Genomic DNA, 55,785 nt, shown 5'->3' with positions numbered 1-55,785 from the left:
ATGCAGCTCGACGGCGTCGTCGGCGCCCGCACTAAGGCGGCGATCAAGGAATTCCAGTCGCTGTTCGGCCTGCCGGAAACCGGCGAGCCCGACGAGGTCGTCTACGTCAAGATGCGCGAGATCGGCCTGACCAATTGAGTGGTCAAGACGACCGCTCGCGGATAGACGAAAATCCGGCTAAGACGCCGCGCATGTCCTCCGGAGCCTCGTCATGCGCGTAACCACCGAGTTTTGGGTGTCGGCCCTGCTGCGCCGTGTCTTCGGCGCCGGCGGCTTTGCGGCCGTCGCCAAGCGTGGCGCGACCGAGGCCGGCGCTGTCTTCGTGCTCTCCCGCGGCAGGCTGGGCGACGTCTCCCTGTTCGGCCCGGCGCCGCAGACGAGCTACGATTCGGACAAACCGGATGATCGCTTTTTCACGCTGCTCGGCGCCGGCGACGATGCCGCCGCGCTTGACGCCAGGCTTGAGCGGGAGAAAAAATTCGATCCCGACATCTGGGTGGTCGAGATCGAGGCCGGAACGGTTTCCGTCGAGGAGCTTCTCTCCGTCAAGACGCCTTGAGGCTGGCCCCTAGGCTGGCTTTGTCGACGTCCGGCGCTTGGTCGCCATTCGCGGCGACAGGGGTGTTGCCGCGCACCGCTCGCGACAATGTTTCGGCCTTCCAGCCGCGCACCTTGTCGAGCGCCGCCTCGTGATGCAGCAGCCGGTAGCGGTCGAGGAAGATGCCGATCGCCTGCGGGTGCGGAAACTCCCGGGGGTACACCGCGACCACTATCAGGAATGCCCTGTCCTCACTGAGGTCGAGCGCCCGCAGCGCGGCGAGCAGCGAGACATAGCTCGAATGCTCGGTCAGCGACCGCGCCGTCGAGAAGTCGATGTCGAGCGCGTCGGCAAGCGCGGTCTGGAAGAAGGCGGCGTTGCCGGTCAGCGCCGTCTCGCGCAGCTTGCTGTAAGTTGCTGAGCCGGCGAAGGGATTGACCGATGTCGCCTCGCCCTCGGCGAGCATCATCGAGCGCAGGCGGCGCCTGGCGGTTTCGGCGGCGCTGCCGGGCAGTTTTGGTGCGCTGGGAGCGGCGGCAGCGGCTTCGGCGTCGGCGCCCGCCACGTCGGCGATCGGCTCGGGCCGCCGCACGCGCACCNCACGCGCACCAGGGTCGGCTTTTCCAGCGCCTTGATCAACTGCGCGATGGTCGGGTTCAAATCCTTGCGGCGGGCAATGGCGCGCGCATGCGGCAGGCCGTGGCGGCCGATCAACGCGATCAGGTCGATGTCGCCCAGCGCCCGCGAACGGACGAGCAAGGGCGCGCAGACATCGACCGGCTCCTCGCAAAGCCGCCGCACCAGGGCGGCCGGCGCATATTCGCATTCGGACAGGGCGGCGGCGACATAGCGGCGCGATTCGTCCGGCACGCTGTCGAACAGCGGCAGCGTCAGATCCTCGAGCTGGGCGATCTCGCGGCGCGACGGGCGGGTCAGCGAGCAGAACGCCGACACGGCGGCGCGAAACAGCCTTTCGGCTTTTCCCGATTCCGTCCGTATGGCGATTTGCCTGAAATCCGAAGCTGACACGGAAGATACGCCCGACACTCGACACAACCCGGACCATGCTCAACCGCAACTGTGTCGGTTTCGCGCTAGGCCTGGAACAAACATCAAATTAGCCGCGATCCGTTAGCGCTCCGTTAACCCTCTGGCTGCCTTAATCACATTTGGAGGCGTTGCGTTGTGCTCCGGGGCAACCGAGAGGAATACGCGAACCATGGGCATGGTACTGTCTTTCGTGCCGCGATCGGCACCAGTCAATCGAGCAGTTCAGGACACCGGTACGCCGGCGGCGGTGATCATTTTCCCCGGCGTCCGCTACGAGCATCCGCCATTGGCGGGCCAGGCGCGACCGGCGGACCAGCCGGGCACACCACGGACGCCTGTTCCGCACCACTGAATTTGCTGGTCGTCGGGCTGAGGTCAGTAGTCCTGCAGTTCGCAGGAGCTCTGGTCCAGGAACTGCGACACAACCGGCTTCCAGCTGTCGTCAGGCACGAAGGCGCGGATGACGAAGATGCCTTCCTCGATCGGCGCCTCGACGAAGATCGCCCCTTGCAGGTCTTCGGGAAGCTCCCTGCGCACGTCGATCATCTGTGCCGGCGTCAGCACCACGGTGTCCAGCTTGTTGCCGGTCGCCGTGCGGTCGTTGAATGAATAGAAATTGTGGCCGTTGCGGTCATAGACCGACACCGACCAGAACGGCACGCTGCCCGGCGCCTTGATCCGCACCACGCCTTCGGCAAGGTCGAAGCGGCAGGCGGCGGCGTAAAACAGCGGATCCACCGACTTCACCACCGGCGCGCCGCCCGCCTCGGCATCCAGCCTGGTCATCTTGTAGAGGTCGGACGCCATCGCCAGCCGTGACCAGGCATCGCGCTCGGTAAATTCCGGCACCAGCAAAAGCACCACGATGTGGACGATGCCGGCGCCGAGCAGGCCGAGCAGGATGGCGTGCAGCAACCTACGCATTGCAGCCAGCCTTGACGATCCGGGGCAGCGACACGTCGGAAAGGCCGGTGCTTGAGGCAATCGGCGTGTCGTAGAAGGTGAGCACGAAATACATCCGGCCAAAACCTTCGGTCAGAAGCCAATTGCCGGGGGCCGGACGGTTGCCGACGGCAATGATCACCGAATTGTCGGGCTGACGCAGCACCTGGTAGGATTGCAGCGCCGCCAGCCTTGGCTTGCCGGTGTCGACCACGCCGAGCGATTGATCCGCGGCATAGAGCGTCCAGAACCGGGCGGTGGGGAAACTGCCCTCGATCCTGTAGTCGCATTGCCGCTGAAGCTCATCGCCAGCCGCATCGCGTTCGGCGATGAAGGACAAGCCCTCGGCCTTGCCGAGCGCCAGCACGCCCTCGCGCGCCACGCGCGCCTGCGAATAGGGGTCGGCATCTTGCGTGCCGATCTCGGGGAAGGCGGTCCATTGGCCGATGCTGATCGCGCCGACGCCGCTCTGCGCCTGCAGCGCATACCAGACGCTGCCGCCGCCGAGGCCGATGGCTATGGCAAGCGAAAGCAGCGTGAAAAAGGCGGTCTTGAGCATGAAGAACCGGGACGAGGGAATTATCGTTCGGGGATATAGCGGGGCAGGCCACAGAGCAAGCAGCGCTGTGGAATCAAAGCGCCGACAGGGTCTCCGGTGTCTGCGGCGAGCCGAGCACGGGCGCGGCCTGGAACACCTTGGTCATCTCGCGCAGCGTCTGTGTCGTGCGGCTGGACAGCACCGCCGGGCGCTCGGCCGCGGCATCCGCTGCTGCCTGATCGGCATTTTTCTTCTCCGCTTCCTCGGCCTTGGCCGCGATCTCTTCGTCGACGAAGGGTTTGTCTAGGCCGGGGATCGGCTTCAGGTCGATATTCTGGTGCGCATAGACCATCAGCCGCTGCCACACCATCGCCGGCAGCGTGCCGCCGGTCATGTTGCGGGTCGGGGTGAAGTCGTCATTGCCGAGCCAGACGGCAGCCGTGTAATTGCCGGTGAAGCCGACGAACCAGGCGTCGCGGTAGGATTGCGTCGTCCCCGTCTTGCCGGCGACGACGATGTTGGGCAGCTGCGCGCGCCGCGCGGTGCCGATCGCCGGCACCGCAGCCAGCATGGTGTTCATGTATTTCAAAGCCTGTTCCGACAGAACCCGATGCGGCGCCGGCGCATCCTTGGCAAAGTCGTAGACGACATCGCCGGTGCGGGTGACGAGCTGGGTGATGCCGTGCCGCGAGCCGGCGAAGCCGTTCTGCGCGAACACGCTGTAGCCCGTCGCCTGGTCCATGACCGTCATGCCCGATGTGCCGAGCACCATGGTCTTGTGCGACTCCAGCGGCGATTCCACGCCGAATGATTCGGCCATCGCCTTGATCGGGCCGATGCCGAGATAGTCCTTGGCCAGCCGTACCGGCACGGTGTTGATCGATTTGGCGATCGCCGTGATCAGCGTCACATTGCCGGCCGAGCCGCCATTGTAATTGTGCGGTGACCAGCCGCCCCAGCTGATCGGCCCGCCTGAGACGACGGAGTCCGGGGTGAACCCGTGCTCCATGGCGGTGGCGTAGACGTAAGGTTTGAACGAGGAGCCGGTCTGGCGCAGCGCCTTGGTGGCGCGGTTGAACTGGCTTGCGCCATAGTCGCGGCCGCCGACAATGGCGCGCACCGCGCCATTGGTCTCGATCACCACAACGGCGCCCTCGGTGACGTTGTACTCCTTGCCGAACTGGCGCAGGTGAAATTCGACGGATTCTTCCGCCGCTTTCTGGATGTTGGCGTCGAAAGTGGTGTGGGCGACCAGCGAATGCTGGCCGGGCTTGGCGATTTTCTTGACCTCATCGAAGGCCCAGTCGAGGTAATAATCCGGGCTCTTCTGCTCGCCGCGGTCGACGATCTCGGCTGGATGCAGCCTTGCCTGCAGCACCTGGCCTTCGGTCATGAAACCGGAATCGACGAGGTTCGACAGCACCACATTGGCGCGAGCGCGGGCAGCGGGCAGGTTGATGTGCGGGGCGTATTTGGTCGGCGCCTTGAACAGGCCGGCCAGCATCGCCGCCTCGGCGAGGTTCAGATCCTTGACGCTCTTGCCGAAATAGAAATCCGCCGCCGCCTCGATGCCGAACGTGCCGCCGCCCATATAGGCGCGGTCGAGATAAAGCTGCAGGATCTCCTTCTTCGACAGATTGGCCTCCAGCCACAGCGACAGGAAGGCTTCCTTGATCTTGCGTTGGAAGGTCCGCTCATTCGACAGGAACAGGTTCTTGGCCAGCTGCTGGGTGATGCTGGAGCCGCCCTGGACGACGGAATTGGCCCGCACATTCTCGAAGATGGCGCGCGACAGGCCGAGCACGTCGATGCCGTAGTGCTCGAAGAAGCGCCGGTCCTCGGTCGCCAGCACTGCTTTGATGACATGGTCCGGCATCTCGTCGACAGGCACGGAATCGCGCTGGATGATGCCGCGCTGGCCAATCTCGTTGCCGTAGCGGTCGAGGAAGGTGACGGCGAAATCGCCCTGACTGCGCCAGTCGCCGGTGGTGATCTGGAAGGCCGGCATCGCGAGTGCGAGCAGCACGACGACGCCGCCGGCGCCCATCGTAAAACCTTCGCTCAGCACCTCGATGATGCCGCGTCGCCAGCCGGTGACTCGGAAGCGCCGCGAAAAAATGGTCGCCGATTCCCAGAACTGGCCGGCCTTGAAGCCGATTTCGTAGAGCGAGGAATCGATCCACGCGTCCACCGCCAGCAGTGCGGCGGCGATCGGACCTCTTCGTCTTGGACGTCGTTCTAAAGGACTGGCCATTCCCGAAACTCACCCAACCCACCTGAGAACCGCAAGCGGGCAATTTCAGGGCGGGCATACCCGGCGAAGACTATTCTTCCATTTCAGCCCGGCTCACAAGGGCAGCCAGGCCACACCGCACGGTTTGTTGAGCGCCGCCCGGATCGTGACGCTGGAGGTCGACGCCGTCGATGCCGACGCCAGTGGCTTCGAGCCAGTCTGGCACAAGGGCCGGCGCGTCGGCTTCGTCGCCTCAGCCGGCTATGGCTACACAATAGGCAAAAGCGTCGCGCTGACGTTGCTGGGCGACGAATTCGCCGGGGAGGGGACCGCGCTTTGGGTGCACATTGTCGGCGTCGAGCGGCCGGCGCGAATTATTCCGGCCTCGCCATACGACCCCGAGGGCAGGCGATGCGGCAATGAGGAGTTTTGGCCATGGTCGATGACATTATAAGGGAGACCAGGCGCGAGCGCCGGCGCGGGCACACCGGTGAGGCCGGCAGCGGGTCAAGCCGCCACCCGAACTATCGCTCGCTCAAGAACCCGTTCCTGCCGCAGCCGGTGTTTTCGGACGACCGGGTCGCGGCCATCCACGACACGGCGTTGCGCGTGCTGGAAGAGCTCGGCATCAAGGTGCTGCTGCCGGAGGCACGGGCGATCTACGCCAAAGCCGGTGCGCTGGTCGACGAGGACAGCCAGATGGTGCGCATCGGCCGCGATATTGTCACTGCGGCACTGGCCTCGGCGCCGAAATCCATCCGGGCGCTGGCGGGCAACCGTAGCCGCGATCTCATGCTGGAGCTCGGCTCGATGACGTTCCTGGCCGGAGCCGGGGCGCCCAACGTCACCGATCTCGAACGCGGACGGCGTCCGGGCACGCTCGCCGCTTTCGAAGAACTGACCAAGCTTGTTCAGAATTTCGACGTGCTGCATATGCTCGGCCCCTGGATCGAGCCTCAGGATGTCGACAACCGTTTGCGCCACTATGCCGTCAACCGTGCGCAGCTGACCCTGTCGGACAAGTTTCCCTTCGTCTTCGCCCGTGGCACGCCGCAGGTCGAGGACGGGTTCGAGATGATCAGGTTGGCGCGCGGCCTCTCGCAGGACGAGTTCCTTGCCGGCGTCCATTGCTATACCGTCATCAACACCAATTCGCCGCGCCAGCTCGATATCCCGATGGCGCAAGGCATCATCGACTTCGCCAAGGCCGGCCAGGTGTCCATCATCACGCCCTTCTGCCTGGCCGGCGCCATGGCGCCGATCACCGTCGCCGGCGCATTGACGCTGCAGCATGCCGAGGCGCTGGCTGGTCTCGCGCTGGCGCAGATGGTGCGGCCGGGCGCACCGGTGGTTTACGGATCCTTCTCCTCCAATGTGGACATGAAGTCCGGCGCACCGGCCTTCGGCACGCCCGAGCACGTCAAGGCGACGCTGGGCGCCGGTCAGTTGGCCCGCTTCACCGGCCTGCCTTGGCGGTCCGGCGGCGGCAGTGCGGCCAACATTTCCGATGTGCAGGCGGCGCACGAGACGCAGTTCGCGCTGTGGGGCTCGGTGCTTGCCGGCGCCACCGTCTGCATCCATGCCGCGGGCTGGCTGGAGGGTGGCCTCAGCGTCTCCTACGAGAAGCTGATCACCGATATCGAGGCATTGCAGACGGTTGCCGAACTCTGTGCTACGACCCCCGGCGACAAGGATTCGATCGGCTTCGAGGCGATCGCCGAAGTCCAGCCGGGCGGGCATTTCTTCTCCGCCGGCCACACCATGACGCGCTACCGCACCGCCTTCTACGAGCCGCTGGTCGCCGACTGGTCGAATTTCGGCAGCTGGACGCAGTCCGGTTCGAAGTCGGCCACCGAGCGCGCCACCGGCATCTGGAAGCGGACGCTGGCCGACTTCCAGCCGCCGGCGTCGGCCGTTGCCACATCCGATGTGCTCGACGAGTTCATTGCCCGCCGCACCGAAGAGGGCGGAGCGTTGCCGATGTCGTGAGGTTGGCAGCCGTCACATCGGCCGCTTGTCGCCGGTCTTCGACGGCTCGCGGCGAATCGGCCCGGCATCGGCCTGCCTGTGCTTGTCGGCGGCAATCCGGCGGATGCGATCGAAGCGGCTCTCCTCCGCCGGCTTGGTCGCGGATACAGCGTTTGGCTTCGGGGCAAATGTGATCATCTGTCGATCTCCCTGTCGTTGCTGACTGGTCTTGACTGACTGACGGAAATTCCTGGCTCGCCGGGGAAATGTCCCCGGCAGCCTGTTCTGATTTATGCCCGCCCAGATTCCCAGGCGGGCAATTTTCGGGCGATGGTCAGTAGCCGCCCATGCCGCCACCGCCGCCCGCAGGCGCCGCATCCTTGGCCGGAACGTCGGTGATCATCGCTTCGGCGGTGATCAGAAGCGCTGCAATCGAGCCGGCATCCTGCAGTGCGGTGCGCACCACTTTCGCCGGATCGACGATGCCCGCCTTGATCATGTCGACATAGACCTCGTTCTGGGCATCAAAGCCCTGATTGTGGTCCTTGCTGTCGGACAGCCTGCCGACGACGATCGAGCCTTCGACACCGGAATTCTCGGCGATCTGGCGGATCGGCGCTTCGAGTGCCCTGAGCACGATCGAAATGCCTGCCGTCACATCGTCATTGGCGCCAGTCAGCCCGGCCAGCGCCGATCTGGCGCGCAGAAGCGCCACGCCGCCGCCGGGCACGATGCCTTCTTCCACCGCCGCGCGCGTCGCATTCAGCGCGTCGTCGATGCGGTCCTTCTTTTCCTTCACTTCAGACTCGGTGACGCCGCCGACGCGGATCACGGCGACGCCGCCGGCGAGCTTGGCCAGCCGCTCCTGCAGCTTCTCCTTGTCGTAGTCGGACGTGGTCTCCTCGATCTGGCCCTTGATCTGCGCGATGCGCGCCTGGATGGTCGCCTTGGTGCCGGCGCCGTCGATGATCGTGGTGGTGTCCTTCTCGATCAGTACGCGCTTGGCGCGGCCAAGCATCTCGATGGTGACGTTTTCGAGCTTGATGCCGAGATCCTCGGAAATCATCTGGCCCGATGTCAGCACGGCGATGTCTTCCAGCATCGCCTTGCGGCGATCGCCGAAGCCCGGCGCCTTGACGGCCGCGACCTTGAGGCCGCCGCGCAGCTTGTTGACGACCAGCGTCGCCAGTGCTTCGCCTTCGACGTCTTCCGAGATGATCAGCAACGGCCTGCCGCTCTGCACCACTGCTTCGAGGATCGGCAGCATCGCCTGCAGATTGCCGAGCTTCTTCTCGTGGATGAGCACGTAAGGCTCTTCCAGTTCGACGCGCATCTTGTCGGCATTGGTGACGAAATAGGGTGAGAGATAGCCGCGGTCGAACTGCATGCCTTCGACGACGTCGAGTTCGGTGTCGGCGGTCTTGGCCTCCTCGACGGTGATGACGCCGTCATTGCCGACCTTGTCCATCGCCTTGGCGATCATGGCGCCGACGCTGGCATCGCCATTGGCGGCGATGGTGCCGACCTGCGCGATCTCGGCCGACGACTTGACCTTCTTGGCCTTCGCCTTGATGTCCTTGACCACGGCGGCGACAGCCTGGTCGATGCCACGCTTGAGGTCCATGGGGTTCATGCCCGCGGCAACCAGCTTGGCGCCTTCGCGCAGGATCGATGCGGCCAGCACCGTGGCGGTGGTGGTGCCGTCACCGGCGAGGTCGTTGGTCTTCGAAGCCACTTCGCGCACCATCTGCGCGCCCATGTTCTCGAACTTGTCGGCAAGCTCGATTTCCTTGGCCACCGTCACACCGTCCTTGGTGATGCGCGGCGCGCCATAGGCCTTGTCGATGATGACGTTGCGACCCTTAGGGCCGAGCGTGACCTTCACCGCATTGGTGAGGATCTCGACGCCGCGCAACATGCGGTCGCGCGCGTCGGTGGCGAATTTGATTTCCTTGGCAGACATTTTTTTCAATCCCGTTGGTGTGGTGAAGCAAGCGGCTCGCCGGAGCCTGGCAAAGCCAGGCCGGTCAAGCGGCCTTCTTGGCTTTGACGCTCTTCTCGGTGACGACCGTCCCGCTCTTTCCGATAGCGGCCGTCTCGCTCTTGTCGATCACGCCCATAATGTCGGCTTCCTTCATGATCAGCAGGTCCTCGCCGTCGATCTTGACCTCGGTGCCCGACCATTTGCCGAACAGGATGAAGTCGCCGGCCTTGACGTCGAGCGGAACAAGCGCGCCGTTTTCGTCGCGTGCGCCCGGCCCAACGGCGATGACTTCGCCTTCCTGCGGCTTTTCCTTGGCATTGTCGGGAATGATGATGCCGCCCTTGGATTTGGTATCGCCTTCGGCGCGCCGGATGACGACGCGGTCGTGGAGTGGCCGAAACTTCATGAGAACTTCTTTCTGGGGCCGGCATAGGCGACCGCGCCGTTCTTATAGGCGTGTTGGCACTCGATAGATAGGAGTGCCAAAAATTATTCGTGGCCAAAATTAAATATTAAAAAGTATTATGATGTCTGCCGGGTTCGAAACGTCGCGAGGCGCCTAGATATTTCGAAAAATTGAATTTCGAGGCCAAAGCGACTATTTATATCGTAAGTTCGATTTCACAATTTCAGGCACGAGGAGATTTATGCGATGGCCGAAGGCAATCAGAGCATCATGGAAAAAGCTGAAGCCCGCTTCATGGACAAGCAGAAGAAGACGGCCGAGCGCAACAAGGCAACCTCCGACTACATGTCCGAAGCGAGGGCCAGGGAGATCAAGACGGCAAGGCTCAGGGAATTGCGCCTGGCCAAGGAAGAGGCCGACCGCGTCGCGGAAGCCTTGAACCCGACACCGAAGAAGAAGCGGGCGACAGTCAAGAAAGCCGCCGCCGCGCCGAAGGGGGGCACGTCATGAGCCTGACATTCCCCAATCCAAGCCGCTTCTATGACGAGGCCGGCAAGCGCATCCGCTTTGTCGGCCATGACGGCATGTTCCAGATTTCCTTCTCTGTCGCCGCCGATGCCCTCTCGAAGGCGCCATCAGGGACGGCGACCGCGGAAGCCACCTATCTGGCGGCCTTCGACACCGCGTCCAGCTCCATCCATGACATTGCCAGCAAGGCCTACGCTCGCACCCGCAAGAGCATATATGTGCTCACAGCCGCGGATTTCGGCTAGCGCGCGTTCGTCTTGCAATCAGAGCGGCTGAGATCAGCGTGCGTCAGGACTTGCGGTCGGCTTTTGCCCGCCGCTTGACGTCCCGGCTGTTCAGGCGGTCGGCCATCGCTTCCGCATCGCGCAAATTCATGGCCACCATCACCTGTTGCTTAAGATCGACAGGCTGGCCGGTGAAGATGTCGAAGATAGTCCAGCTCTCGGGCTCGTCCATGCGCAACGCGTAGCGGTTTGCCATATCGGCATCAGGCCTTTGACATGAAAAATGCCGCCGCCAGGATCAGGATTGTCCAGGCCACCACCGACAGCTTCAAGGCCAGGCCGCCATGCATTGAAAGTATCTCGCGCATGCGCAGGGCCACGGTGCTCTTCGACAGGGCGGGTGTTGCCGCAATCGCGACCGGGGGCTTGACGCCGAGCTTTCCAAAAGCCGGCAGCAGCGGTGGCGTTCGCATGAAATGACCTCGAATTGCCGGAGAAAACAGGGCTCCTCATAACACCCTTCTTGAAACTCCCCGCATGCCAAATAGAACCCGGTCCGTGAAAGGGCCATGCCGCCCGATTCGCCGCCTTCCATCAGGCGGATCGTCATCTGGCGAAATCCGTGCAACGCGGTTAGGTTGCGCGCGAAACTGAGGTTGTTCAAAGCGTGACAGGCGAACGGAGACGACGATGACGGCGCCCGGCGATTTGCTGCAAGCCTTGTTCATGAGATTGAAGAGCGATGCCTCGCTGACGGCGCTGCTCGGCGGCGCCGGGTTGCGCGAGCAGGCGGCCGACAGTGCCGCCTTCCCTTATGTGACCTATGGCAGGACCAGCGCATTCGATCTGGACACCGGCGCCGACAATGATGACGACCAGCTCATCACGCTGCATGTCTGGTCGAAGGCGCAAGGCGAGGCCGAGACGCGTCTGATCATGGACAGCATCCGGGCGCGCCTTGACGGCGCCGCTTTCGCCACCGGCTCGCGCGACCAGACCCGCCTGTCCCTGGAGTTCGCCGAGGCCCGCTACGACGAGGACCTGGCGCTCTACCACGGGGTGCTGCGGATACGCGCTCTCACCGAGCAAAGTGATTGAAGCAACCTAGATTTGCGCCTGGATCTCGGCCTTGTCGCTGACTGACCACACCTCGCGGATGCGACCCTCTCCGAATTCGTAGAAAACATTCTCAGCGAACGACACGCGCTTGCCGTTCACCGGCAGGCCGAACAGCACGCCCTTGGGATGACAGTCGAAATGCAGGCGCGCCGCCACGCGCGGCGGCTGGCAGACCAGCAGTTCGATGTTGAAGCGGAGGTCGGGAATCGCCTCGAAATCGCCTTCGAGCATACGGCGATAACCCGACAGGCCGAGCATTTCGCCATTGTGCTGCACCTCGTCGCCGACAAAGTCTCCAAGTTTCGCCCAGTCCTGGGCATTCAGGCAAGCGATATAGCCCCGGTAAAGGTCGGCAAGGTGTTTATCCGTCGTGGCGCACTCCGATGATTTGGCGTTTCCCGCGCTATTTAGGGCGGCCCTTCAGAATGGTCTCGCCTTGACCTGTTCCCAATCTGGCTGCGAATTGAGAACCTGCGCGCAAAAACCATAGCCGCGCAGCCGGTTTTCCGGTTATGAATCCATTGCCCGGTCTGAGGGACTGGGCGGTAGGATCGCATTCATTCGTTGCGCGCGCAGGGGGTATTGCGGGGATGGATTTTCACCCGTTCACCGTTCATTTCACGTTCAGCACAGTTGCGTTACAACGCCGACCATGAAAACGCTTCGCTCTCATGTCAGTATCGCGATACTGGCGCTCACAGCGGCCGGCCTGTTGGCGTCGCAAGCGACGCCGGCAGCCGCGGCGGATTGCTACGCGATCGGCCAGCAGGTTGCCGAGCAGAATGGCGGCACGCTGGCCAAGGCTTCGCAGACGACGCGTGGCGGCCAGGAGGTCTGCGTCATCGTCGTGCTTGTGCCGGGCAAGGACGGCCAGCGTCCGCGCCGCTCCGAGATCGTCGTCCCGGCGAACTGACCCAATCTTCCCCCTTGCAGGGTCGTTTCCCAGACCACCGGAATCGGCCTATAGCTGACACATCAACAGGCCTGACCGATCATGCGCGTACTCGTCGTCGAAGATGACAAGGATCTCAACCGGCAACTGGCCGACGCGCTGGTCGATGCCGGCTATGTCGTCGACCGCTCCTATGACGGCGAGGAGGGGCATTTCCTCGGCGACACCGAGCCCTACGATGCCGTCGTGCTCGACATAGGCCTGCCGCAGATGGACGGCATCAGCGTCGTCGAGCGCTGGCGCCGCAACGGCCGCAAGATGCCGGTGCTGATCCTGACAGCGCGCGACCGCTGGAGCGACAAGGTGTCGGGCATCGATGCCGGCGCCGACGACTATGTCACCAAGCCGTTCCACATCGAGGAGGTGCTGGCCAGGGTGAGGGCGCTGATCCGCCGCGCCGCCGGCCATGCCTCGTCCGAGCTCACTTGCGGGCCGCTGCGCCTCGACACCAAGGCCTCCAAGGCCGATGTCAACGGCGTGCCGCTGAAGCTGACCTCGCATGAGTTCCGCCTGCTGGCGTATCTGATGCACCATATGGGCGAGGTGGTGTCGCGCACCGAGCTGGTCGAGCATCTCTACGACCAGGATTTCGACCGCGATTCCAACACCATCGAGGTCTTTGTCGGCCGGCTGCGCAAGAAGATGGGCATCGACATGATCGAAACCGTGCGCGGCATGGGCTATCGCATGCGTGAGCCGGAGGCGTAAGGCGGAACCGCTCCCCATACCAGCAAGGAAGCCTTTTTCGGCGCGGCTCTGGCCGCGCTCGCTGGCCTTCCGCGTCATCGGCTTTTCCACGATCTGGGCGATCCTCACCCTCATCGTTATCTTCACCCTGATTACCACGCTCTACCGCCAGGCCAGCGAACGCGGCTTCGACAGCCTGCTGTCGGCGCATCTGTTCAATTTGATCGGCTCCGTCGGTGTTTCCGAAACCGGCCAGCTCACCGGCGCTCCCGACCTTGGCGACCTGCGCTTCTCGGAGCCGAATTCGGGCTGGTACTGGTCGGTGGAGCCGGCTTCCGAAGGCGTGCACGGCAACCTTCATTCGTCCTCGATGACCACGACGATCCCGTCGCCGACCGTTGCCGAGGTGCCTTTCAATTCCAGTTTCCAGCGCAGCTATTCCACCGACGGCATCGGTGACGAGGAACTGCAAGTGTTCGAAAGCGAATTCGTCCTCGATGCCAAGAACCGCGCCGCGCGCTTCCGCGTGATGGGCAACAAGACCGAGCTCGAACAGGAGATCGCCACCTTCCAGGGCCGATTGCTGACCTACCTCAGCCTGTTCGGCGTCGGCATGATCGCCATCAATGCGATCGCGATCCTGCTCGGCCTCCAGCCCTTGCGCCGGGTTCGCAACGCGCTTGCCCAGGTGCGCGAAGGCACGGCGCAGCGGCTCGATGGCCGGTTTCCCGCCGAGATCGAGCCGCTCGCCAACGAAACCAATGCGCTGATCGAAAACAACAAGCGCATCGTCGAGCGCTCGCGTACGCAGGTCGGCAACCTTGCCCATTCGCTGAAGACGCCGCTCGCCGTGCTGATCAATGAGGGCCGGGCTCTCGGCGGCGCCAAGGGCCAGCTCATCGCCGACCAGGCGGCGTCGATGCAGAAACAGGTCGACCACTACCTGCAGCGGGCACGGGTCGCGGCGCAGCGCGACAGCGTCGTCTACCGCACGCCGGTGACGCCGCTGGTGCAGCGCATGGTGCGCGTGCTGCAAAAACTCAAGCCTGATGTCAGCCTGTCGCTTACGCTGCCGGCGGCCGACATCGTCTTTGCTGGCGAGCGCGAGGATTTGGAGGAACTGCTCGGCAACCTTCTCGACAATGCGATGAAATGGGCGAAGAGCACTGTTGCCGTATCCGTCACGCCGGCCGCAGCCGGCCTGTTCGAGCTATCGATCGAGGATGACGGTCCCGGCATCCCCGAGGACAAGGCCCGCGATGTCTTGAAACGCGGCCGGCGCCTCGACGAGACAAAGCCGGGAACCGGGCTCGGACTTGCCATCGTTGCCGACCTCGTCAACGAGTATGGCGGGGCGCTGGCGCTGGAACGCTCCACAATGGGCGGGCTGAAGGCGGTTGTGCGCTTGCGGAGCTTGCAATGATGTACTGCCCAGGGCCAATCGACACGGCCGAATGCCTGTGTTATGGCGGCCCCTCGATTGCGCAAAAGCCGTTAAGAACGGCCAAATTTCCGACAAGTATCAATAGTATGACGTCCTGACGCCCCCGATGACGCGGCCCCCAGCGCATCCCGTTCAAGAAAACCGGTTGTTGGCATGAAGATTCGCGTTGCGCTCGTTTCCGCACTGCTCGCTCTTTCCGGCTGCGGAACGCTGGGCAAGGGCAGTGGCCCGGATATCTCCATCACCAACCCGCCCGCGTCGCCTCCTTCAGGGGCCAAAGTCGCGACGACGATCATCTCGGCCATGGCCGGCGGGCTCGTCGGCGGATCGATCGGCAGCGGCCTGAACAGCACCGAGAAGCGCAAGGCGCTCGAGGCGGAATACAAGGCGCTCGAATATACGGCGAGCGGCCAGAAGGTGACGTGGAAGAGCGACAGTTCGGCTCATTCCGGCGAAGTCGTCGCGGCCCAGCCCTACCGCGTCGGCTCGCAGGATTGCCGCCAGTACACCCATACGGTGTTTACCGGCACGGCCGGCCAGACCGCGCGGGGCACCGCATGCCGCAACGCCGACGGCAGCTGGACACCGCTGACCTGAACATTGGGCCGGGGTCGGAATCCGTCAAAGCGTCGCAGCACCCTCATGTTGTGAGAGCAGGGCTCTCGCTCTATTGGAAGAACCATGCTGTTCTGGGTCATAGCCGCAATCCTCACGCTAGGCGCAAGCCTGACGGTGCTGCTGCCGCTGACCAGTGGCGGCAAGGACGCTCCGACCAGCAGCGACCACGACCTCGAAGTTTATCGCGACCAACTGGCCGAGCTTGAGCGTGACGCCGCGCGCGGGCTGATCCAGCCGGCGGAAGCCGAGGAGGCGCGCGCCGAAATCGCCCGCCGCATCCTTCGCCTGGGAGATGTTGGTCAAGCCAATGTCGGTCAAGCCGATGCGCCTGGCACGCGGCAGCCGTCAAAGGCGGCAAGGCTGGTGGCAACGGCTGCGGTACTGGCGGTCCCTCTGCTCAGCTGGGGCCTTTACAGCCAGCTCGGCTCGCCGGATCTGCCGTCGCAGCCGCTTGCCGAACGGCTGGCCAAGAATCCGGCCGATAGTTCGGTCGACGAGTTGGTGGCGCGCGCCGAGGCCCATCTTGCCGCCAACCCTGGCGATGGACGCGGCTGGGACGTGCTCGCCCCGATCTATCTGCGCCTGCAGCGCTTTCCCGATGCCGTGACCGCCTATCGCAATGCCATCCGCCTCGATGGCGACACGGCCGCCCGCGAGGCCGGCCTCGGCGAAGCGATTGCCAATGCGGCCGGCGGCATCGTTTCGGCCGATGCGCAATCCGCTTTCGAACAGGCGCTAAAACTCGACCCGGCAAACGCGAAAGCCTCGTTCTATTTGGCGATGGCGCTGGCCCAGGAAGGCCACATACCCGAGGCAACCACGGCTTGGCAGAAAATGCTCGATTCCCTGCCGCAGGATTCGCCATGGCGCGGAGCTGTCCAACAGGCACTGGCCGAGGCCGCCAACCGCAGCGTCGCGTCAGGAGAGCCCGCCAAAGGCCCCGATGCCGCAGCCGTCGATGCCTCGTCGATGGCGCCGCAGGACAGGCAGGCCATGATCGAAACCATGGTCGCCGGCCTCGACGAAAAACTGCGGCAAAATCCGCGCGACGCGGAAGGATGGATGCGGCTCATTCGTTCCTATGTTGTGCTGGGCAAGGCCGACCAGGCGCGCGACGCGCTGCATCGCGGTATCGCCGTGTTTGGCGCCGACAGTGAGGAAGCGAAGAAATTCACCGCCTTTGCCGCCTCGCTCGGCCTGACGGCGACGGAGTAGGACATGACGCGCAAGCAGAAGCGATTGTCGGTGATTGTCGGAGGTCTTGCCTTCCTCGGCGCCGCCACCGGGCTGACCTTCTATGCGTTGGGCCAGAAGGCCTCCTATTTCTATATGCCCGCCGATCTGACCACCGCCAGCTTGCAGCCGGGACAGCGCATCAGGCTCGGCGGCCTCGTCGAAAAGGGCACGGTCGTGCGCGGGCAGGGCGCGACGGTTGCGTTCTCGGTCACCGACACGCACAAATCGGTCAAGGTCAGCTATACCGGCATCCTGCCCGATCTGTTCCGCGAGGAGCAGGGCGTCATCACCGAAGGCAGCTTTGGCGCCGACGGCGTTTTCGTCGCCGACAGCGTGCTGGCCAAGCATGACGAGCGCTACATGCCCAAGGAAGTCGCTGACGGGCTGAAGGCCAAGGGCGTGTGGCAAGAGAGCAAGAGCCAGTAATGGTTGAGACCGGACACTTCGCGCTCGTCCTCGCCTTTGTGCTGTCGCTGGTGCAGACGCTGGTGCCGCTGATCGGCGCCCGTACCGGCAACCAGAGGCTGATGGCTGTCGGCGGTCCCGTCACGGTCACAGGTTTCGCGCTCACGGCGCTATCGTTCGCAGCACTCGCCGGCGCCTATGCAAGTTCCGATTTCTCGGTGGCGAGCGTGTGGGAAAACTCGCATTCGCTGCAGCCGCTGATCTACAAGATCACCGGAACCTGGGGCAATCACGAAGGCTCGATGCTGCTCTGGGTGCTGATCCTGACCTTCTTCGGTGCGCTGGTCGCTGTCTTCGGCTCCAACCTTCCGGCGACGCTGCGCGCCAATGTGCTGGCCGTGCAGGGGGCTATCGGCGCCACCTTCTTCCTGTTCATCCTGACGACATCCAATCCGTTCACCCGGCTCAATCCGGCGCCGATCGAGGGCCGCGATCTCAACCCGGTCCTGCAGGATCTTGGCCTCGCCATCCATCCGCCGCTGCTCTATCTCGGCTATGTCGGGTTCTCTATCTGCTTTTCCTTCTCGGTCGCCGCCCTCATCGAAGGCCGCATCGATGCCTCCTGGGCGCGCTGGGTGCGGCCGTGGACGCTGGTCGCCTGGATGTTCCTCACCGGCGGCATCGCGATGGGCTCCTACTGGGCCTACTACGAGCTCGGCTGGGGCGGCTTCTGGTTCTGGGATCCGGTCGAAAACGCCTCCTTTATGCCGTGGCTGGCCGGCACGGCTCTTCTGCATTCGGCGATCGTCATGGAGAAGCGTTCGGCGCTCAAGATCTGGACGCTGCTGCTTGCCATCCTCACCTTCTCGCTGTCGCTGCTCGGCACCTTCCTGGTGCGCTCCGGCGTGCTGACCTCGGTGCATGCTTTCGCCACCGATCCGACCCGCGGCATCTTCATCCTGTGCATTTTGACGCTGTTCATCGGCGGCTCGCTGGCCCTGTTTGCGCTGCGCGCCTCGCGGCTGACGGCCGGCGGCCTGTTCCACCCGATCTCGCGCGAAGGCGCGCTTGTCCTCAACAATTTGTTCCTGACCACGGCCACCGCAACCGTGCTGGTCGGCACACTTTATCCGCTCGCGGTCGAAGCGCTTTCGGCCGGCAAGATCTCGGTCGGCGCCCCCTTCTTCAACCTGACATTCGGCCCGCTGATGGTGCCGCTGCTGGTCGTGGTTCCGTTCGGGCCGCTGCTATCCTGGAAGCGCGGCGACCTCTATGCCGTCGCTCAGCGCCTGATGGCGGCTTTCGGCGCCGCTCTCCTGGCGATGCTGGTCACGGGGCTGTTCATCGACGGCGCGTCGGTGTTCGCCGCCCTTGGTGTCGGCCTCGCCTGCTGGCTGGTCTGCGGCGCGCTTACCGACCTCGCCGTCAAGTCCGGCTTTGGCAATGTGTCGCCCGCCATCATGCTGCGCCGTTTCGCCGGCCTGCCGCGTTCGGTGTTCGGCACTGCACTTGCCCATCTCGGCCTCGGGCTGACGACGCTCGGCATTGTCGGCACGCTGTGCTTCGGCACCGAAAGGATACTGTCGATGCATGCCGGCGAGAGCGTCGAACTCTCCGGCCACACGCTGCGTTTCGACGGCCTCTTCCCGGCGCAGGGTCCGAATTACAGCGAGCAGCGCGGCCGCTTTTCCCTGATCGGCGCCGGTGGCGGCGTTTCAGCCGAGATCACCTCGGCCAAGCGCTTCTTTCCGGTGCGGCAGACGACGACGACCGAATCTGGGATCGAGACGATCGGCTTCAGCCAACTCTATCTGTCGCTGGGCGATGAGGGCACCGATGGGTCGGTCGTGGTGCGCCTGTGGTGGAAGCCGCTGGTGACGCTGATCTGGGGCGGAGCTCTGGTGATGATGGCGGGAGCCGCAATGTCGCTGCTCGACCGTCGCCTGCGGGTTGGCGCACCCTCGCGCCGCCGCAAGCAGGCAGCCTCCACGCCGTCGGCAGGCGCGCCGTGAGCACCAGGTTCTCGTTGGCCTCGCTCACCCTGCTTCTGGCGCTGCTGTTTGCCGGCGCGGCGCAAGCGGTGAAACCGGACGAGGTTCTCACCGATCCGGCGCTCGAGGCGAGGGCGCGGCTACTGTCGGAAGGCCTGCGCTGCATGGTCTGCCAGAACCAGTCCATCGACGAATCCGATGCAGACCTCGCCCGCGACCTGCGCATCCTGGTGCGCCAGCGCCTGGTTGCCGGCGATACCGACCAGCAGGTGATGGACTATATCGTGTCGCGCTACGGCGAGTTCGTGCTGTTGAAGCCGCGCTTCAGCCCGCGCAACGCCTTGCTTTGGGGCACGCCGGTGCTTCTGCTTCTAGTCGGCGGCATTTTCATTGTGCTGACCACACGCTCCCGCCGCTCGTTGGCAACCAAGGCGCTGAGCGCCGAGGAACAGGCGGCGCTGGACAAGATGCTGAGCGACTAGCTCGGCCATTCCTCCAAAGGCCAGTCCCGCGACGTGTGGATGGCGCGCAGGATAACAATGCTCTGACGGCCGGCGACCAGGCGCAATTCATAGGCAATGATGTAGGGCAGGCGGCCGATGGGCTTCTCATAAGTGCCTGTTACCCGGCCAGGTAGGCCCGTCGCCATATCACCAAGGCCCCGGCCCATTTCACGGATACGGTCCGCGAGGCGTCGGGCGGCGGCAGGATTGTCCTGAGCGATAAAGGCAACTTGCTGCGTGAGATCGTCCAGCGCTTCTCGCGACCAGGTGACGAACCGCTTCACGCCTTGCCTGCGCGCCTGGCTTTCGCTGCTTCGATCACCGCGTCGAGCTCCGCCATGGCGTCGTCGTGGGGCACGACACGGCCAGCCTCTGCGTCGGCCATGCCACGTTTTATGCCTTCGATGATATCCAGCTCGCGATCGACATAGGCTGAGACCGCCTCGGCGGCGAGGAACGATTTACTACGCCTGGTATCGGTAGCGATCTGCTCCAGCTTCAGCTTGGTCTCGGACGAGACTCGAATGGTCATGGTGGTGCTTGCTGTCATTGTGAAAGCCTTGTGCTGAGTTGTGTACACCATAGGGCAGCAGGCGAGCGCAACCAAGCGATTTGTGCGACCGCCCAACATTACAAAACTTTCATGCACCGGAAATGGCGCCGTAATGTGCGCCTCTCTATTTCTCTTGTCCGAGGATGCTCTGCCTGAGCCGCATCCAGTGAAAAGAGGATACGAGACCCATGACTATCGCCCCCAACCCATATTCCCGCACCCGCAAACGCCTGTTGCCCGCCGCCGCTTCGCTGGCCATTGCCGGCGGCATCGGTTTCGGCGCCGTTGCCACTGGTACAGCTCCCGTTCTGGCCGACGCCGTGCGGGTCGAAGCGCCCCAGGTGCCGGGCTTTGCCGATGTCGTCGAGCGCGTTTCGCCGGCCGTGGTCAGCGTCAAGGTCAAGGCCAAGATCGAGCCTGCCGCCGATGACGGCTCCGACCAGTCCGACGATCCGGACGGCATGAACAACCTGCCCGACAATCCGCAGCTGCGCCAGTTCTTCAAGCAATTCCGCGGCTTTGGTGATCAGAACGGCCATGAGGGCGGCAATCGTCGCTTCAGCCACCGCGACCATAACAACGACCAGCCGCGTCCGGTGGCGCAGGGTTCTGGCTTCTTCATCTCCGATGACGGCTATCTCGTCACCAACAACCATGTCGTCGAGGAAGGCTCCGCCTTCACAGTGGTGATGAATGACGGCAAGGAGCTTGACGCCAAGCTGATCGGCACCGATCCGCGCACCGATCTGGCGGTGCTCAAGGTCGATGGCGTCGGCAAGTTCACCTATGTCGATTTCGCCGACGATTCCAAGGTTCGCGTCGGCGACTGGGTGGTGGCCGTCGGCAATCCGTTCGGCCTCGGCGGCACCGTCACCGCCGGCATCGTCTCGGCCCGTGGCCGTGATATCGGCGCCGGTCCCTATGATGACTTTATCCAGATAGACGCTTCGGTCAACCGCGGCAATTCGGGCGGCCCGACCTTCAACCTTAACGGCCAGGTCGTCGGCATCAACACCGCGATCTTCTCGCCGTCGGGCGGAAGCGTCGGCATCGCCTTCGACATTCCGGCCTCGACCGCCAAGCAGGTGGTGCAGGATCTGATGAAGAGCGGCTCGGTGCAGCGTGGCTGGCTCGGCGTCGAAATCCAGCCGGTTACATCGGACATCGCCGAATCGCTGGGCCTGAAGTCGCAGAATGGGGCTCTAGTTTCGGGCGCCCAGGACGGTGGCCCCGGCAAGAAGGCCGGCATCACCGCCGGTGACGTGATCACCCAGGTCGAAGGCAAGGACGTCGCATCGCCGAAGGAACTGGCTCGTCTGATCGGCGCCTACCCACCCGGCAAGTCGGTCGACGTCACGGTGTGGCGCGACGGCAAGAGCCAGACCATCAAGGTCGATCTCGGCACGTTGCCATCCACCGACAAGCAGGCCTCGGCCGACCCGCAGCAGCCCGCGGCACCGGCAAAGCCCGCCGCGCTGGCCGATCTCGGCCTCACCGTCACCAAGTCGGAAAACGGCAAGGGCCTGGTGGTGACCGATGTCGATCCAGACAGCGATGCCGCCGACCGCGGCATCCAGCCCGGCGATGTCATCACCTCGGTCAATTCGACGGAGGTGAACGGCACCGAAGACGTCGCCAAGGCGATGGCCGATGCGGTCAAGTCCGGCCGCAAGGCGGTGCTGATGCAGATCACCCGCGACGATTCAAACCGCTTCGTCGCGCTGCCAGTCGCCAAAGGCTGACATCACACAGTTTCCAGTGCGGCGGTTTCAACACCCCCGAGCCGCCGCACGGGAAGCAAGGGGCCGAACGCGTTAGTCAGTCATCGTGTTCTGCCCCCGGCGGCAGCGGGCCCCCATCGCCCGCTGCCGCTCTAACATCGAAGCATGTCGCCCAAAAGTGCACGGCGGTTTTGGCAAAACGACATGCTTGAACGAAAGCTTTTGCGCTCATGGCGGCCCCTCAATCTTCCGGCGAAATCGCGTATAACGGCTCTATGAAGATTCTCGTCATAGAAGACGATCGCGAGGCGGCCGACTATATGCAGAAGGCCTTTGCCGAGGCTGGGCACACCGCCCATGTCGCCGGCGACGGCGAAACCGGCTTTGCGCTGGCCGATGCCGGCGACTATGACGTGATGGTCGTCGACCGCATGATGCCACGCCGCGACGGGCTCTCCGTCATTGCCGGCCTGCGCTCGCGCGGCAACACCACGCCGGTGCTGATCCTGTCGGCGCTGGGCGAAGTCGATGACCGCGTCACCGGTCTGCGCGCCGGCGGGGACGACTATCTGACCAAGCCCTATGCCTTTTCCGAATTGCTCGCCCGCGTCGAGGTGCTGAACCGCCGCGCCAGCGCCAGGGAGGCCGAAACCGTCTACCGGGTCGGCGATCTCGAGCTTGACCGGCTGTCCCATTCGGTCAAGCGCGCGGCGCGCGAGATCACGCTGCAGCCGCGCGAATTCCGCCTGCTCGAATATCTGATGCGCCATGCCGGCCAGGTGGTGACGCGCACCATGCTGCTCGAAAATGTCTGGGACTATCATTTCGATCCGCAGACCAACGTGATCGACGTTCACGTCTCGCGCCTGCGTGGCAAGATCGAGAAGGGTTTCGACAAGCCGATCCTGCATACGGTTCGCGGCGCCGGCTATATGCTGAAGAGCGGCTAGAGCATGATCCCAAAAAGTAGGTACCGGTTTTTGGAGAAGATCATGCTCCAACAAAGGGGTAGGTCATGATGAGATTTCAGCCAAATCTCATCATGAGCTAGAACTCGATGGCCCTTTCCCTGCCGGCCATCATGAGGACGACGGCGGCGCGGCTTTCAGCGCTTTATTTCCTGCTTTTCGCGCTATGTGCCGTGTTGCTGGTCTTCTACATGACGTCGTTGTCGGCCCGCATGCTGACCGGCCAGACCCAGCAGACCATCAATGACGAGGTGCTCGGCCTCGCCCGTGCCTATCAGAGCGGCGGCCTGCCGCGGCTGGTGCGCGTCGTCGAGCAGCGCTCGCGCCAGCCCGGCGCCAACCTCTATCTCATTGCCGACGTCAACGGCCAGATCCTCACCGGCAACGTGCAGAGCCTGGCACCGGGGGTGCTCGAGAGCGATGGCTGGACGACCGAACCCTTCTCCTATCGCCGTTTCGGCGAAGGTGAGCTCGAACGGCAGCGCAACCAGGCTTCTGACCCGAATGGCGCGCAGCCCGGCGAGACCGAAATTCAGTCCGAGGGCGAGAAGGGCCACAACGCCATCGCGCTGGTGCTGCGGCTGCCCAACCAGATGATCATGCTGGTCGGCCGCGATCTCGGCGAGCCCGAGCGCTTCCGCGCCGTCGTCCGCCGCGCCCTGATGCTGGCGCTGGGCATGATGGGCCTGGGCGGGCTGCTGATCTGGTTCCTTGTCGGCCGCGCCGCGCTGAAGCGCATCGACAGCGTCTCGGAGGCAAGCCGCCGCATCATGGGCGGCGATCTCACGGGACGGCTGCCGGTGACCGGCGCCGGCGATGAGTTCGACCGCCTGTCGGAAAACCTCAACACCATGCTGGCCAGGATAGCGACGCTCAACGAAGGGCTGAAGCAGGTCTCCGACAACATCGCCCATGATTTGAAGACGCCGCTGACCAGACTGCGCAACCGCGCTGAGGCGACACTTTCGGGCAAGCACAAGACCACCGACTACCGGCAGGCGCTGGAAGGCACCATCGCCGAATCCGACCAGCTGATAAAAACCTTCAACGCCATCCTGATGATCTCCAGGCTGGAGGCCGGCTATTCCTCGGAGAGCACCAGCAAGGTCGATCTCGCCGCCGCCGTCCGTGACGTTGTCGAGCTTTATGAGCCGGTGGCGGAGGAGGCTGGCGTGGTGCTCGAAACTGCCGCGGACGGGGATTTTTCCGTCGATGGCAACCGCGAGCTGATCGGCCAGGCACTGTCGAACATCGTCGACAACGCCATCAAATACTCGACCGATGCGGCGGAAAAGCCTGCCGTGCGCGTAGCCCTGCAGCGCGTCGGTCACGAAATCCGCCTTTCCGTTTCGGACAATGGCCATGGCATCCCCGATGACGCCGACCGCGCCAGGGCGACCGAGCGCTTCGTGCGGCTGGAAAAGAGCCGCTCCCAGCCGGGATCAGGCCTTGGTCTCAGCCTCGCCAAGGCGATCATGACTTTTCACAATGGCCGGCTTGAACTTCTGCCTGCCAATCCCGGATTGTCCGTTATCATGAGCTTCCCGGCGCGGGAGGACCATTGATGGCGGTGAGGATGGCTGCGAAACGGATCGAGACCGAATGGCGCCTGCAACTGGCGGCGCAGCTCGCGCCGCTGGATGAGACTCGCGCCCGGCGTGAACTGTCGGAGATCGCTGGCGATGCCAAGGACGAGAACCTGCCGCGTCTGGCGAAATTTCTAGGGGGCAAGGGCGCCGCACAGGAGTTTCTCGCTGCCGTCTTCGATCTCTCGCCCTTCCTCCGCGATGTCGCGCGCCGCCGGCCGCAAATCCTCGACGCGCTGTTTGATGACGGTGTCGAGGCCAGGCTGACCAGCATTGCCGAAGCGATCGGCAAGGCCGCCTTTGCCGAGACCGTTTCCGAATCCAGCCTGATGATGGAACTCAGGCAGTGGAAGGGTGAAGCTCACTTCCTGATCGCACTTGCAGACCTCTCCGGCGAGGCCGATACCGCGCTGACGGTAAGGCGCCTCAGCAATCTCGCCGATGCCTGTACCTGCGCGGCGGTCGACTTCCTGCTGCGCGACGCGCACAGCCAGGGCAAGCTCAAATTGCCCGATCCCGAAAATCCGTCACGGCAATCCGGCTGGATCCTGCTCGGCATGGGCAAGCTTGGCGCGCATGAACTGAATTTCTCCTCCGACATCGACCTCGTCGTCTTCTTCGATCCGGATGCGCCGGCGATCGTCGATCCGCTGGACGCCACCGAGCTGTTTGCGCGCCTGACCCGCAGGCTGGTCCGCATCCTGCAGGACCGCACCGGGCACGGCTATGTCTTCCGCACCGATTTGAGGCTTCGTCCCGATCCAGGCTCGACGCCGCTGGCGATCCCGGTCGAGGCAGCACTTCGCTACTATGAGGCGCGAGGCCAGAACTGGGAGCGCGCCGCCATGATCAAAGCGCGTCCCGTGGCCGGCGATCTCGATGCCGGGGATGCGTTCCTGCGGGAATTGCAGCCCTATGTCTGGCGCAAATACATGGACTATGCGGCGATCGCCGACGTTCATTCGATCAAGCGCCAGATCCATGCCCACAAGGGTCATGGCGAGATCGCGGTCAAAGGACACAACGTCAAGCTCGGCCGCGGCGGCATTCGCGAAATCGAGTTCTTCGTCCAGACCCAGCAACTGATCGCCGGCGGCCGTTTTCCGGAGCTGCGCGGCCGCGAGACGGTGCCGATGCTGGGTGCGCTGGCCGCGCGCAACTGGATCACCGCCGATGCACGCGACGCGCTCACGCAGCAATATTGGTTTCTGCGCCGCGTCGAACACGCCATCCAGATGGTCGCCGACGAGCAGACGCATATTCTGCCCGACGATGATGAGGGGCTGGAACGCATCGCCCATATGCTGGGCTTTGCCGATGCCGCCAGATTTGCCGAAACCTTTCGCGCGGCTTTGCATGAGGTCGAGCGCCATTACGCCGCGCTGTTCGAGACCGCGCCTGAATTGTCGGCCGGCGTCGGCAATCTGGTCTTCACCGGCGATGTCGACGATCCCGACACGCTGCAGACCTTGCACGGCCTTGGCTTCCAGCGGCCAAGCGACATCTGCCGCGTGATTCGAGGCTGGCATTTCGGCCGCTACCGCGTCACCCAGTCTGCGGAAGCGCGCGAGCGGCTGACCGAACTGACGCCGGCGCTGCTCAAAGCCTTCGGCCAGACGCGCCGGGCCGACGAGGCGCTGGTTCGCTTCGACGAATTCCTCGCCGGCCTGCCCGCCGGCATCCAGCTGTTTTCGCTGCTGCAGTCGAATCCCGCCCTGCTGAAACTAATGGCGACGATCATGGGCGCCGCGCCTCGGCTGGCGGCAATCATCACAAGGCGCCCGCATGTCTTCGACGGTCTGCTCGACCCGGCGCTGCTCGCCGAACTGCCCAACCGAGCCTATCTCTCAGCGCGGTTGGCCGCTTTCATCGAAGGCGACCGGGCTTATGAGGACGTGCTCGACCGTTTGCGCATCTTTGCCTCCGAGCAGAAATTCCTGATCGGTGTCAGGCTGCTCGCCGGCTCGATCGACCCGGCGCGCGCCGGCCGCGCCTTTTCCGATCTCGCCGACCTCACCATCGACGCCGCATTGCAGGCGGTGACCACCGAATTCGCGCTGCGTCATGGCCGCATCGCCGGCGGCACCGTGTCGCTGCTCGGCATGGGCAAACTCGGCAGCCGCGAGCTCACCGCCGGCTCCGATGTCGACCTCATTCTGCTCTACGACCACGACGCGAATGCCGACGAGTCCGACGGCGACAAGCCGCTCGCACCATCGCACTACTATACCAGGATGACGCAGCGGCTGATCGCGGCTGTCTCGGCGCCGACCGCCGAAGGCGTTCTCTACGAGCTCGACCTGCGCTTGCGGCCATCCGGCAACAAGGGGCCGGTGGCCACCCACATCGATGCCTTCAAGAAATACCAGCGCCAGGAGGCCTGGACCTGGGAGCACATGGCGCTGGCCCGGGGGCGCGCCATCGGCGGCGACGCGGCCCTTTGCGCCGAGGTCGAGGCCGAGGTGGCGGCACTTCTGGCCTTGCCGCGCGACGCCGCCAAGGTGAGGGCGGAGGCATCCGAGATGCGCGCGCTGATCGAGAAGGAAAAATCGCCGCGCGATCTCTGGGACATCAAGCTCATCTCCGGCGGCCTCATCGACCTCGAATTCATCGCGCAGGTGGCGGTTATAACCGGGCAGGTCGAAGCCGGCCGCAGGGTGACCGCGACCGGCGAAATCCTGGCGCATCTGTCGCCGGATTTCGCCGAGGCTGACGTCAGGCAGCAGCTTTGCGAAGCCTACCAACTCTATCTGGCACTGACCCAGATGACGCGGCTTTGCCTCACCGGCGCATTCGAACGCGATGACGCTCCGCCGGGATTGTCGGATCTGCTTCTGGCGGTGACTGACCTGCCGGATTTCGGTGTGCTGGAAGCACATCTCAAGGAAACGTCGCAAAAGGTCAGAAAGGATTTCAACCTTTTGCTTCGTACGAAACGGTCGTGAGGGCGTGAAGCGCTGGCGGCTGTTTCGGATCGCATCGGGGGTGACGATGCAACAGGAGATACCCATGAGAAAGACAACCGGACTTGCCCTTGCCTTCGTCGCGCTTGCCGGCGCCGTTGGCACCACCGCCTATGCCGAGAACAATGCCAGCGCCAGAATGCGCGAGGGCGCGATGATGCGCCTCGACAAGGCGATGAAGGATTCCAACGGCACCATCAGCTTCGACCAGTTTTCCGACGCCATGAACGCGCGGCTGAAGAAGCTGGTCGCCGATAATGGCGGCAAGCTGACAGTCGCCCAGCTCGCTGACGCCCTGGAGAAGGCGCGGTTCGAGGAAATGGCCAAGCGCATAGTTGCCCGCTACGACAGCAAGGGCGACGGCACGCTGACCACGGACGACATCACCGGGCGCGAGAAGAAGGTGTTTGCCATGCTCGACCGCAACAATGACGGCAAGATCGAGCGCAACGAACTGCCAAAGAAAGGCCGCATGGGCCGCCACCACCAATGGGACGGCGGCGACGACAGCATGGAGTGAAATGGCGATATGTCTCCGGCGGCGAAAGCCGCCGGAGCCCTTACATGACCGCGGCTACTCAGTCCTTGAACGCGGCGGAGAGCACCGCTCGCATTGGCGGGCCGTCAGGCCGCCGCCTTCACCGCCGGCTGCGCCTTCTTCACCGGAATGCGCACCGACACGATCGTGCCGACGCCTTCGATCGAGCGGATTTTCAGCGCTCCTCCTTGCAACTCGGCCAGCGAGCGCGAGATGGCAAGGCCGAGGCCGGAGCCGGCGTGGTTCTTCGAAAACTGGTTCTGCACCTGTTCGAAGGGGCGGCCGAGCTTGCTTAGCGCTTCTTTGGGAATGCCGCAGCCATTGTCCTCGATGGTCAGCACCAGCGCGCCTGACGTGTTGCGCGCGCGCACCGAGATATGGCCGCCCTGGCCGGTGAACTTCACCGCATTCGACAGAAGGTTGATGGCGATCTGCTTGATCGCCCGGCGGTCGGCGAACAGCGTCATCGTATCGGCGATGCGGGTTTCGACCGTGATCGATTTCTCCGCCGCCTGCAGCGAGATTACCCGCACCGTCTCGCGGATCAGCGGGCAGAGATCGATTTCCTCGCGGTCCATCGAGAACTGGCCGGCCTCGATCTTCGACATGTCGAGTATGTCGTTGATGACGCCCAGCAGATATTTGCCGCTGCCGTTGATGTCGTTGGCATATTCCTCGTAGCGCGGCGAACCGAGCGGCCCGAACAGGCCTTGTTCCATCAGTTCGGAGAACCCGATGATGGCGTTGAGCGGCGTGCGCAGCTCGTGCGACATGTTGGCCAGGAATTCGGATTTGGCCCGATTGGCGGCCTCGGCGCGCTCGGTTTCCTTCATATATTCGCGGTTGAGCTCGACCAGTTCCTTGGCGCGCTCTTCCTCGGCCCGGCGGGCGAGGCTGAGGTCGTGGATGGTCGCCATCAGCCGGCGCTCGCTGTCGACCAGCTTTTCCTGGTGCAGCTTGATCTGGGTGATGTCGGAGCCGACGGAGACCGTGCCGCCGTCCCGGGTCCTCAGTTCGTTGACCTGCAGCCAGCGGCCGTCGGAGAGCTGCCGCTCGAAGGTTGCGCCCCCTTGCGGCCCGTTGGTGTTGGCCAGCCGCCGTTCAGAGGCGAAGGCCAGCATGCGCTCTTCAAGCACGGCGCGCGCAGCGCCCGGCATGACGTCGCGGTCTGACAGGCCGTTGTCCTTCTGGTATTTGGAATTGCACATGATCAGGCGCTGGGCGGCATCCCACAGCACGAAGGATTCGTTGATGTTTTCGATCGCGGTCCGCAGGCGCAGGTCGGCCGCCTCCGAGCGCAGCGCCAGATGCCGCTGCTCGGTGACGTCGACGGCAATGCCGATCAGCTGGATCTCAGGCGCTTCCGGGTCGATCACCTGGGCCCTGGCGCGCATCCACACCCACTGGCCGTCGGCGTGACGCATCCGGAACACCTGGTCGATATGGTCGATCTCGCGCTCGACGATTTTGTTGGCCAGCCCGAACAGGTCGCCGTCCTCGGGGTGGATGATGTCGTCGACCTCACCGAACGACAGCATCGAGTTGCAGGGCTCGTAGCCCAGCATGTCGTACATCGAGCGCGACCAGTACATCTTGCCGCGCACCATGTCCCAGTCCCACAGGCCGCAGCGACCGCGAACCAGCGCCATGTCGATGCGCTGATGGGCTTCGAGATAGATGCGGTCGGCTGTCTGGGCGCGCGATGCCTGGCCGAAATAGGCGTAGAGGATGATGATCAGCACGCCGGCTGTCAGCACAAACAGCGTGACGTTGAGCGAGACGGTCTTGCGCCAGTTGTCGAACGCCGCTTCCTGCGGCACCAGCACGGCGGCGGCGTTCTTGCGGTCCCGGGTCAGGCTCACCGCCGCGTACCAGTCCTGGCCGCCGATGCTGACATCCATGACCCCGGCGCGGTCGCCGAACATGAACAGCGGCTGGCCGTCCAGCACCAGGCTGTCCAGCGATCGCCCTTGCCAGCCGGTCGACAGCGGCGACACGGCAATGATCTTGAAGGCGCTGTCGGTGATCACAAGCACATGGCTTCTGCCCATGGCGCCCTGGCGGCTCGTGCTTTCCAGAAGATCAATTGCACCGCTGGATGCCGCGGTCGGGTCGGCCGAGATTGCGTTCGCCATCTGGCCGGCGGCGAGACCTAGCACCGCCTTGCCGTCGCGCTCGGCCTCGTCGCGCTCGTTCATCAGCGACAGCACGCGCAGTGCGGCGATGACGATCAGGAAGATGATGATGAGAGCCGGTATCGAACGGCGCAGAAGGGGTTCGGCAGCCAGGAGCCGCCGGTAGGCTGGTTCAGCGATGAGCCGCGTATTGCCGGCGAGGCCGTCGCCTCGCGCCTTGCGCCGCTCAAAAGCCGTCCCTTCGGGCGCGCCCCACGCGTCCGCCTTGGCCATAAATGGCACTCCCCGAATTCCGTACGCTTGACGATCCGGCAACACCGCACATCCGAATCGTCTGTAAAGAATCAAAGGTGATTCGCCTTGTCCAGAGGCGCGGCCGAAAAACATTAAAAATTGATTGAAATAACGCTGAAATCCCTCGCCTTGAGGGGAGGGTGGCCCGAAGGGCCGGGTGGGGTCCTCGGCGAAGCGCTCGACTCTCTCAATCACGGTCGAAGTTGGTCGAGGTCGCGCACTGCCGCAACGACCCCACCCGTCCATCCGCCTTCGGCGGCTGTCCACCGTCCCCTCAAGGGGGAGGGATCAGGCCAGCGTTCGCTCCACAATGTCCCGCAAATCCGCCGACAGGTTCTCGGCACCGGCGATGGCCAGCAGCGCTTCCCTGGCCTTGGCTTGCCTGCCCGGCTCCAGCGAGCGCCACGAGCGCAGCGCTGTCGCCAGCCTGGCCGCCACTTGCGGATTGCGTTTTTCAACCTCGAGTACGGTCTGGGTAAAAAACCGGTAGCCTTCGCCATCGGCGCGGTGGAAGCCGGTCTGGTTGGCGCTGGCGAATGTGCCGACCAGCGAGCGCACCCGGTTCGGATTGGCCATCGAGAAAGCTGCGTGACCAGTCAGCTTGCGTACGGTATCGACTGTCCGGGGTCCCGGCACGCTGGCCTGGATCTGGAACCATTTGTCCATGACCAGCGGATCGGCGCCATAACGCGCCTCGAAATCGGCCAGCGCCTTGGTCGCCTCCGGTGAACCGTCATGGCGGTGCGCAAGGACGGTCAGCGCTGCGGCGCGGTCGGTCATGTTGGTCGCGGTTTCGAAATGCCGGGCGGCGAGCGCAGCACCTTCCGGCGGCAGCGAGAGGTAGTCGAGCAGGATGTTGCGCAGCGCCCGGCGTCCCGCATTGGCCGCATCCGGGCTGAACGGCCCGTCGTCGGCGAGGTGGCTGTATAGGTCGGTGAACGTTTGCTGATTGGCGCGCGCGATTGCCAGCGCCAGTGCTTGGCGAGCGGCAAAGATGGCGTCGGGATCGATGTTCGTGCCGATGTCGCGGGCAATGTCGGCCTCGCCGGGAAGTGACAGCGCCAGTGCCCGGTAGGCAGGCTCCAGCGTCTCGTCGCCGGCGATCTTACCGGCAAGTCCGGTCAGCCTGGCGGTGAAAACCGGTTTCGCGCCGCCGAGGATCTGGCGGAAGGCCGCTATCAGCGCATCGGTGAGCAGCGTGTTGAACGCCTGCCAGCGCGCGAAGGCATCTCTGTCATGGCCAGCGAGGAAGAACTGGTCGTCGGCCTTCTGCTCGACCGAAAGCGTGATCGGCGCCGAAAAGCCGCGATTGAGCGACACCGCCGGCCGCTCGGCGACGCCTGAGAAGCGCACCATGTGACGGCGCTTGCGGATGTGGATAACGCCGTCCTCGACGGTGGCTCCCTCGACGCCATCATAGGCGACCGGCTCACCGCCCGCGCCGACCAGCCCGAAGGCGAGCGGAATGTGCATCAGGCGCTTGCGGCTCTCCGAGGGTGTCGGCGGCACCGACTGCTCGATCTCGAGCGTAAACTCGCGCGTCGCCGGATTGTGCGTCGAACTGACGGTCAGGTTCGGCGTGCCCGCCTGGTTATACCAGAGCGCGAACTGAGACAGGTCGCGCCCGGAGGCGTCCTCGAACACCTTCAGGAAGTCCTCGATCGTCGCGGCCTCGCCATCATGGCGCTCGAAATAGAGGTCCATGCCGGCGCGGAAAGCCTCGGCCCCGAGGATAGTGCGGATCATGCGCACGACTTCCGAGCCTTTTTCGTAGACCGTCGCTGTATAGAAATTGTTGATCTCGCGGTAGCGGCGCGGCCGCACCGGATGCGCCAGCGGTCCCTGGTCCTCGGGGAACTGGTGCGCCCTCAGCGTGCGCACTTCGGCGATGCGCTTGACCGCGCGCGAGCGCTGGTCGGCTGAGAATTCATGGTCGCGAAAAACCGTCAGCCCTTCCTTAAGGCAGAGCTGGAACCAGTCGCGGCAGGTGATCCTGTTGCCGGTCCAGTTGTGGAAATACTCATGCGCGATGATCGCCTCGATATTGGCGAAATCGGCATCGGTGGCGGTTTCCCGGTCGGCCAGCACATACTTGTCGTTGAAGATATTTAGGCCCTTGTTCTCCATCGCCCCCATGTTGAAGTCGGAAACGGCGACGATGTTGAAGACGTCGAGGTCGTATTCGCGGCCGAACGCTTTCTCGTCCCATTGCATCGAGCGCTTGAGCGCGTCCATGGCGTAGCCGGCGAGCCCCTCCTTGCCTGGCTCGACATAGATGCCGAGTTCGACCTTGCGGCCGGACATGGTGACGAAACTGTCGGCGACCTGGCCAAGATTGCCGGCCACGAGCGCAAACAGATAGGACGGCTTGGGGAAGGGGTCGTGCCATTCAGCATAGTGCCAGCCATCGGCAAGCCCGCCGCTTTCGACCGGATTGCCGTTGGAAAGCAACAGCGGCGCTTCGTCCAGCCTTGCCTCGATACGCACGGTATAGACCGACAGGATGTCGGGGCGGTCGAGGAAATAGGTGATGCGGCGAAAGCCCTCGGCCTCGCATTGCGTGCAATAGACATTGCTGGAGCGGTAGAGGCCCATCAGCGCCTCATTGCTGGCCGGCGCGATCTCGGTCTCGAGCAGCAGCTGGAAACGGGCCGGCGGCCTCAAAATGGTCAGCTGGTCCGGCGTGGCGAGATACTCGGCCGGGGCAAGCTCGCGACCGTCGATGGCAATGCGCTTGAGCACTAGCCCGTCGCCGTCCAGCACCAGCGACGTCGAGGCGGCGGCGCCATCGCGGCGTTCGATCGTCAGCACTGCGGTGACACGCGTTGCGTCTGGCGAAAGGCGGAAGGTGAGGCCGGTTTGCGGGATGGAAAAGTCGTTGGGGCGGTAGTCTTCGAGCTTGAAGACCTGGCCGGTATCGGTTCGCATTCCCTTGGGTTTCCCTGTCGCTATCGGAGCCGCTGACGTGTCCTGGCCCATTAATCTAAAGTTGCGCGCTCTTTACACGAAACGGTCACTCGACAAAACTGCGCCAATGCCTATTTCGGGGCGTTCCCCTTCCGCCATCATCGTGAGGCCTTGATGACCGTCGTCAGATCGAAGTTCGGCATGGGCGCCTGTGTACCGCGTCGTTCGACGCGCATCTCAGCGGAGATCCGGGAAGCAACAAAACAGTGAAAGCCGGGCCTGGAGACGAAGCGGGCGGGAAACTGTCCGATCATCCCGGCGCGCATCGGCCCAAAAATCAATGTTGATTTTTGGAAAGCACGATGCGCAGATTTAAAGTGTCAGAGCGTCCTTTACGCGTCGAAGACGACGCGCGGCGCTCTAATGTTCTCACCGGGATCATGCTCAAGGTCATGTCGGTGGCAGTCTTTGTCGGCATGCAAACCTGCATCAAGGCCGCCGGCACTTTGCCGGCCGGCCAGATCGTCTTCTTCCGCTCCTTCTTCGCCATCTTCCCGATCATCGCCTTCCTGGCCTTCAAGAGAAAACTCGGTACGGCGTTCGCCACCAAACGCCCGCTGAACCACATTGCGCGCGGTGTCGTCGGCGTTTGCGCCATGGGGCTCGGCTTCTTTGCGCTGACCCGGCTGCCGCTGCCTGAGGCGATCACGCTGAACTATGCCCAGCCTTTGCTGGTGGTGGTGTTCTCCTCGCTATTCCTCGGCGAAGCCATTCGCGTCTATCGCTGGAGCGCGGTTGCGGTCGGTCTGGTCGGCGTGCTGATCATCTCCTGGCCGGAGCTGACGCTGCTCACGTCGGGCGTCGCGCTCGGCGACCAGGAGGTGCTGGGCGTCATCGCTGCTCTTGTTTCTGCAGCAATCTCCGCCAATGCCATCCTGCTCGTGCGCAATCTTGTCCAGACTGAACGAACAGCGACCATCGTGTTGTGGTTCTCGGCGACGGCGAGTGTCATGGCGCTGCTTACGCTGCCCTTCGGCTGGCAGGCGCTGACGCCGCTGCAGGCCGGTCTGCTGGTCGCAGCAGGGTTCTGTGGCGGGCTGGCGCAGATTTTGATGACGGCGGCGTACCGCCATGCCGAAGCTTCGGTGGTGGCGCCGTTCGAATACACCTCGATGATCCTCGGCGTGGTCGTCGGCTATTTCGCCTTTGGCGATATCGCCACCATCAACACGCTCGTCGGCGGTGTGATCGTCGTTGCCGCCGGCATGTTCATCATCTGGCGCGAGCGCCAACTCGGCCTGGAACGCACCCGAACGCGCAAGGCAGCGCCACCACAGGGGTGAGGAGGTCCGCGGGGTTGGCTCAGTTAGCTTCCGCACGTTCCTTCGCCAGCCGCACCAGCACCGCTCGCGTCTGCTCGTCGGCCGGGAAGAAAGACTCGATCGCCAGTTCCGACAGCGTCACGTCAAGCGGCGTGCCGAAGACGGTGATGGTGCTGATGAAGGACAGCACCTGGTCGCCATGCGCCAGCCGCAGCGGATGGACGATGCCGTTGGGCTCGACCGGCACCGGCCGCGCACCCTTGAGCCCGGACGGATAGGTTCGCAATTCGCGCTCCAGCTCGACCAGGACGGGATCGCCGGCGGCATCGTTCTGGTGTTTCAGCCGCTCCAGCAGATGCGCCCGCCATTCCGCGAGATTGACGATGCGCGGTGCGATGCCGTTCGGGTGCAGGCTGAGGCGCAGCACATTGACCGGCGGCTGGAGCAGCGACGGCTCGGCAACATCGGCCAGAAACGGGCCGATGGCGGCATTGGCGGAAATCAGGTTCCAGTGCCGGTCGACGGCGAGGGCGGGGAACGGCTCATGCCCTTTGAGCACGCTCTCGACCGCGGCAAGCGCCGGCGCCAGCGTCGTATCTGTGAGTGGCCGCTCGCTGAAGCTCGGGGCAAAGCCGGCAGCCAGCAACAGCTGATTACGCTGCCGCAGCGGAATCTCAAGCTGCTCGGCCAGATGCAGCACCATCTCGCGCGATGGCGCGGCGCGGCCGCTTTCGACGAAGGAGAGATGACGCTGGGAAATCTCAGCCTCCATTGCGAGATCAAGCTGGCTCATGCGCCGGCGCGTGCGCCATTCGCGGATCAGGCTGCCGGCGGAGGTTTGGACTGTTGTCATGGGAGGATGAGTAGGCCGGGGCGGGCGGTATTTCAATTACCTCTGAGGTCATTGGCGCGGTTCTCCCTTCTCCCCCTGTGGGAGAAGGTGGCCGAGCGAAGCTCGGTCGGATGAGGGGTGTTCCAGGGAACGCCAACGTCTCACTCCGCTGGAACACCCCTCATCCGTCTCGGCGCTGCGCGCCGATCCACCTTCCCCCACAAGGGTGGAAGGAAGAGGCGCGCCTCACCCCACCTCTCGCAACTTCGCTTTCACCTCGAGAAAATCCCGCCACGCCAGTTTCTTGTGCGCCGGCGTCCGCAAGAGATAGGCCGGGTGCAACGTCGGCATGGCCGGAATGGCAGTGCCCGACACCGTCGTGTGCACCTGCCAATTGCCGCGCAGGCGCAGGATGCCCTCGGTAGTGTTGAGCAGGGTTTTGGCCGAAGGGCCGCCGAGATTGACCAGCACCTTCGGATTGACCAGCTCTATCTGCCGCTCGATGAAGGGACGGCAGATTTCGGTCTCGTGCGGCGTCGGCGTGCGGTTGCCGGGTGGCCGCCAGGGAATGACGTTGGCGATGTAGACCGAGGTGCGATCAAGCCCGATCGCCGCCAGCATGCGGTCGAGCAGTCTGCCGGAGCGGCCGACGAAGGGAAGGCCCTCAATGTCCTCGTCGCGGCCGGGCGCCTCGCCAACCAGCATCACCGACGCTTCCGGATTGCCGTCGGCAAAGACCAGGTTCTTGGCGGTGAATTTGAGGTTGCAGCCGTCGAAGGACGCCATGTGCTGGCGCAGCGCGTCGAGCGTCGAGGCGCTTGCCGCCATTTGCCGGGCAAGAGCCGCCTGCGCCTCGTCGGGCACCGTCGCGGTGGCCGGCACGGAGCGCGCCGGCGCGTCCGGCACCCGGCTCGCATCCAGACCAGGGCTTGCCGTGGCTTGTTCCGGTGCCTTGTTTTCGCGAGGCGGCGCGGCTGGCGCCGGTGCGCGCTCGGGGCGCTTCGGTGCTGCCCCGGCAAACCGGTTCACCGGCGCGTCCTCCAACGCTTCGTCGACACCGGCAGAGGCGTAGAAGGCGAGCAACTCGGCCAGGTCGGATCGGTTGTTGGGGGAGGCGGCAGTCATACCGGGCACATTCGTCCGCCGAGAGACGATTTGCAAGGTTGGGCGGTTAGTAATCTCCCCCTCAAGGAGGGAGATTACGCGCTCGTCGGCTTTCGCCAATCACGAAGGGCATTTCGTGGCGATTTTCACGGCGTCTGCCGCTTACCCCGTCGGTATCCGCGGATCCTGCACCAGATAGAACGTCCAGCGCGGCGTGTAGTCGGTGATCAGAAACTCGAAGCGTCCCCTCTTCAGCGGGTCGATCTGTCCACTCTTGAACAAGAGCCGGTCATAGGGTTCGAAATCGCGGTCGAAATCGGCGTACGCGCTCGACAGGATGTTGTCGGGCGTCTTGTTGCGCTGGTCGAAGGACAGGCCGTCGCCGAACACGCTCGGCTGGTTGAGTATCTCCTGCAGCTCGAACTGGAATTCGACCCAGGCCTGGCCGCTGTTGTTGAGCACCTCGATACGCATGTACAGGATGCCGTTGGCGAATTCGCCGTTGGTGCTGAACGGCTGGATCGGTTTGGTGGTGCGGATGGTGAGCGTCACCGGCGTCGACGAATTCAGCTCCTCGGAGATGACCAACGGATCTTCCTTGGTGCCGGTGCCCGAGGCGCCGGTGATGTGGAAACCGCCAAGCTCGTCGGAAAAGGAATAGGCGCCGGTCGCCCACACCTTCACCGGCTCGGCCTGAGCGCGAACCGGCGTAAGCATTGAAAGGGCGAGAAGGATCGCTCGGCAGGTCCGGCCGGGCGGAAGGGGGAAGCGCGTCAATGAATAGCCGGACGGCGTGCGCATGGAAATAAGTATGGCCGATAAGAGAGCCGTCGAACAATTAAAATATGGGACGCTGAGCGCGGCCGCGCGCAAAACGCTTGCGGCAGAGTTGTTATCCGCGACTTTTTGTCGAAATCGGCATTGTCACGTCAGCGCCGGTTTCCTGTCGCGGATTGATGCGCTATGCAGCGCAGGAGCCAGCAAAATGCCGGAAACGGTTGGCCAGAGCGGAGGGGTTGATGAGCGAGATCGAACGCGAGAGCATGGAATTCGACGTGGTCATCGTCGGGGCCGGCCCGGCGGGCCTTGCCGCAGCGATCCGTCTCAAGCAGGTCAATCCCGAGCTTTCCGTCGTGGTGTTGGAAAAGGGCGGCGAGGTTGGTGCCCACATTCTGTCAGGCGCCGTCGTCGATCCCATAGGCATCGACCGCCTGTTGCCGGGCTGGCGCGAGGAAGATGGCCACCCCTTCAAGACGCCGGTTACGGCCGACGATTTCCTGGTGCTCGGCCCCGCCGGCTCGTTCCGTCTGCCCAATATCCTGATGCCGCCGCTGATGAACAATCACGGCAACTACATCGTCTCGCTCGGCAATGTCTGCCGCTGGCTGGCAACCAAGGCTGAAGCGTTAGGCGTCGAAATCTATCCGGGCTTTGCTGCCGCCAGCCTCGTCTACAACGATGCCGGCGCGGTCACGGGCGTCATCACCGGCGACATGGGCGTCGAAAAAGACGGCACACATGGCCCGGGCTTTGCGCCGGGCATGGCGCTGATGGGCAAATACGTGCTGATCGGCGAGGGCGCGCGCGGTTCGCTGTCCAAGCAGCTGATCGCAAAATACAAACTGTCCGACGGCCGTGAGCCCGGCAAGTACGGCATCGGCCTCAAGGAGCTGTGGCAGGTCAAGCCCGAGAACCACCAGCCGGGCCTGGTGCAGCACTCCTTCGGCTGGCCGCTCGACCTGAAGACAGGCGGCGGCTCCTTCCTCTACCACCTGGAGGACAACCAGGTCGCGGTCGGCTTCGTCCTGCATCTCAACTACAAGAACCCCTGGCTGTCGCCCTTCGAGGAATTCCAACGGTTCAAGACGCATCCGGCGATATCGCGCACCTTCGAGGGCGCCAAGCGCATCGGCTATGGCGCGCGCGCCATTACCGAAGGCGGCTGGCAGTCGGTGCCGAAACTCTCCTTCCCCGGCGGCGTGCTGATGGGGTGTGCGGCGGGCTTCGTCAACGTGCCGCGCATCAAGGGTTCGCACAATGCGGTGCTGTCCGGCATGCTGGCGGCCGAGCATGTCGCGCAAGCGATCGGCTCCGGCCGCGCCAATGACGAGCTGTCTTCTTATGAGGACGCCTGGCGCGCGACCGATATCGGCAAGGATTTGAAGAAGGTCCGCAACGTCAAGCCGCTCTGGTCGCGCTTCGGCACCATTATCGGCGTCGGCCTCGGTGGTCTCGACATGTGGCTGAACACGCTGTTCGGCTTCTCGCCCTTCGGCACGCTGAAGCACGGCAAGGCCGATTATGCCACGCTTGAGCCCGCGGCCAAGCACAAGAAGATCGCCTATCCCAAGGCGGACGGCGTGCTGACCTTCGACCGCCTGTCCTCGGTGTTCCTGTCCAACACCAATCACGAGGAAAACGAGCCGGTGCATCTCATCGTCGGCGACATGGAGTTGCAGAAGCGTTCCGAGCATGATGTCTTTGCCGGGCCTTCGACCCGCTATTGCCCGGCCGGTGTTTACGAATGGGTCGACAAGGACGGCAACGCCGCCGCCGATCCGTCTGCCAAGGATGTGCGCTTCGTCATCAACGCGCAGAACTGCGTGCACTGCAAGACCTGCGACATCAAGGATCCCAACCAGAACATCAACTGGGTGCCGCCACAAGGCGGCGAAGGCCCGGTCTATCAGGGCATGTGAGCCTCACCGACCGGGGCCGTCTCAACCAGCAAAAATGGCGGCGATGGCCGGGTTTACCAAGGCATGTAAGGCGCTCGGCGCCAAAGATTGTTGAAACCGTCGTCTGCTTGTGGTCTCATTGCCGCGTCCATGGGGAAAATGGCATGCGCGTGTTGGTCTTGTTTTGCGTCGCCGTCATAAGCGCGGCCTGCGGCGTCGTCGGGACGGCGTCGGCGGGGGTGAAAACCGTCGTCAAGACGCGAACCTATGACATCACCGGCACGACAGGTGCCGGTCTGGTTATCGCCATGAACCGCAGGGGCCCCAAGCACGGTTTCATGACCCACGCCATCGCGCAGACAAGCTACACCGCCGACTGGAGCCTGGACGTGGGTCAGGTCAACGGCGTCTGCCGCCTGCGCCAGGCCAATGGAACGCTCAACATCGCCTACACCTACCCGCGCGTCGCCTCGGCCGTCACGCCGGCGCTGCGCAAACGCTGGAACCGGTTTTTCACAGGCGTTCTCGCTCATGAAGGAACCCATGGCCGTATCGCCGGGCAGATGATGCAGGCTTCCGAGCGGTCGGTTCGCGGCCTGAAATTTGCCAACGATCCGCAATGCAACAAAACGCGCGTCGAAGCCACGCGGCGCTTGCAAGCCACTTCCAAGCTCTATGAGGCAAAACAGATCGCGTTCGACGCGCGCGAGCACAGTGAAGGCGGCCATGTCGAGCGCATCATCGAGGCCTTGGTAGGCTTGTGAAACCGTAAGCCCCGTGGCGTACGATCTAGCCGCCCATGCTGGGCTGGATCAGCGACACAGTCGCGGTAGAATCCTCGTCGACCGGCTTGGTCTCGTCGCGCATCAATGAAAATTCCACCATCACCGGCAGATGGTCGGAGCCGGTCTCTTCCATCTGCGTCGACGACAGGATGGTCACCCCGCCCTTCGAAAACACCTGGTCGATCGGCAGGCCCGCATAGCGCCGCAGGAAATCGGGCAGGGTCCGGTGGATCCAGGTCGGTCCGGCCGACGGCATCACGGTCAGTCCGCCGAGCGAGGCAACGCGCCGTACCGCGGCGCTCCACGGCACGGCGTTGCAGTCGCCGGCCATGATCGCCGTCTCGCCGAGCGAGGTGAGCGTCTCGGTCAACTCGCCGATCTGCCAGTATTGTTCCTTCGGCCACGGCCAGCTCAAATGGATCGCCGCGACATCGACCGGAGTGCCGCCGAAATCGACGGTGGCGGCCGCCATCGCGCCGCGCGGTTCGCAATGCGGCTCGGTGCCGGCCGCAAAGGGTCGCCGGGACAAAAGCGCCACGCCCCACACGCCCTCGGGATGGGCGCACAGGATGCGATAGGGATAGGCGTTCTCGATATAGCCGAGTTCGGTCGCCCACATGGCCGATACTTCGTCGAGCGTGATCACGTCCGGGTTGGTCCTGGCGATCAGCGAAAGAACCTTCTTGGGTGTCGGATTGTTGAAACGCAGGTTCATCTGCAGCAGCCGGTAGACCGGTTCGTTGCCGGGCGCGGCGTCATTGGCGGCCTGCACCGGCCACAGGCGCGGCAAGGTGCTCAACGTGCTGGCGAAGGCGGCCACGGCCAGCAGCAGGCCCACGCCCGCCTGCAGGCGAAACGAGGTGGCGAGCAGCGGCAGCGCAATCAGCCCCATCAGCACGGCAAAATGGATGCGGAAATGGGCGAAGGAATCGAAGGCCGGATGCAGTGCGCCAAAGAACCCGGCTACAAGCGCGGCCGAGAGGCCGAGCATTGCCAGGAACGCCATTGAAGCCATCATCTTTCGCACGCGTGCCATCAGACCGGGTTTTGCCCATAGACCGGGTAATACATTGCCGAGGTATCAGGCCTTTATCGGCTGAAATGCGGCCCAATCAAGATGACGAAACGCCTCGCGGCAAACATTTACGGCAAGCCGGTCTACTGAAAGGCCGTCTCCGAAAAGCTTCTCAGCTTGCGCGAATGCAACCGTTCCATCGGCATTTCCGCCAGCTTCTCCATCGCCTTGATGCCGATGGTCAGATGCTGCGCCACTTGCCGCTTGTAGAATTCGGTCGCCATGCCGGGCAGCTTCAACTCGCCATGCAGCGGCTTGTCGGAGACGCAAAGCAGCGTGCCGTAGGGCACGCGGAAGCGGAAGCCATTGGCGGCGATCGTGGCCGATTCCATATCGAGCGCGATGGCGCGCGACTGCGACAGCCGCTGCACCGGTCCGCGCTGGTCGCGCAGTTCCCAGTTGCGGTTGTCGATGGTGGCGACGGTGCCAGTGCGCATGATGCGCTTGAGATCGTAGCCGGAAAGTCCGGTGACTTCGGCGACCGCCTCCTGCAGCGCCACCTGGATCTCGGCCAGCGGCGGTATCGGCACCCACACCGGCAGGTCATCGTCCAGCACATGGTCTTCCCGGACATAGGCATGCGCCAGCACATAGTCGCCCAGCGCCTGAGTGTTGCGCAGGCCGGCGCAATGGCCGAGCATCAGCCATGCATGTGGCCGCAGCACCGCGACATGGTCGGTGATCGTCTTGGCGTTGGACGGGCCGACGCCGATGTTGACCATGGTGATGCCGCCATGGTTCGGCTTCTTCAGATGATAGGCTGGCATCTGAGGCAGGCGCGGCGCCGCCACGCCTTCGCTGGGCGCGTTTTGCCCTGCCTTGGTGATGACATTGCCCGGTTCGACGAATTCGGTATAGCCGTGGCCGCCTTCAGCCATCTGGGCCCGCGCGCGGGCGACGAACTCGTCGATGTAGAACTGGTAGTTGGTGAACAGCACGAAGTTCTGGAAATGCTGCGGGCTGGTCGCGGTGTAGTGCGTCATGCGGTGCAGCGAATAGTCGATGCGCTGCGCCGTGAACGGCGCCAGCGGCCTTGGTTCGCCGAACGCGACCTCGAAGGTGCCGTTGGCGATCTGGTCGTCGGTGCCGTCGAGATCCGGCACGTCGAACAGGTCGCGGATCGGCCGTTTGATGCGGTCGGCGGCGGCGCCATCGACATGGGTTCCTTCAAGGAACGCGAAATGCAGCGGGATCGGCGTGGTCGATTCCGAAACCGTTACCGGCACGCCGTGATTGCGCATGATCAGGCGAAGCTGCTCTACGAGATAGCGTTCGAACAGCACCGGCTGGGTGATGGTGGTCGAGAAATGCCCGGGGGTCGGCATGTGGCCGTAGGCCTGGCGCGAGTCGATCTGGGTGAACGAATTGGTGGTGACGCCGATCTCCGGGTAGAAGGCGCGGTAGCGCTTGCTTTCGTCGCCGCCGGCGGCAAGCGTGGCAAAGGAGTCGCGCAGAAACTTGGTGTTGCGGTCGTAGAGCACCTGCAAGGCGGCCACGGCCTTTTTGGCGTCGTCGAAGCTCTGCTTGCCGAAAGGCTCCGGCATGACGACCGATTCGATAGCTTGTGGGTAGATTCGCTTTTCCATGGCTCAATATAGAGACTTGAGGCCGCACTTGGGAGGGGAGGGTGGCCGCCAAGTGGTCGATTTATTCGTCCACGCCCAAGGTGTGCTGAGATTCAGGTAAGGCTGAGCCGGAGTCGAGGACGGGCGCGAAGCGACCAAACTGGTTGGCTTCGAGAACCGGAGCGGAGCGTACTCGAAGCATGTGAGCACCAAGGCCGCCACTTGCAGGCCAGCATCACCTTAATACCGGCACACCTTACCCGCGCTGCAGACTGACCAGCAAGACAAAGCCGACGCCATGCTTCTTCGTCGCCGGCGCGTCGATCGTCGTGTCGGCATTGGCCCGCATCATCGGCATGGCCAGGACCGGCGCCGACAACACGACCAGAACGAGCGCCGCCCGCGGCAGGAGCCGAAGGGTCTGGAGGGCGTTGATGGCGATGCGGTTCATGGCTTTTGCTTTTCTGTTTGGATCTATGTCTTTGTCGTCTCAGGGGCGAAAATGGTTCATGCAATCGAATTGGCAGGAACTGGCTGCATTCCAGGAACGGGCCGGACGGCCGGATTCGGCCACGAGGATGGCGAAGAGCATCCCGAACAGGCTCATCAACAGGCAGACGATGGTGAAGCGGCGAGCGAGCATTTGCGTAGTGTCTCCTTGAACACGCCATCAAATGCCCTGATGCGACTGAACCGGCGCTGATGCCGACGTTCATCTGCGGTTCAAAGTGATTGACGAGGTCTTAGAGAGAGCGTCGGTTCGGGTTTGCGCCGCCGCAAACGGCACGGTCGTCGCTATGGCGCGGACCGTCCTGCAAAGAAAACGGGGCCTGTGAAGGCCCCGTTGGTCAACTCAAAGCAGCAAGATCAGAGCTTGTGCCAGGTCTGGCTCTTGCAGATCAGCCCGCCGAGCACGCAGCCGCTCATTTTGAGCGAGGTGCCCGACAGTGTTGCCTTGCCCGAATAGGTCTTGTCGTTTGCCGGATCGGTGATGTTGCCGGCATATTTGTTGGCCCCGGCCGCCTTGAGCGAACCGATGGTCTTCCCGGCATATTTGCCGGTCTTCAGGGTGATGGAGAATGAACCGCTGCCGCCGATAACTGCTGTGTCGCCGGCTTGTGTCTTCCAATTGCCTTCGATCGGATCGGCCCAAGCCGCACCAGCCATCATCACGGCGGCCGCCAGGGCCAAGCTCACTTTGCGAAACATATCTGTCCTCCCTGGTTTAGATGGGGCAGCCGCCTCTCTGCCCCTTACGCAAACGTAAGCTAATCCAGCTCCCGGCAAAACAAAAGCGTGCCGCGACGGAAGGTTTCGCAATTTTCATGCGGGGTCGGGAGAGTGCAGCCCGTGGAAATGAAACGATCGAGGCGTTGGCTTTGGTTCGCGTGGTTAGCAGAGTGTTGATCGGCGCCTTGCAAATTTTCGTCAAATCGGTCGAGAAACGGCGGGATTGCTGACTTTGTATCCTTAACGAATTTCCGCGTTTACCTCTTGTTTTAGCTTTGTTTTCTCCAAATTAAGCACGCCATTTAACGACGGATTCAAGGCTCGGCCTCATTCTCGGAAGCATCGAAAGAGCGGCTCCCCAGGGAACACCGGGGGACAGAAGAGGCCCGCTCTCGGGAGCCAGACAGGGGACTAAAATGGCACGTTTTGAAATGCTTGAAGCCGGCTTCGGCGCCATGGGGGCAACTGCCCAGGCCGACATTCTTTTCGAACTGGGCATGATGTATGCGACCGGCCGCGATTGCGAGACCGATGTCGTTGCCGCCCACAAATGGTTCAACATCGCCGCCATCAAGGGCTCGGTCCGCGCCGCGGAACTGCGCTCGGAACTGTCGGCCGCAATGTCCAAGGTCGAGATCGCCAAGGCGCTGCGCGAAGCCCGCGAATGGATGACGATGCACTGAGATCGCGAGCAGATTATCGCAGGCAGATTATCGAAAACAGGGAAGCCCCGGGATCAAGACCGCAAAGACGGTCGGAACCGGTGAAACGACGAGGCCGCGACAAGACGGCCGACCATGAAAGAACAAGAACGCGGCAGGCCGGCACGGTCCAGTCGTGCACAATGGGGACGGCGGGCAGGTTTTCGTGGCGCGGGGGCGCATGGGGACTGCTACGAGCAAAAAGCCACGACCGGCCGGAACAGGCTGGCGTGGCTTTTTGCGTTGATGAGGCCCAATCGAGCGGCGCCGATGCGCCTAGACAGGCCCAATGAAGGATGAAATTGTCCCGCCTTCGGAAAGAAGCGCGGCCAGAGCGGCTGCGCGAGTGTGGGAGGAGTTCTATCACCATGAAAAAAACGGGTATTTTGAGCGCGGCCGTATTTGGCCTGATGATGAGCGCGCCGGTTGCCTTTGCCGATGACATCACCATTTCGGTGGTCGGCCCGATGACCGGACAGCTCGCCACGATCGGCGATCAGTTCAAGCAGGGCGCAACGGCAGCCGCCGATGCGATCAACGCCGCCGGCGGTGTCAACGGCTCGATAATCAAGCTCGACATCGAGGACGACCAGTGCGATCCCAAGCAGGCGGTTTCTGTGGCCAACCGGATCGTTGCCAACAGCGTCAAGTTTATTGACGGCCATGCCTGTTCAGGTTCGAGCATCCCGGCTTCCGCCGTCTACGCCGAGGCCGGCGCGCTGATGATGAGCCCGGCCTCTTCAAATCCCGAGCTGACCGATGCCGCCGCCAAGGCCGGCTGGCCGACGATCATGCGTCTCTATACGCGTGACGACGCGCAGGGCGCCTTCATTGGCCCGTGGATCGCCAAGAAATATGCCGGCAAGAATGTCGTTATCCTGCATGACAAGAGCGCCTACGGTCAGGGCGTTGCCGATGCCGTGAAGGCGACGATGAATGCCGGTGGCCTCAAGGAGATCGACTATGAAGGCATCAATGCCGGCGAGAAGGATTATTCGGCTCTCGTCACCAAGCTGAAGGACCTCAAGGCCGACGTTGTCTATTTCGGCGGCTATCACCCGGAAGCCGGGCTTATCCTGCGTCAGTCGGCCGAGCAGAGCGTCAAGTTCCAGCTGATCATGCCGGACTCGATCGCCTCGCCGGAATTCTGGCAGGTCGCCGGCCCCGCCGGTGAAGGCACCCTGTTCGTCTTCCCGTCGGACCCGCAGGCCAAGCCGGAAGCCAAGGAGGCCATCGCCAAGATCAAGGCGGGCGGCTTCGTGCCGGAAGGCTTTACGCTGTTCTCCTACGCCGTCGTTCAGGCGTTTGCAGAGGGCGTCAAGCGCGCCGGAACGGACGATCCGGTCAAGGTAGCCGAAGCGCTGAAGAACGGCACGCCCTTCAGCACCGTGGTCGGCGACGTGACCTTCGACGAGAAGGGCGATCTGAAGAACGCCAGCTACGACATCAACCAGTGGCACGACGGCAAATACGCACCGATCGCGCAGTAAGCGGCCGCGTACTCATGGAAATGGCCGGGCTTGTCCCGGCCATTTTTGTTCAAGCCTCCAGCCGGCTTGCAGCCTCTTCAACGAAGCGCACCAGCACCGTTCCGTCGGTGACCTGCGCGCCCTCTGTGGCGATTTCCGCGATCACGCCGTCATGGCTGGCCGCGATCGTGTGCTCCATCTTCATCGCTTCCAGGATCAACAGCGGCTGGCCCTTGATCACCCTTTCGCCCTTTGCCGCGCGCACCAGCTTGACCACGCCTGGCATCGGCGCGCGCAGGCTGCCGGAAGCGGCGGCCGCCTCGTCGGTGCGCGCCAGCGGATCCGGGACGAGGAAACTGTAGCCGACCGCGCCTTCGAACACGGTGACGTGGCCTGGCCAGCGGGCAAGGCGAGGGGCGGCGCGAAGATCATGCGAATTGACGCTGTCATAGGGCGCGTCCAGCGCCACCTCGAAGCGCCCGTCCGGCCGCACTGAAACACGCGCCAGTATATCGTCCTCGCCATGGCGCAGGCGCGTGCGGCGCGCAACGCTGTGGAAATGCGCATAGCCGGCAAGCGACGACCACGGATCGTTCGACGGCGGCAAAGCACCGGCGCCCGCCGCGGCAAGGGCCGCCGCGGCAACGATCTCGCTGCTCGGCGGGGCGACCGCGGTCAGCGCTTCCTGATGCCTGCCGATCAGGCCGGTATCGACATCACCAGCCGAAAAATCGGCGTTCGCGGCAAGTGCCGCGAGAAAGGCGGTGTTGACGGTCGAGCCGGCAATCTCGGTCTGCGACAACGCAGTCCCGAGCGCATCGAGTGCCGCCTGCCTGTCCTTGGCGTGGATGACCAGCTTGGCGATCATCGGATCGTAGAAGGGCGAGATCGCATCGCCGGCCCGCACGCCGGTCTCGATGCGCATGCTGGCGCCTTCGGGCGCGTTGTCGGGAAACGCCAGGTGATGCAGCGTGCCGGTCGCCGGCAGAAACCCTTTCGCCGCGTCCTCGGCATAGATGCGCGCCTCGAAGGCGTGGCCGGAAAGCGTGATTTCGCTCTGCGTCTTCGGCAGCTTTTCGCCGGCGGCTACCCGCAACTGCCACTCGACCAGGTCGGTGCCGGTGACCATTTCGGTGACGGGATGCTCGACCTGCAGGCGGGTGTTCATTTCCATGAACCAGAAGCGGTCGGCCTTCAGCCCTTGCGAGGCATCGACGATGAATTCGATGGTGCCGGCGCCGGAATAGCTGATCGCCTTGGCGGCCTTGACCGCCGCTTCCGTCATCGCCTCGCGCAGCGCCAGCGTCATGCCGGGCGCCGGCGCTTCCTCGATCACCTTCTGGTGGCGGCGCTGCGCCGAGCAGTCGCGCTCGTAGAGATGCACGGCATTGCCAAAATTGTCGCCGAACACCTGGACCTCGACGTGGCGCGGCTTGTCGACGTATTTTTCGACCAGCACGCGATCGTCGCCGAACGCGGCCTTGGCCTCGCGCCGTGCGCCTGACAGCGCTTCCGAAAAATCTTCGGGATGTTCGACGCGGCGCATGCCCTTGCCGCCGCCGCCGGCGCGCGCCTTGATCAGCACGGGATAGCCGATCTCACGCGCCTTGGACGCCAGCAGCACGATCTCCTGCGCCTCGCCATGATAGCCCGGCACCACCGGCACGCCGGCCTTTTCCATCAGCCGCTTGGCCGCATCCTTCAGCCCCATGGCGCGGATCGAGGCGGCCGACGGGCCGATGAAGGTGAGCCCTGCCGCCACCACCAGGTCGACGAAATCGGGGTTTTCCGAGAGGAAGCCGTACCCGGGGTGAATTGCTTCGGCGCCGGTCGCCAGCGCCGCCGCAACAATCTTGTCGCCGCGCAGATAGCTTTCGCCGACCGGCGAGGAACCGATACTCACTGCCTCGTCGGCCATTTTGACATGCAGGGCCTTGGCGTCCGCGTCGGAATAGACGGCAACGGTGCGCACTCCCATCTTCCTGGCCGTGCATATCACCCGGCAGGCGATCTCGCCGCGATTGGCGATCAGGATCTTGGCGAACATGGAGCCTCCAGAGTTTGTCTCGGGCGGCGCCGGTCTGGCAGGAATGAGCCTATTTCGAAGCCGCGATTTTGCAGCCGCCGCTCGCGGTCTGAACCTTCCACTTTTTCAGGCCAACCTGACAGCTTCGCAACGCCAACTCTTCCGCGGCCTTCTGAGATGGCGCGTTCAGCCGCGCACCGCAGATGATGTAAAGATCGTCGACGCGCGAGTAGAATGTGGTCGCGTAGGCCGAGTGGCCACTCGCCGCGACATAGGCGTTGTACGACTTCGTGCAGGGCTCCTTTGGATTCAGTGACAACGGAGGCCAGAATCGGGTGTCTCCCTTGCTGCCCGCCAGCGATCCAGCCGCCCCGATACCGGGTGCCGTAAATACGAGCAGGCCGGCAAGCATCGATACAGTAATTCGTTTGATGCGTGTCGATTTCATCTTGCGCCGCCCATTTGAAAAATGCCCAAGCCGATGCTTGTCGGCCTACTTCGATGCCGCAACTTCGCAGCCCGCACCTGTAATGACCTTGTAATGGCTGCGGGCGGACTCGCAGGATTTCATCGCCCGTTCTTCGGCAGCCTTCTGTGACGGTGCATTCAAGCCCGAGCCGCAGATGATGTACAACGAACGGATCCGGGCATAGGGCGTGGTCGCATAGGCCGAATGGCCGCCGGCGGCCACATAGGCGTTGTAAGCCATGGTGCACTGGTCTTTCGGGCTTTTCGGCAAATACGGATAGAAATGGATGTCGCCTTTGCTTCCCGCCAGCGATGCCGCGGCGCCAACGCCGGGTACCGCAAATATAAGCAAGACTGCAAGTACCGACGCAGTCGTCTTTCCCGAATATTTCGGCCTCATCTTTACCCCATCCCCGTTGCCCAATGCGGGATGAACAATAGCGTCTATTCTCCAGTGCCGCCAGCCTGCTCACCGAAAATTGCTTTTGCGTAGGTGGATGAACCATCTTATCCATGCAGACTAGCATCCTCCAATGGCAGCAACGGCTTGTCGGTATAGTTGAGCTGTTGGCTCGTCGAAGCAGCAGAAAATAACTGTTTCGGGCGTTGAGTTCTGTCCGACGAAGGTACCTGCGATGCCAACGGCAATCTGCGTCGCCTCATTTTTCGGATAACGGTAGATGCCGGTCGAGATCGCCGGAAATGCCACGGTCCGGCAATCCCTGGCGGCGGCGATTTGGAGTGACCTGATATAGCAGGATACGACCAGTCCGGCTTCGCCTTTGCCGCCGCCTCGCCAGACAGGTCCGACCGTGTGGATGATGTAACGTGCCGGCAGGTGATAGCCCTTGGTAAGCTTTGCCTCGCCGACTTGCAGCCGTTCAGCATCCGGCATTCGAATTCGAGCTCCGGGCCGGCGGCGCGGTGAATGGCGCCGTCGACGCCGCCGCCGCCCAGCAGCGAGGAATTGGCGGCATTGACGATGGCATCGACCGCAAGCCTGGTGATGTCGCGGTGTGGACATGTATCCGTTCGCCGAACTTGCTCATCTCACATCCTGAACACGCCGAACTTCGTTTCCTCGATTTCGGCGTTGAGCGCGGCCGACAGGCTGAGCGCCAGCACCTCGCGCGTTTTCGCCGGGTCGATGATGCCGTCGTCCCACAGCCGCGCCGAGGAGTAGAGCGGGTGGCCCTCATGCTCGTATTTCATCAGGATCGGCTTCTTGAATTTCGCTTCCTCGTCCGCGCTCCACTCACCGCCCTTGCGCTCGATGCCCTCGCGCTTGACCACCGCCAGCACGGTCGCCGCCTGTTCGCCGCCCATCACCGAAATGCGCGCATTCGGCCACATCCACAGGAACCGCGGCGAGTAGGCGCGTCCGCACATGCCGTAATTGCCGGCGCCGAACGAGCCGCCGATGATCATCGTCACCTTCGGCACGCGAGCGGTGGCGACCGCCATCACCAGCTTGGCGCCGTCCTTGGCGATGCCGCCGGCCTCGTATTTCCGCCCGACCATGAAGCCGGTGATGTTCTGCAGGAAGATCAGCGGGATCTTGCGCTGGCAGCACAGTTCGATGAAATGCGCGCCCTTGACAGCACTTTCGGAAAACAGCACGCCATTATTGGCGATGATGCCGACCGGCATGCCCTGAAGATGGGCAAAGCCGGTGACCAGCGTGGTGCCGTAATTCTGCTTGAACTCGTCGAACTCGGAGCCGTCGACGACGCGCGCGATCACCTCGCGCACATCATAGGGCTGGCGCAAATCCGTCGGCACGATGCCATAGAGTTCACGCGGATCGTGAAGCGGCGGCGCGGGTTCCTGTAAGCTCAGGCTTACGGTCTTGCGCCGGTTGAGGTTCTTGACGATGCGCCGGCAAATCGCGAGCGCATGTTCGTCGTCCAGCGCATAGTGGTCGGCGACACCGGACAGCCTGGTGTGCACGTCGGCGCCGCCAAGCTCCTCGGCGCTGACATCTTCGCCCGTAGCCGCCTTCACCAGAGGCGGGCCGCCGAGAAAAATGGTCGCCTGGTTGCGCACCATGATCGTCTCGTCCGACATTGCCGGCACATAGGCGCCGCCCGCAGTACATGAGCCCATGACGCAGGCGATCTGCGGAATGCCGGCCGCCGACATGTTGGCCTGGTTGTAGAAGATGCGGCCGAAATGCTCGCGATCGGGAAACACCTCGTCCTGATTAGGCAGGTTGGCGCCGCCGCTGTCGACCAGATAGACGCAAGGTAGATTGTTTTGCAGCGCGATCTCCTGTGCGCGCAAATGCTTCTTCACCGTGAGCGGATAATAGGTGCCGCCCTTCACCGTGGCGTCGTTGACCACGACCATCACCTCGGTGCCTTCGACACGGCCGACGCCGGCGACGAGGCCGGCCGAGGAAATCTCCTCGCCATACATGGACCATGCCGCGAACTGGCCGATCTCGAGGAAAGGCGAGCCGGTGTCGAGCAACTGCGCCAGCCGCTCGCGCGGCAACAGCTTGCCGCGCGAAACATGACGCTCGCGCGCCTCCTCCGAGCCACCGCGCTCGACGCTTGCCGCCTTGTCCGCAATGTCGGCAACCAGCGCCCGCATGCGCTCAGCATTGGCGCGGAAGGTTTCGGAGGAGGGCGAGATCTGGGTTTGGAGTACGGCCATGCTAAACCCCTTCCGCCATGATCTCGCGCCCGATCAGCCAGCGGCGGATTTCGCTGGTGCCGGCGCCGATCTCGTAGAGCTTGGCGTCGCGCAACAGCCGGCCGGTCGGATACTCGTTGGTATAGCCGTTGCCGCCAAGCAGCTGGATGGCGTCGAGCGCCATCAGCGTCGCCTTTTCGGCGGCAAACAGCACGCAGCCGGCAGCATCCTTGCGTGTCGTCTGGCCGCGATCGCAGGCAGCCGCGACAGCATAGACATAGGCACGCGCGGCATTCATCGTCGAATACATGTCGGCGAGCTTGCCCTGTACCAGCTGGAACTCGCCGATCGGCTGGCCGAACTGCTTGCGCTCATGCACATAGGGGATGGCGACATCGAGGCTCGCCGCCATCAGCCCGAGCGGGCCGCCGGCGAGCACGGTGCGCTCGTAGTCGAGGCCCGACATCAGCACCTCGACGCCGCGGCCTTCCTCATGCAGCACATTGTCGTAGGGAACCTCGACATTGTCGAACACCAGTTCGCCGGTGTTGGAGCCGCGCATGCCGAGCTTGTCGAGCTTTGGTGATGCCGAGAAGCCGGCCATCGTCTTTTCGACGATGAAGGCGGTGATGCCGCGCGATTTCCGCTCCGGATCGGTCTTGGCATAGACGACCAGCGTTTCGGCGTCGGGGCCGTTGGTGATCCACATCTTTGAGCCGTTGAGCACATAGCGGTCGTTGCGCTTTTCAGCCCGCAGCTTGAGCGAGACGACGTCCGAGCCGGCGCCCGATTCCGACATGGCCAGCGCCCCGGCCTTTTCGCCCGAGCACAGTGCCGGCAGGAACTTCTCCTTCTGCGCAGGTGTCGCCCAGCGGTTGATCTGGTTGACGCAGAGGTTCGAATGGGCGCCGTAGGAAAGGCCGACCGAGCCCGAGGCGCGCGAAATCTCTTCCACCGCAATGACATGGGCGAGGTAGCCCATGCCGCTACCGCCGAAATCGGGATCGGCGGTGATCCCAAGCAGGCCGAGCGCGCCGAGTTCTTTCCACAGATGCGCGGGGAACTGGTTGCTGCGGTCGATCTCGGCGGCGATCGGCGCTATTTTCTCCTGGGCAAAGCGGCGCACCAGATCGCGCAGCGCCTCGATGTCCTCGTCATGCCCGAAGCTGAGTGTGTTCGTGTACATGCCGCTCCCTCCCGGAACTGTCGTCTATGTTCGCGCCAACTAGGCGCATTGTCATTGAAAGATATGTCGCCGTGACTTCAGCCATCGACAGCCGCTCGCCCGGCCGGAACCAGACGATGACGCCGGTCATCATCTGGATCAGGGCCATGGCAGTGAGCCCGGTGTCATCGACACTGAAGGCGCCGGCCTCCGCGCCGTCGCGCAGGATGGCGCGCAACTCCTTCTCATAGGCGGTGCGCATGCGAAGGATCTGCGTCAGCCGGTCATGCGACAGGCTGCGCAATTCCATATTCGAGACATGGGTTGAGTGGCGGCGCTCGATGTGGAAAGCGATGTGGTTTTCGACATAGGCGGCAAGCCGCGTTGCCGGATCGGCTGCGTCGGGGCGTGCGGCGTCCCACGCTTCGATCAGCCCTTCCATATGTTTGCGCATCAGCGTGAACAGCAGGTCTTCCTTGGTCGGAAAATAGCGGTAGAGCGCGGCCGCCTGGACGCCGACCTCGGCGGCAAGCTGCCGCATCGACGTCGCCTCATAGCCGAAGCGGGCGATCAGGCTGACCGCTGCCTCGCGGACGGCCGCTTCAGTTTTTTCGCCATCGGATCCCGTTGTGCGTGCCATGATCGCCTCCCGGTATTTAGTAATAAAACGAACGTTCAATTAATTCAAGCGGCAATAAAGTGGTTCCGTCTAGACAATGATCCGAAAGTCGATGGGCGAGTCGAGGAGTTCGAATTCTTCGACTCGACCCTCGAAACCGAAGCTCCCCTTGGCCCTTGCCGGAGCCGTTCGATCATTGTGGAAACCGCAGCATCGGCACCGGCAATCGAGGCCGTCACCGTGCCGTCTCGTTCATTGCGTACCCAACCTACGAGGCCAAGCCTTATCGCTTCGCGTCGCGCCCACATCCGGTAGCCGACGCCTTGCACCTTACCATGCATGCGCGCCTGCACCGCCTTTTGCCGGTCGTTATCTCCCATGCTCAAGAACTGGCGCGGGATCGGACGAAAGCAACAGCCTTGAACGGTTGGATTGTTGTTGGATCGACGGAAGCCGGGGGCCCGGCTGATTCTGTCTTGGCCTTTGGCGGCATTGGCAGGCCGTGTCGCGACGGCAATCGGCCGGGCTAGTTTCCCCGTGCCGCGGCGAGCGCGCCGGGCAGTTCCTCGGCAAAGATGTCGAGCTCATGATCGAGGCCGACGCTGACCCGGATGCAACGTTCGAGCCTTGGCGCCATCGGCTTGCGGATGAAAACGTCGCGCGACAAAAGATTTTGCAGCACTTTCAGCGCGAAGGCGCCGTCCTTGCCGCAATCGATGGTGACGAAATTGGTCGCCGATGGCAGCGGCTTCAGCCCGTTCGTCTCGGCAATCCCGGCTATACGTGCGCGTCCGGCAGCGACTCGCGCCACCACGCTGTGCAGCCAGTCCTGGTCGGCCAGCGCCTCGACGCCGGCGATCTGCGCCATGCGGCTGACGCCGTAATGGTTGCGGATCTTCTCGAAATCGCGGATCACCTCAGCCTCGGCCATCGCATAGCCGCAGCGAATGCCGGCCAGCCCGTATGCCTTGGAGAAGGTGCGCATGCGGATGACGTTGGGCCGCGCGACATCGATCGGCGGCAGCGCCGAGGCCGGCCCCAATTCGCCATAGGCCTCGTCGAGCACCAGCATGGTGGTTTCCGGCAACGCTTCGACGAAGCGGGTGATATCTCCTGCTTCCCACCAGCTGCCCATCGGATTGTCCGGATTGGAGAGATAGACCAGCGGCGCCTTCTCCTTGATAATTGCCTTGAGCAGTCCATCCAGACTTTCCTTGTCGTTCTCGTAAGGCACCGTGACCAGCCGGCCGCCGACGCCGGCAATGTGGAAATTGAAGGTCGGATAGGCGCCGAGCGAGGTGACCACCGCGTCGCCTGGCGCCACATACATGCGCGCCACCAGGCTGAGCAGCCCGTCTATGCCTTCGCCGACCACGACGTTTTCGGCGCCGATGCCGAGATGGCGGGCCGCGGCCTGCTTCAGATCGTAATTGTCGGGGTCGCAATACATCCACTGGTCACGCGCGACGCTCTCCATGCGCTCGATGACGCGCGGCGAAGGCCCGAAACTGCTCTCATTGGCGCCGATGCGGGCGCGAAAAGCACGTCCGCGCTCGCGCTCCTGCGCTTCCGGTCCGACAAACGGCACCGTCGAGGGAAGCGCGCCGACAAGCGGCGTGAGGGCAGGGCGCTGGCGCATGGCAAAGGCTCACGAGAAGAGGGGCCTTCTTGCTAGCGTGCCCGATAGGACGGCGCAAGTTCTGGCGCGGCTGGAAATAGTGGCCATGCCCGTGATGAAATCGGCGCGGGTGGCCACGCTCTACGACCTGACCGCCGGTAGGCGGCAGCCTTTTGAAGGCCACTGCAGCCAATGACATGGCGACGGATGCTTCAAAAAAACCCGGCGGTTGCCCGCCGGGTTTGCTTTTCAGCCAGGCTGAGCGTCTTAGAACGAGCGCTGGAAGCGGAGGAGACCGCCGATGCTGCTCTTCTTGTCGGCGTTGGTGAAGTTGGAGAAATTGGCGTCGTCGAACTTGCCTGCATTGAGGTAGTCGACTTCGGCCGTGACCGTGAAGCCGGGAACAACGTCGTAGGCGATGTTGGCGGCAACACCGAGATTCTTCCATTCGTCATACGAGACCTGGGCATTGAACGAGGTCTTCTCGTTGATGGTGTAGGTGCCACCACCCCAGAAAGCCCAGTTGCCGCCCCACTGCTTGTAGAAGCCGCGGCCGCCGGCGTCGATCGCATAGCTCGAGTCCGTCAAATTGTCGTCGGTGCCGTAGCCGCCCATGATGAACAGCGCCAGGTTCTGCATCGGGGTGACGTCCAAACGCACCTTGCCGGCGACTTCTTCATAGTTGCTGTCGTAAGCGACGACGCCGGTGATGGCGCCCCAGCCCTGCGTATACTTCAGACCGCCGACGACATGCGGAACGTAGCTGTCGATCGTGCCAACGGTGCCGGAGCCTTCTTCGAGAGAGACGACGGCCGAGAAGCCATTGCCTGCATCGAAGTAGTACTGGACGACGTTGGTGTCGAAGTCGCCGTAGGGAACGAGCGTATCCTGAAGGACGTTGCCGGCGTAGCCGATGAACGTGTCGAAGGCCGATTCGTCCTTACCGACGCGCAGGCCACCGAGCTGGATCCAGGCGAAGTTCAGCGAAACGTTCTTGTTGCCGGCAGGGTTGGAGTTGAACTCGTCTGCTTCGGTAGTCGGATCGTCTGCCGAGGGGTAGCCGTTGCGGTTGCCGAAGTTGAAGCGGGTCTCGGTGTAGGTCTTCAAGGTGCCGAGTTCGGTTTCCTGGCCGGTCCAGGTCTTCAGCGTGAAACGGGCGTTCTTGTAGAAGGTATCCTGCTCGTCGCCATCCTTATGGTCGAAGGACCTCGCACCGTCGAACGAGCCGACGTCGCCGGCACCGATGTCGTAACGGACATAGCCGCCGATGCGCAGGCAGGTTTCGGTGCCGGGAATGTAGAAGTAGCCGGCGCCGTAGACGTCGCAGATCTTGACGTATTCAGCCGGTTCCGGCTCGGCGACGACGACGGCGTCGGCGGCGCGCGCACCGGAAACTGCGATCAAGGCCGCAGCGGAGCCGAGAAGAAGGCTCTTAATGTTCATTTTCTGACCTCCAGTCA

At 63.5% G+C, this 55,785-nt stretch carries 55 protein-coding genes and 2 pseudogenes (1 of these 57 only partly in view); 25 read left to right on the top strand and 32 right to left on the bottom strand.

The features are described 5' to 3' along the window. Window positions 1–138 carry the 3' end of a peptidoglycan-binding protein gene (locus tag X733_RS146985; RefSeq protein WP_023687231.1) on the top strand. Its footprint begins 651 nt before the window's first position, so only the last 138 of its 789 coding nucleotides appear in the window; the start codon falls outside the window, past its left edge; the stop codon is at window positions 136–138. 73 nt (window positions 139–211) lie between these two features. Continuing rightward, on the top strand, window positions 212–559 hold the full coding sequence (locus tag X733_RS146990; RefSeq protein WP_023687232.1) for a DUF1491 family protein: 348 nt from the start codon (window positions 212–214) through the stop codon (window positions 557–559). On the opposite strand, the gene X733_RS1000000171505 is transcribed toward X733_RS146990, so the two are convergent. The 4 genes from X733_RS1000000171505 to X733_RS147005 all read right to left on the bottom strand — a co-directional run bounded on the left by X733_RS1000000171505 (window position 546) and on the right by X733_RS147005 (window position 5,322). Continuing rightward, entirely contained in the window at window positions 546–1,130 is a 585-nt protein-coding gene (locus X733_RS1000000171505) for a hypothetical protein (protein ID WP_348625870.1), read from the bottom strand. The genes X733_RS146990 and X733_RS1000000171505 overlap by 14 nt on opposite strands. An 833-nt stretch (window positions 1,131–1,963) precedes the next feature. Further along, complete coding sequence (locus X733_RS146995; RefSeq protein WP_023735535.1) at window positions 1,964–2,512, bottom strand: DUF1254 domain-containing protein; 549 nt, start codon at window positions 2,510–2,512, stop codon at window positions 1,964–1,966. Beyond that, window positions 2,505–3,089 carry a DUF1214 domain-containing protein gene (locus X733_RS147000; protein WP_023819205.1) on the bottom strand — a complete coding sequence of 195 codons (585 nt, stop codon included), beginning with the start codon at window positions 3,087–3,089 and terminating at the stop codon, window positions 2,505–2,507. Before X733_RS147000 ends, X733_RS146995 begins: the two co-directional genes overlap by 8 nt. Window positions 3,090–3,162: 73 nt before the next feature. After that, window positions 3,163–5,322 (bottom strand): penicillin-binding protein 1A, encoded by a 2,160-nt coding sequence (locus X733_RS147005; protein ID WP_023684539.1) that lies wholly within the window; start codon window positions 5,320–5,322, stop codon window positions 3,163–3,165. 127 nt (window positions 5,323–5,449) lie between these two features. On the opposite strand from X733_RS147005, the gene X733_RS1000000170905 reads away from it, so the two are divergent. Then, on the top strand, window positions 5,450–5,755 hold the full coding sequence (locus X733_RS1000000170905) for a glycine cleavage T C-terminal barrel domain-containing protein (RefSeq protein ID WP_023727644.1): 306 nt from the start codon (window positions 5,450–5,452) through the stop codon (window positions 5,753–5,755). Next, window positions 5,737–7,290: a trimethylamine methyltransferase family protein gene (locus X733_RS147015; protein ID WP_023819204.1), complete on the top strand. Its 1,554-nt coding sequence runs from the start codon at window positions 5,737–5,739 to the stop codon at window positions 7,288–7,290. Before X733_RS1000000170905 ends, X733_RS147015 begins: the two co-directional genes overlap by 19 nt. A 12-nt stretch (window positions 7,291–7,302) precedes the next feature. On the opposite strand, the gene X733_RS1000000170275 is transcribed toward X733_RS147015, so the two are convergent. The 3 genes from X733_RS1000000170275 to X733_RS147025 form a co-directional block, all read right to left on the bottom strand. Beyond that, the gene (locus X733_RS1000000170275) at window positions 7,303–7,467 is read right to left on the bottom strand and encodes a hypothetical protein (RefSeq protein WP_023705441.1); all 165 of its coding nucleotides are present in this window, start codon (window positions 7,465–7,467) and stop codon (window positions 7,303–7,305) included. Between the two features lie 136 nt (window positions 7,468–7,603). Then, complete coding sequence (gene groL, locus X733_RS147020) at window positions 7,604–9,232, bottom strand: chaperonin GroEL (RefSeq protein ID WP_023684537.1); 1,629 nt, start codon at window positions 9,230–9,232, stop codon at window positions 7,604–7,606. 64 nt (window positions 9,233–9,296) lie between these two features. Further along, window positions 9,297–9,659, bottom strand: coding sequence for a co-chaperone GroES (locus tag X733_RS147025; RefSeq protein ID WP_023816453.1), 363 nt, complete (start codon window positions 9,657–9,659; stop codon window positions 9,297–9,299). Between the two features lie 246 nt (window positions 9,660–9,905). Between X733_RS147025 and X733_RS147030 the strand changes: the two genes are divergently transcribed. Then, window positions 9,906–10,169, top strand: a complete 264-nt coding sequence (locus X733_RS147030; protein ID WP_023670169.1) for a hypothetical protein — start codon at window positions 9,906–9,908, stop codon at window positions 10,167–10,169. Beyond that, the gene (locus X733_RS147035) at window positions 10,166–10,432 is read left to right on the top strand and encodes a DUF1488 domain-containing protein (protein WP_023670170.1); all 267 of its coding nucleotides are present in this window, start codon (window positions 10,166–10,168) and stop codon (window positions 10,430–10,432) included. Before X733_RS147030 ends, X733_RS147035 begins: the two co-directional genes overlap by 4 nt. Before the next feature lie 43 nt (window positions 10,433–10,475). On the opposite strand, the gene X733_RS147040 is transcribed toward X733_RS147035, so the two are convergent. After that, window positions 10,476–10,667 (bottom strand): hypothetical protein, encoded by a 192-nt coding sequence (locus X733_RS147040; RefSeq protein ID WP_023705436.1) that lies wholly within the window; start codon window positions 10,665–10,667, stop codon window positions 10,476–10,478. Between the two features lie 7 nt (window positions 10,668–10,674). Then, complete coding sequence (locus X733_RS147045) at window positions 10,675–10,884, bottom strand: hypothetical protein (protein ID WP_023705435.1); 210 nt, start codon at window positions 10,882–10,884, stop codon at window positions 10,675–10,677. Window positions 10,885–11,101: 217 nt separating this feature from the next. Here X733_RS147045 and X733_RS147050 point away from each other — a divergent pair, with 217 nt between their 5' ends. Further along, a complete protein-coding gene (locus X733_RS147050) occupies window positions 11,102–11,509 on the top strand; it encodes a DUF3168 domain-containing protein (RefSeq protein WP_023670173.1) in 408 nt (135 codons plus the stop codon). 6 nt (window positions 11,510–11,515) lie between these two features. Here X733_RS147050 and X733_RS0135130 read toward each other — a convergent pair. After that, window positions 11,516–11,893: pseudogene (locus X733_RS0135130) on the bottom strand (ester cyclase); the annotation flags it as partial. A 289-nt stretch (window positions 11,894–12,182) separates the two neighbouring features. Here X733_RS0135130 and X733_RS147055 point away from each other — a divergent pair. The 8 genes from X733_RS147055 to X733_RS147090 all read left to right on the top strand — a co-directional run bounded on the left by X733_RS147055 (window position 12,183) and on the right by X733_RS147090 (window position 19,345). Next, entirely contained in the window at window positions 12,183–12,443 is a 261-nt protein-coding gene (locus X733_RS147055) for a hypothetical protein (RefSeq protein WP_023732029.1), read from the top strand. Between the two features lie 81 nt (window positions 12,444–12,524). Further along, on the top strand, window positions 12,525–13,190 hold the full coding sequence (locus X733_RS147060) for a response regulator transcription factor (protein WP_023670175.1): 666 nt from the start codon (window positions 12,525–12,527) through the stop codon (window positions 13,188–13,190). After that, a complete protein-coding gene (locus X733_RS147065; RefSeq protein WP_023819202.1) occupies window positions 13,174–14,592 on the top strand; it encodes an ATP-binding protein in 1,419 nt (472 codons plus the stop codon). The genes X733_RS147060 and X733_RS147065 overlap by 17 nt, the downstream gene beginning before the upstream one ends. Window positions 14,593–14,766: 174 nt before the next feature. Continuing rightward, the gene (locus X733_RS147070) at window positions 14,767–15,210 is read left to right on the top strand and encodes a hypothetical protein (RefSeq protein ID WP_023687241.1); all 444 of its coding nucleotides are present in this window, start codon (window positions 14,767–14,769) and stop codon (window positions 15,208–15,210) included. Window positions 15,211–15,294: 84 nt separating this feature from the next. Next, window positions 15,295–16,446 (top strand): c-type cytochrome biogenesis protein CcmI, encoded by a 1,152-nt coding sequence (ccmI, locus tag X733_RS147075; protein ID WP_023732026.1) that lies wholly within the window; start codon window positions 15,295–15,297, stop codon window positions 16,444–16,446. Window positions 16,447–16,449: 3 nt separating this feature from the next. Next, window positions 16,450–16,893 (top strand): cytochrome c maturation protein CcmE, encoded by a 444-nt coding sequence (gene ccmE / locus X733_RS147080; protein ID WP_023670179.1) that lies wholly within the window; start codon window positions 16,450–16,452, stop codon window positions 16,891–16,893. Then, window positions 16,893–18,884: a heme lyase CcmF/NrfE family subunit gene (locus tag X733_RS147085; RefSeq protein WP_023819201.1), complete on the top strand. Its 1,992-nt coding sequence runs from the start codon at window positions 16,893–16,895 to the stop codon at window positions 18,882–18,884. The genes ccmE and X733_RS147085 overlap by 1 nt, the downstream gene beginning before the upstream one ends. Beyond that, on the top strand, window positions 18,881–19,345 hold the full coding sequence (locus tag X733_RS147090) for a cytochrome c-type biogenesis protein (protein WP_023670181.1): 465 nt from the start codon (window positions 18,881–18,883) through the stop codon (window positions 19,343–19,345). Before X733_RS147085 ends, X733_RS147090 begins: the two co-directional genes overlap by 4 nt. Here X733_RS147090 and X733_RS147095 read toward each other — a convergent pair. Further along, window positions 19,342–19,650, bottom strand: a complete 309-nt coding sequence (locus X733_RS147095) for a type II toxin-antitoxin system RelE/ParE family toxin (protein ID WP_023732022.1) — start codon at window positions 19,648–19,650, stop codon at window positions 19,342–19,344. The genes X733_RS147090 and X733_RS147095 overlap by 4 nt on opposite strands. Further along, entirely contained in the window at window positions 19,647–19,916 is a 270-nt protein-coding gene (locus X733_RS147100; protein ID WP_023684527.1) for a CopG family ribbon-helix-helix protein, read from the bottom strand. The genes X733_RS147095 and X733_RS147100 overlap by 4 nt, the downstream gene beginning before the upstream one ends. Before the next feature lie 191 nt (window positions 19,917–20,107). Between X733_RS147100 and X733_RS147105 the strand changes: the two genes are divergently transcribed. From X733_RS147105 to X733_RS147125, 5 genes are all read left to right on the top strand, one after another. Beyond that, entirely contained in the window at window positions 20,108–21,661 is a 1,554-nt protein-coding gene (locus tag X733_RS147105; RefSeq protein WP_023819200.1) for a Do family serine endopeptidase, read from the top strand. Between the two features lie 254 nt (window positions 21,662–21,915). After that, window positions 21,916–22,590 (top strand): response regulator transcription factor, encoded by a 675-nt coding sequence (locus X733_RS147110; RefSeq protein WP_023670185.1) that lies wholly within the window; start codon window positions 21,916–21,918, stop codon window positions 22,588–22,590. Window positions 22,591–22,697: 107 nt separating this feature from the next. Further along, window positions 22,698–24,173 (top strand): HAMP domain-containing sensor histidine kinase, encoded by a 1,476-nt coding sequence (locus X733_RS147115; protein WP_023732020.1) that lies wholly within the window; start codon window positions 22,698–22,700, stop codon window positions 24,171–24,173. Then, complete coding sequence (locus X733_RS147120) at window positions 24,173–27,139, top strand: bifunctional [glutamine synthetase] adenylyltransferase/[glutamine synthetase]-adenylyl-L-tyrosine phosphorylase (RefSeq protein WP_031193586.1); 2,967 nt, start codon at window positions 24,173–24,175, stop codon at window positions 27,137–27,139. The genes X733_RS147115 and X733_RS147120 overlap by 1 nt, the downstream gene beginning before the upstream one ends. Before the next feature lie 64 nt (window positions 27,140–27,203). Then, window positions 27,204–27,677, top strand: coding sequence for a hypothetical protein (locus X733_RS147125; RefSeq protein ID WP_023702181.1), 474 nt, complete (start codon window positions 27,204–27,206; stop codon window positions 27,675–27,677). A gap of 104 nt (window positions 27,678–27,781) precedes the next feature. Here the strand turns inward: X733_RS147125 and X733_RS147130 are convergent, their stop codons facing one another. Next, window positions 27,782–30,103, bottom strand: coding sequence for a PAS domain-containing sensor histidine kinase (locus X733_RS147130; RefSeq protein ID WP_023819198.1), 2,322 nt, complete (start codon window positions 30,101–30,103; stop codon window positions 27,782–27,784). Window positions 30,104–30,412: 309 nt separating this feature from the next. Beyond that, on the bottom strand, window positions 30,413–33,052 hold the full coding sequence (gene pepN, locus X733_RS147135; RefSeq protein ID WP_023819197.1) for an aminopeptidase N: 2,640 nt from the start codon (window positions 33,050–33,052) through the stop codon (window positions 30,413–30,415). 419 nt (window positions 33,053–33,471) lie between these two features. Between pepN and X733_RS147140 the strand changes: the two genes are divergently transcribed. After that, window positions 33,472–34,374: a DMT family transporter gene (locus X733_RS147140; protein ID WP_023687251.1), complete on the top strand. Its 903-nt coding sequence runs from the start codon at window positions 33,472–33,474 to the stop codon at window positions 34,372–34,374. Window positions 34,375–34,393: 19 nt separating this feature from the next. On the opposite strand, the gene X733_RS147145 is transcribed toward X733_RS147140, so the two are convergent. From X733_RS147145 to X733_RS147155, 3 genes are all read right to left on the bottom strand, one after another. Then, window positions 34,394–35,206, bottom strand: coding sequence for a helix-turn-helix transcriptional regulator (locus X733_RS147145; RefSeq protein ID WP_023819196.1), 813 nt, complete (start codon window positions 35,204–35,206; stop codon window positions 34,394–34,396). 225 nt (window positions 35,207–35,431) lie between these two features. Further along, window positions 35,432–36,310 carry a uracil-DNA glycosylase gene (locus X733_RS147150; RefSeq protein ID WP_023692822.1) on the bottom strand — a complete coding sequence of 293 codons (879 nt, stop codon included), beginning with the start codon at window positions 36,308–36,310 and terminating at the stop codon, window positions 35,432–35,434. Between the two features lie 141 nt (window positions 36,311–36,451). Continuing rightward, window positions 36,452–37,006, bottom strand: a complete 555-nt coding sequence (locus tag X733_RS147155) for a hypothetical protein (RefSeq protein WP_023698594.1) — start codon at window positions 37,004–37,006, stop codon at window positions 36,452–36,454. A 302-nt stretch (window positions 37,007–37,308) separates the two neighbouring features. Between X733_RS147155 and X733_RS147160 the strand changes: the two genes are divergently transcribed. Together X733_RS147160 and X733_RS147165 are read left to right on the top strand one after the other, a co-directional pair. Continuing rightward, on the top strand, window positions 37,309–38,988 hold the full coding sequence (locus tag X733_RS147160; RefSeq protein ID WP_023819195.1) for an electron transfer flavoprotein-ubiquinone oxidoreductase: 1,680 nt from the start codon (window positions 37,309–37,311) through the stop codon (window positions 38,986–38,988). A 143-nt stretch (window positions 38,989–39,131) separates the two neighbouring features. Continuing rightward, complete coding sequence (locus X733_RS147165; protein ID WP_023819194.1) at window positions 39,132–39,731, top strand: DUF922 domain-containing protein; 600 nt, start codon at window positions 39,132–39,134, stop codon at window positions 39,729–39,731. A gap of 25 nt (window positions 39,732–39,756) precedes the next feature. Here X733_RS147165 and X733_RS147170 read toward each other — a convergent pair whose 3' ends face one another. The 5 genes from X733_RS147170 to X733_RS147185 form a co-directional block, all read right to left on the bottom strand. Next, a complete protein-coding gene (locus X733_RS147170) occupies window positions 39,757–40,758 on the bottom strand; it encodes an endonuclease/exonuclease/phosphatase family protein (protein ID WP_245272113.1) in 1,002 nt (333 codons plus the stop codon). 152 nt (window positions 40,759–40,910) lie between these two features. Beyond that, window positions 40,911–42,371 carry an AMP nucleosidase gene (locus tag X733_RS147175; protein WP_023731828.1) on the bottom strand — a complete coding sequence of 487 codons (1,461 nt, stop codon included), beginning with the start codon at window positions 42,369–42,371 and terminating at the stop codon, window positions 40,911–40,913. A 277-nt stretch (window positions 42,372–42,648) separates the two neighbouring features. Continuing rightward, entirely contained in the window at window positions 42,649–42,843 is a 195-nt protein-coding gene (locus X733_RS147180; protein ID WP_023670200.1) for a hypothetical protein, read from the bottom strand. A gap of 39 nt (window positions 42,844–42,882) precedes the next feature. Then, window positions 42,883–43,035 carry a hypothetical protein gene (locus X733_RS1000000170270; RefSeq protein WP_023738556.1) on the bottom strand — a complete coding sequence of 51 codons (153 nt, stop codon included), beginning with the start codon at window positions 43,033–43,035 and terminating at the stop codon, window positions 42,883–42,885. A 224-nt stretch (window positions 43,036–43,259) separates the two neighbouring features. Further along, complete coding sequence (locus tag X733_RS147185; protein WP_023687258.1) at window positions 43,260–43,601, bottom strand: DUF2147 domain-containing protein; 342 nt, start codon at window positions 43,599–43,601, stop codon at window positions 43,260–43,262. Window positions 43,602–44,038: 437 nt separating this feature from the next. On the opposite strand from X733_RS147185, the gene X733_RS147195 reads away from it, so the two are divergent. Then, entirely contained in the window at window positions 44,039–44,305 is a 267-nt protein-coding gene (locus X733_RS147195; protein ID WP_006199745.1) for a sel1 repeat family protein, read from the top strand. 386 nt (window positions 44,306–44,691) lie between these two features. Beyond that, window positions 44,692–45,813: an ABC transporter substrate-binding protein gene (locus tag X733_RS147200; protein ID WP_023738557.1), complete on the top strand. Its 1,122-nt coding sequence runs from the start codon at window positions 44,692–44,694 to the stop codon at window positions 45,811–45,813. A gap of 49 nt (window positions 45,814–45,862) precedes the next feature. Here the strand turns inward: X733_RS147200 and X733_RS147205 are convergent, their stop codons facing one another. From X733_RS147205 to X733_RS147240, 10 genes and pseudogenes are all read right to left on the bottom strand, one after another. Continuing rightward, window positions 45,863–47,839 carry an acetyl/propionyl/methylcrotonyl-CoA carboxylase subunit alpha gene (locus X733_RS147205; RefSeq protein ID WP_023819193.1) on the bottom strand — a complete coding sequence of 659 codons (1,977 nt, stop codon included), beginning with the start codon at window positions 47,837–47,839 and terminating at the stop codon, window positions 45,863–45,865. Window positions 47,840–47,888: 49 nt separating this feature from the next. After that, complete coding sequence (locus tag X733_RS147210) at window positions 47,889–48,266, bottom strand: hypothetical protein (RefSeq protein WP_023684512.1); 378 nt, start codon at window positions 48,264–48,266, stop codon at window positions 47,889–47,891. A 45-nt stretch (window positions 48,267–48,311) separates the two neighbouring features. After that, entirely contained in the window at window positions 48,312–48,638 is a 327-nt protein-coding gene (locus tag X733_RS147215) for a hypothetical protein (RefSeq protein ID WP_023731823.1), read from the bottom strand. Window positions 48,639–48,806: 168 nt separating this feature from the next. Then, window positions 48,807–49,335: pseudogene (locus X733_RS01000000166370) on the bottom strand (O-acetyl-ADP-ribose deacetylase). A gap of 1 nt (window position 49,336) precedes the next feature. After that, window positions 49,337–50,944, bottom strand: coding sequence for a carboxyl transferase domain-containing protein (locus tag X733_RS147220; RefSeq protein ID WP_023684511.1), 1,608 nt, complete (start codon window positions 50,942–50,944; stop codon window positions 49,337–49,339). A gap of 1 nt (window position 50,945) precedes the next feature. After that, entirely contained in the window at window positions 50,946–52,109 is a 1,164-nt protein-coding gene (locus tag X733_RS147225) for an isovaleryl-CoA dehydrogenase (protein WP_023684510.1), read from the bottom strand. Continuing rightward, window positions 52,078–52,728, bottom strand: coding sequence for a TetR/AcrR family transcriptional regulator (locus tag X733_RS147230; RefSeq protein ID WP_023684509.1), 651 nt, complete (start codon window positions 52,726–52,728; stop codon window positions 52,078–52,080). The genes X733_RS147225 and X733_RS147230 overlap by 32 nt, the downstream gene beginning before the upstream one ends. 44 nt (window positions 52,729–52,772) lie before the next feature. Beyond that, window positions 52,773–53,087 (bottom strand): acylphosphatase, encoded by a 315-nt coding sequence (locus X733_RS1000000168315; protein ID WP_155924235.1) that lies wholly within the window; start codon window positions 53,085–53,087, stop codon window positions 52,773–52,775. 146 nt (window positions 53,088–53,233) lie between these two features. Next, window positions 53,234–54,346 carry a pyridoxal phosphate-dependent aminotransferase gene (locus X733_RS147235; RefSeq protein ID WP_023742636.1) on the bottom strand — a complete coding sequence of 371 codons (1,113 nt, stop codon included), beginning with the start codon at window positions 54,344–54,346 and terminating at the stop codon, window positions 53,234–53,236. A 246-nt stretch (window positions 54,347–54,592) separates the two neighbouring features. Beyond that, window positions 54,593–55,768 (bottom strand): porin, encoded by a 1,176-nt coding sequence (locus tag X733_RS147240; protein WP_023819192.1) that lies wholly within the window; start codon window positions 55,766–55,768, stop codon window positions 54,593–54,595. Between the last annotated feature and the right edge of the window lie 17 nt (window positions 55,769–55,785).

This window comes from Mesorhizobium sp. L2C066B000 (genome assembly GCF_000502335.1).
Classification (GTDB): domain Bacteria; phylum Pseudomonadota; class Alphaproteobacteria; order Rhizobiales; family Rhizobiaceae; genus Mesorhizobium.
This window is presented reverse-complemented; position numbering and strand designations above follow the sequence as displayed.

What these genes read in the sequence shown, in the direction of transcription:
- X733_RS1000000170270 (WP_023738556.1), bottom strand. Translation starts at nt 43,035, where the DNA reads ATGCTCGCTCGCCGCTTCACCATCGTCTGCCTGTTGATGAGCCTGTTC.
- X733_RS147110 (WP_023670185.1), top strand. Translation starts at nt 21,916, where the DNA reads ATGAAGATTCTCGTCATAGAAGACGATCGCGAGGCGGCCGACTATATG.
- X733_RS147200 (WP_023738557.1), top strand. Translation starts at nt 44,692, where the DNA reads ATGAAAAAAACGGGTATTTTGAGCGCGGCCGTATTTGGCCTGATGATG.
- X733_RS147030 (WP_023670169.1), top strand. Translation starts at nt 9,906, where the DNA reads ATGGCCGAAGGCAATCAGAGCATCATGGAAAAAGCTGAAGCCCGCTTC.
- X733_RS147045 (WP_023705435.1), bottom strand. Translation starts at nt 10,884, where the DNA reads ATGCGAACGCCACCGCTGCTGCCGGCTTTTGGAAAGCTCGGCGTCAAG.
- X733_RS147000 (WP_023819205.1), bottom strand. Translation starts at nt 3,089, where the DNA reads ATGCTCAAGACCGCCTTTTTCACGCTGCTTTCGCTTGCCATAGCCATC.
- X733_RS147130 (WP_023819198.1), bottom strand. Translation starts at nt 30,103, where the DNA reads ATGGCCAAGGCGGACGCGTGGGGCGCGCCCGAAGGGACGGCTTTTGAG.
- X733_RS147060 (WP_023670175.1), top strand. Translation starts at nt 12,525, where the DNA reads ATGCGCGTACTCGTCGTCGAAGATGACAAGGATCTCAACCGGCAACTG.
- X733_RS147165 (WP_023819194.1), top strand. Translation starts at nt 39,132, where the DNA reads ATGCGCGTGTTGGTCTTGTTTTGCGTCGCCGTCATAAGCGCGGCCTGC.
- X733_RS147205 (WP_023819193.1), bottom strand. Translation starts at nt 47,839, where the DNA reads ATGTTCGCCAAGATCCTGATCGCCAATCGCGGCGAGATCGCCTGCCGG.
- X733_RS147220 (WP_023684511.1), bottom strand. Translation starts at nt 50,944, where the DNA reads ATGGCCGTACTCCAAACCCAGATCTCGCCCTCCTCCGAAACCTTCCGC.
- X733_RS147125 (WP_023702181.1), top strand. Translation starts at nt 27,204, where the DNA reads ATGAGAAAGACAACCGGACTTGCCCTTGCCTTCGTCGCGCTTGCCGGC.
- X733_RS147240 (WP_023819192.1), bottom strand. Translation starts at nt 55,768, where the DNA reads ATGAACATTAAGAGCCTTCTTCTCGGCTCCGCTGCGGCCTTGATCGCA.
- X733_RS147025 (WP_023816453.1), bottom strand. Translation starts at nt 9,659, where the DNA reads ATGAAGTTTCGGCCACTCCACGACCGCGTCGTCATCCGGCGCGCCGAA.
- X733_RS147195 (WP_006199745.1), top strand. Translation starts at nt 44,039, where the DNA reads ATGGCACGTTTTGAAATGCTTGAAGCCGGCTTCGGCGCCATGGGGGCA.
- X733_RS147040 (WP_023705436.1), bottom strand. Translation starts at nt 10,667, where the DNA reads ATGGCAAACCGCTACGCGTTGCGCATGGACGAGCCCGAGAGCTGGACT.
- X733_RS147035 (WP_023670170.1), top strand. Translation starts at nt 10,166, where the DNA reads ATGAGCCTGACATTCCCCAATCCAAGCCGCTTCTATGACGAGGCCGGC.
- X733_RS1000000168315 (WP_155924235.1), bottom strand. Translation starts at nt 53,087, where the DNA reads ATGGGAGATAACGACCGGCAAAAGGCGGTGCAGGCGCGCATGCATGGT.
- X733_RS147115 (WP_023732020.1), top strand. Translation starts at nt 22,698, where the DNA reads ATGGCCCTTTCCCTGCCGGCCATCATGAGGACGACGGCGGCGCGGCTT.
- X733_RS147225 (WP_023684510.1), bottom strand. Translation starts at nt 52,109, where the DNA reads ATGTACACGAACACACTCAGCTTCGGGCATGACGAGGACATCGAGGCG.
- X733_RS147105 (WP_023819200.1), top strand. Translation starts at nt 20,108, where the DNA reads ATGACTATCGCCCCCAACCCATATTCCCGCACCCGCAAACGCCTGTTG.
- ccmE (WP_023670179.1), top strand. Translation starts at nt 16,450, where the DNA reads ATGACGCGCAAGCAGAAGCGATTGTCGGTGATTGTCGGAGGTCTTGCC.
- X733_RS147015 (WP_023819204.1), top strand. Translation starts at nt 5,737, where the DNA reads ATGGTCGATGACATTATAAGGGAGACCAGGCGCGAGCGCCGGCGCGGG.
- X733_RS147210 (WP_023684512.1), bottom strand. Translation starts at nt 48,266, where the DNA reads ATGAAATCGACACGCATCAAACGAATTACTGTATCGATGCTTGCCGGC.
- X733_RS147235 (WP_023742636.1), bottom strand. Translation starts at nt 54,346, where the DNA reads ATGCGCCAGCGCCCTGCCCTCACGCCGCTTGTCGGCGCGCTTCCCTCG.
- X733_RS147230 (WP_023684509.1), bottom strand. Translation starts at nt 52,728, where the DNA reads ATGGCACGCACAACGGGATCCGATGGCGAAAAAACTGAAGCGGCCGTC.
- ccmI (WP_023732026.1), top strand. Translation starts at nt 15,295, where the DNA reads ATGCTGTTCTGGGTCATAGCCGCAATCCTCACGCTAGGCGCAAGCCTG.
- X733_RS147120 (WP_031193586.1), top strand. Translation starts at nt 24,173, where the DNA reads ATGGCGGTGAGGATGGCTGCGAAACGGATCGAGACCGAATGGCGCCTG.
- X733_RS147145 (WP_023819196.1), bottom strand. Translation starts at nt 35,206, where the DNA reads ATGACAACAGTCCAAACCTCCGCCGGCAGCCTGATCCGCGAATGGCGC.
- X733_RS146990 (WP_023687232.1), top strand. Translation starts at nt 212, where the DNA reads ATGCGCGTAACCACCGAGTTTTGGGTGTCGGCCCTGCTGCGCCGTGTC.
- X733_RS146995 (WP_023735535.1), bottom strand. Translation starts at nt 2,512, where the DNA reads ATGCGTAGGTTGCTGCACGCCATCCTGCTCGGCCTGCTCGGCGCCGGC.
- X733_RS147180 (WP_023670200.1), bottom strand. Translation starts at nt 42,843, where the DNA reads ATGAACCGCATCGCCATCAACGCCCTCCAGACCCTTCGGCTCCTGCCG.
- X733_RS147070 (WP_023687241.1), top strand. Translation starts at nt 14,767, where the DNA reads ATGAAGATTCGCGTTGCGCTCGTTTCCGCACTGCTCGCTCTTTCCGGC.
- X733_RS147160 (WP_023819195.1), top strand. Translation starts at nt 37,309, where the DNA reads ATGAGCGAGATCGAACGCGAGAGCATGGAATTCGACGTGGTCATCGTC.
- pepN (WP_023819197.1), bottom strand. Translation starts at nt 33,052, where the DNA reads ATGCGAACCGATACCGGCCAGGTCTTCAAGCTCGAAGACTACCGCCCC.
- X733_RS147050 (WP_023670173.1), top strand. Translation starts at nt 11,102, where the DNA reads ATGACGGCGCCCGGCGATTTGCTGCAAGCCTTGTTCATGAGATTGAAG.
- X733_RS147055 (WP_023732029.1), top strand. Translation starts at nt 12,183, where the DNA reads ATGAAAACGCTTCGCTCTCATGTCAGTATCGCGATACTGGCGCTCACA.
- X733_RS147150 (WP_023692822.1), bottom strand. Translation starts at nt 36,310, where the DNA reads ATGACTGCCGCCTCCCCCAACAACCGATCCGACCTGGCCGAGTTGCTC.
- X733_RS147155 (WP_023698594.1), bottom strand. Translation starts at nt 37,006, where the DNA reads ATGCTTACGCCGGTTCGCGCTCAGGCCGAGCCGGTGAAGGTGTGGGCG.
- X733_RS147005 (WP_023684539.1), bottom strand. Translation starts at nt 5,322, where the DNA reads ATGGCCAGTCCTTTAGAACGACGTCCAAGACGAAGAGGTCCGATCGCC.
- X733_RS147170 (WP_245272113.1), bottom strand. Translation starts at nt 40,758, where the DNA reads ATGGCGTTCCTGGCAATGCTCGGCCTCTCGGCCGCGCTTGTAGCCGGG.
- X733_RS1000000170275 (WP_023705441.1), bottom strand. Translation starts at nt 7,467, where the DNA reads ATGATCACATTTGCCCCGAAGCCAAACGCTGTATCCGCGACCAAGCCG.
- X733_RS147100 (WP_023684527.1), bottom strand. Translation starts at nt 19,916, where the DNA reads ATGACAGCAAGCACCACCATGACCATTCGAGTCTCGTCCGAGACCAAG.
- X733_RS147085 (WP_023819201.1), top strand. Translation starts at nt 16,893, where the DNA reads ATGGTTGAGACCGGACACTTCGCGCTCGTCCTCGCCTTTGTGCTGTCG.
- groL (WP_023684537.1), bottom strand. Translation starts at nt 9,232, where the DNA reads ATGTCTGCCAAGGAAATCAAATTCGCCACCGACGCGCGCGACCGCATG.
- X733_RS147185 (WP_023687258.1), bottom strand. Translation starts at nt 43,601, where the DNA reads ATGTTTCGCAAAGTGAGCTTGGCCCTGGCGGCCGCCGTGATGATGGCT.
- X733_RS147140 (WP_023687251.1), top strand. Translation starts at nt 33,472, where the DNA reads ATGCTCAAGGTCATGTCGGTGGCAGTCTTTGTCGGCATGCAAACCTGC.
- X733_RS147175 (WP_023731828.1), bottom strand. Translation starts at nt 42,371, where the DNA reads ATGCCGGAGCCTTTCGGCAAGCAGAGCTTCGACGACGCCAAAAAGGCC.